A 54,868-nucleotide genomic window follows, 5' to 3' on the forward strand; every position below is an offset into this window, starting at 1 on the left:
TCTCCGCGCGTGGTGACACCACGGTCCGCGGGACGGCCGGAGGGGAGCCGTCCCGCGCCGTGCGACCTGCCCCGGAGTAGAAGACCCCGCTGCTGTACGCCGTCTCGGCTGCGGCGGCGGGAGCGGTAACCGGGAGCAGCCGGGTGATGGTCGGGTGGCGGCTCGCCACCGCGGGTACGGCCCGACCAGCACCGACCCACCGCCGGTCCACGAGGTAGACCCCCCGTCGCCGGACCGCACCGACCCCGTTCAACTCGCCGGCCCCGTGCCGGCCGAACCCTCCCAGGAGCCCATGTGCTTCCCCGCTCCGGTGACGTACTGCACGTGACGCGCGCGGCGAGTGTCCAGTTCTTCCGACCGATCATGTTCCGGATGATCCGGGTGCTCGACTGGCCGGCCTACGACGGTTGGCTCTGGCTCGACGGCTACGAGTTGAACGCGGCGGGGGACGCGGTCAACCGACGGTCGATCTTCGTACAGCAGGAGGGGCTGCGGCAGATCCAGGCCGCACCGGTCCCCCGGCAGCACACCGTCCGGACCGCCCGCCGCCCGGTCACCCGGACCCCGGTCCGGGTGGGCTGACCTCACAATTCCCGGCCGGTGGGCGTGCTGCCGCCATAGAATCGGTACGCCCACCCCGGCACGTTCCACCCCGCGCGCCACGGACCCTGAACCAGGGATGGTCATGGTCAATCTGCCCACCGCGCGGCGGCACCACAGGTCCCGCACCGGCTACGCCCTCGGGCTCTTCGTCTTCCTCGGGGTCGCGACCGCGCTCGCGCTCGTGGTCCGTCACCCGGCCTTCTCCACCACCCAGCAACTGGCCGAACCCGTACCGGCCCCGGAGATCACCGTGGCCGGCGCGGACGCCCGCCCGACCGTCGAACCCGACGACGACGAGCCGGACGAGATCGAGCAGCCGGCGGCGGACGGGGCCGACCCGTCACCCCCGTCCGGTGCGGCGGGCAGCGGGGCCGGCGGCGGCATGCTCGCCGACCGCCCCACCGAGCCGACGGACCTCAGCCGACCGCTGTTCTACTCCGGTCTACTCGGTCTCGCCATCTCGCTGGCCGGGCTCGGCCTGGTCGGCGCCCGCCGCCGACAGTGGTGAGTACGCGTCAGGGCGTGGCGGAGGTGGCCGGCGCGGAGCCCGGAGTGGTCGTCCCGGTCGTCGGTGCGCCGGTGGTGGGCGCGGCGGACGCGGCCACCACCAGGGTGACCCGCTCGCCCTCGCCCACCGCGTAACCGGCCTCCGGATCCGTGGCGATCACCGTCCCGGCCGGCCGGTCCGACGCTCGGCGCTGGACGCGGTAGTCGATGCCGAGCCGGTCCAGCACCGACCGGGCGGCCGACTCCGGCAGCCCCACCAGTGGCGGCATCGGCACCTCGGCGGCGGCCGTCGTGGCCGGTGGCGTGGTCGGCGGCGCACTGCTCGGCGACGCGCTGGTCGGGGCGACGCTCGTCGGTGCGGAGGTGCTCGGCACCGCCGACGGCACGGGCCCCGGACCGGAGTCGCGGTCGGCGGCCCGCAACGCCAGCCACACCCCGGCCGCGATCAGCCCGATCAGGATCAGGGCCAGGACGCCCAGCAGGATCGGCATCCACCAGCGACGTCCGGCCTGCTCGTCGGCGTACCACTCGGCGCCCGGCTCCGGATAGGCCGCCGACCGTGGCGGGGGCACGCCGGCCCGGCCGGACCAGGGCGCGCCACCGACCGGCTCCTGCCGGCTGGTGGCGTCGAGGGGCCGAGGTGCCGCGCCGGGCAACGGCCGGGTCGCGTCCGCGCCGGCGCCGGCCGCGTCGCGTGGCACCGCCCGGGTCGCGTCCACATCCTCGCCCGCGCCGGCCGCGTCGCGTGGCAGCGCCCGGGTCGCGTCCGCGTCCCCGCCCGCCGCCGCCGCGTTCCGCGGCACGGCCCGGGTGGCGTCGACGTCCTCGCCCGTCCCGGCCGCGTTCCGGGGCAGGGCCCGGGTGGCGTCCACGTCGTCGGCGGGTGGTTCCTGACGGTCGTCGCTCATGACACTCGTCCTTCCCGCACCGGGACGGGGCTCGCGGCCCTCGGACGTCCACGGTAGCGGGCCACGGCCGGGCCGGCCGGGATCAGCGCGCCGGCCGGCGTCAGGGCGTCGGCGGCGGGCCGTCGCTCGGCGTGCTCGACGGCTCGTTTCCGCAGGTCAACGACACCTGGTCGTTCCAGTGGGCGGTGCCCCCGGCGGCCGGGTCCTGCCCGCTGACCGGTCCCTGCCGACCGGCCGGGTAACGGGGATAGAGCCCCGCCTCCACCAGGTCGTCGGCGGCGTCGGAGCAGGACTCGCCCCCCACGTCGGGCACGGTGACCTCGGGCGCCGGTCCGGTGACCCAGACGGTGACGGTGACCCCGCGCTTCACCGGCGCCCCCGGCCGGGGCGACGTGCGCTCCACGGTGCGTCCCGAGCCGCTGCCGAACACCAGCCGCCACCCGAGTCGACGGTCGCGCAACTGCTGCCGGGCCCGCTCGAAGTCGGTACCCACCAGCTGCGGCACGGTGAGGCCGGCCGGGGGGCGCGAACGCGTACCGGTGGGGCGGTCCTCGCCCGGTCGGCCCGTCGTGGGGGCCGCCCCGGTCGGGCCGGACGGCACGGGCGGCGGGGCGGCCGGCGGCGAGACAGCCTCGGAGGAGGCGGTGGGCCGGTCCGGGTGACCGGCCAGGATCCAGCCACCGCTGGCTCCGATCACGGCCAGCAGGACCGCCGCCAGTCCGCCTCCGACGAGTAGCCGGGTCCGGCCCGGACCGGTCTCGTCGCGTACCGGCTGCTGCTCGTCCGTCATCGCGTCTCCCGCCTCAGTCACCGGCGACCGTAGCCGGTGCCGCCAAGCCGTCCGGGGCCGGTCGGCCGCTCCCACGACTCGCCGGGCCGACCTCGGGACGCTACGCTGCCCGGCATGGCCAGACGGGGCTGGGGAGGATCGACCGCCGCGGCGCTCGGCGTCGCTGCCGGCGCGGGCGCCGCTCAGCTCGGCTTCGGCTACGGGCTGGGCATCATCAACTGGGCGCCCGCCGGCACCGTACGCGTCGAGTCGGCGTGGGTGGCGAGCCTCGCCTGGGCCACCTGGATCGCCGCGACCTCGGTCATCGCCGGCGCGGTGTGCGCCCAGCGCCTGCGCGGTGGCGGGGACGAGCCGGTGGGTACGCTGCCCCGGCTCGGGCTCGCCCTGGCCGCCGGTGTCGGCGCTCTGGTCACCGTGCTGCTGGTGGCGGTGCCGGCCCGGGCCGCGCGGGTGCCGGACACCACCGCGCCGCAGACCGTCGGGGGGGGGGGGGGGGGGGGGGGGGGGGGGGGGGGGGGGGGGGCGGGGGGCCCCCCGGGGCCCCCCCCCCCCCCCCCCCCCCCCCCCCCCCCCCCCCCCCCCCCCCCCCCCCCCCCGGGGCTGGTGCTCGGCGTGCTGCTGGCAACCTGGGCGTTGCACACCCGTGCCGCCGCCACCAACCTGATCGCCACCACCGGCTGGCTCTGGCTGCTCGCCGTGGTGTCGGTGGTGGACGGGGTGCTCTCCGGCCGGGGCCTGACCACCGCCCAACTCGGCATCTGGCAGATCAGCGCGGACAGCGCCCGCTTCTGGATCCGTGACTACTTCTACTGGCCGGGGGCGCTGCTCTCGCTGGGCTCCGCGCTGGTGATCGGGGTGCTGGCCGCCCGGCGCGCGACCCGGTCGCCGCGGGTGCGGGTGGGTGCGGCCGCCTCCGGCGCGGCCGGGCCGCTGCTGGTGGCGTTGGCCTACCTGCTGGCCGTGCCGCGACTGGCCGGGATCGCCGCCGAGCAGTTGTCGGCCCACCTGATCGCCCCGTACGCGGTGATCGCCGGGGTGGGCGGCTCGATGCTGATGGCCGCGCTGGCCCAGTGGGCCGACCGCCGGGGCGGCACGGAGGCGGAACCGCCGGTCGACGCGACCGCGACGCCCACCGGCTCCGACCCGGCGGAGCCGGCCGGGCCCGCCTCGCAGGCGGCCGTCGATCCGGAGCCGGCCGGGTCCACGTCGCCGAGGCCCGTCGAGCCGGAGCCGGAGAGTACGCCGGGCACCGAGCCGACCGGCGAGGCCGACCCCGGTTCGCAGCCGACGACCGCGGAGAAGTCGGACACGTCACCCGGCCGGGTCGGCGAGCGGCCCGGGTCGCCGAGTCGCGCCGCCCGGACCGGTGCCGACCGTCGGGGCCGGGCGGTGCCGCAGCAGCGGCAGCCCGAGGTGGTGCCGGACCGGCCCGCCGGCAGCCGCGACGAGGAGCCGGGCCCGGACGAGTCGGCCACCGAGAACACGCCAGCCGAGCCACAGCCCGAGCCGGCGTCCCCGACCATCGAACCGAAGACGCGCCGCCGCCCCCGCTGATCCCGCCCGACTCCGACAGCCGGCCCGACAGCCAGGCGGCGTCCGGGCCAACACGACGCGGGCGAGCCGAGGGATACGCTCCGTCACGTCTGCACGGGAGGAAACCGCGAGAAGCGATATACCTCCAGGACATATTTATGCCTCTGTGTCATACAGGTTCCGCACCGACTTACTTCCCGACGACGACACGCCCGGGTGGCTGGCGAACAGCCCGAGCAGGTGACGATCAGTCGACGGGCCAGGTGTGGACGGGCTCGTTGGTGCGTTGCAACTCGGCGTAGCGCTGGACCATGTGGTGCAGCGCGGCCTTCCGGTCCATGTCCCGGTGCCGCTCGGCCGCCCACACCGTCTCGGTCTGCCAGACCGCCCCGTTGCGGCCGGTACGGCAGCGCCCCTCGATCACGCCGAGGAGGCGGTCCCGCTCGGCCGGGGCGACGCCGAACCGGTCCAGCCCCTGCGCGGCCACCGGCAGCAGCGTGTCGAGGACGAGCGTGGTGACCGGCACGTCGCCGAGCTTGGGCCAGTGCAACACCGCGTCGATGCCGCGCCGGGCGGCGGCGTGGAAGTTCTCCTCCGCCGAGCTGAACGTGAGCTGGCTCCAGATCGGGCGGTCCGACTCGGCGAGGCCACGGGCGAGGCCGAAGTAGAGCGCCGCGTTGGCGAGCATGTCCACCACGGTCGGGCCGGCGGGCAGCACCCGGTTCTCCACCCGCAGGTGCGGGCGGCCGTTCATGATGTCGTAGACCGGTCGGTTCCAGCGGTAGACGGTGCCGTTGTGCAACCGCAGCTCGCCGAGCTGGGGCACGCCGCCGGCGTGCAGCACCTCGACCGGGTCCTCCTCCTCGCAGATCGGCAGCAGCGGCGGGAAGTAGCGGACGTTCTCCTCGAACAGGTCGAAGATCGAGGTGATCCAGCGTTCGCCGAACCAGACCCGCGGGCGTACGCCCTGGGCCTTCAGCTCGTCGGGCCGGGTGTCGGTGGCCTGCTCGAAGAGCGCGATGCGGGTCTCCGCCCAGAGCTGTCGGCCGTAGAGGAACGGCGAGTTGGCCCCGACGGCCACCTGCACGCCAGCGATCGCCTGGGAGGCGTTCCAGTGGTCGGCGAAGCTGTCCGGGGCGACCTGGAGGTGGAACTGGAGGCTGGTGCAGGCGGCCTCCGGCGCGATCGAGTCGGTGTGCGTCCGCAGCCGCTCGACGCCGTTGATGTCCAGCTCGATGTCCTCGCCGCGGGCGCCGACGATCTGGTCGTTGAGCACCCGGTAGCGCTCGTCGGTAGAGAGGTTGTCGGCGACCAGGTGCCCCTCGGTGAGGGTGGGCAGGATGCCGACCATCACGATGGTGGCGTCGGACTTGGCGGCCCGCTCGTCGGCGCGGCTGAGGCTGCCGCGCAGATCCTGCTCGTAGTCGCTGAACCCGGTGCCCTCGATCAGCCGGGGCGAGGCGTTCAGTTCGAGGTTGAACTGCCCCAGCTCGGTCTGGAAGAGCGGGTCGGCGATGTCGGCCAGGATCTGGTCGTTGCGCATGGCCGGTTCGGCGGCGGCGTCGACCAGGTTCAGCTCGATCTCCAGCCCGGTCATCGGCCGGTCGGCGTCGAAGCCGAAGTCGTCGAGCATCAGCGCGAAGACGTCCAGGCATCGCCGGACCTTCTGCCGGTAGCGGACCCGATCCTCGCGGGAGAAGGCGCCCTGCTCGACGTCCCTGCCCATGTGTCCTCCCGGCGCCGGTGCCACGGAACCGTTGGCGTTCCGCAACGCATTGTGAACCATTCAGGTGGTGTGCGTAAGAGCGCCCGGCTCGTGAACTGCCGACCGGGCGCAGGTCTGCACCTGTACCCCGCCACCGCCTCGCCCAGCGCCGTCAACCAGCGAACAACACGTGACAATCCGCACCCGGCGAGGCGGGAGACGGGGACGGGCCCGCACCGTCGGTGGACGGTGCGGGCCCGTGGGTCCGGCGAGGGGCTCAGCCCTGGCGGATGGCCTCACCCTCGATCTCGATCTTGACCTTGCGGCCGACCAGGACGCCACCGGTCTCCAGCGCCACGTTCCAGGTGAGACCGAAGTCCTCCCGGTCGATCTCGGTGTGCGCGGAGAAGCCGAAGATGTCCTGCCCGAAGGGGCTGCGGCCGACGCCCTCGAACTCGACCTGGAGGTCCACCGGACGGGTCACGCCCTTCACGGTCAGCTCACCGGCGAGCACGAACTCGTTGCCCTCGCGGGACTTCACACCGGTGCTGCGGAACTCCAGCGTCGGGAACTGCTCGGCGTCGAGGAACTCCGGGCTGCGCAGGTGCCCGTCCCGGTCCGCCTGCGCGGTGTTGATGCTGGCCGCCTGGATGCTGGCGGTGACCGAGGACTGCAGCGGGTCGTCGGTGACGGTGATGGTGGCGGTGGCGTCGGCGAACTCGCCGCGTACCTTGCTGACCATCATGTGCCGGGCGACGAAGCCGACGCGCTTGTGCGCGGCGTCCAGGAGGTACGTGCCGGGGGCGGGGATGGTGAGACCCTCCCAGTCGCGGGTAGTCGCCTCGGTGCTGCTGGTCATGATGCGCTCCTCCGGAGAAGATTGTTTAGTAGCCCAACGACTGACTGAGCAACTATAGCCACAGCAATATTCCCTGTGTCAAGTGTTGCTAGGATGGTGACGTGGATCAGAACGTGTTCGACGACCCCCGGATCACCGCCGTCGGCCTGCTCGTCGAGGCGCACGCCGGGCTCTCCGCCCGGTTCGCGGCCCAGTTCGAGGAGCACGGGCTCTCCCCGGTCGAGTTCGAGGTGCTCACCCGCCTGGCCCGGTCCCCCAACAACCAGCTCCGGATGACCGACCTGGCGGCCCAGACCTCGCTCTCCACCAGCGGGGTGACCCGGGTGGTGGACCGGATGGAGCGGGACGGCCTGATCCGTCGTCGGGCCTGCCCCTCCGACCGGCGCAGCTCGTTCGCGGTGGTGACCGCCGCGGGCCTGGGCCGGCTGGACGAGATCCTGCCCGGCCACCTGAAGATCATCGAGCAGTGGTTCACCGGTCAGCTCGAACCGGCCCAGCTCGACGGGCTTCTGGACGGGTTGCGCCGGGTCCGGGACGCGGTCCACCCGGGCGCCACGGCCGGCAGCACCGAACCGGCCGGGAATACCGACTGCTGAGACCGGTCGCTACCCGCCGGTCACCGGCAGAATGACCGGCAGAACCGCCGGTACGCCAGGGCAAAAGCGATCAATCACGCTCAAAGCCGTCGGGGTGGCTGGCTAAGCTTTCGACGCGGGGGAGCACCGGGGGGTGCCGGCGCGAGCGTGGAGCGAGGGGCAGCACCAGGGGGCTACTTCGCTCGCGCCACCCCCGCGCCCTCCGCCACAGCGGTCCAACATCAGGTCCGGCCCAACATCAGGTCCGGCTCGGTATCAGGTCCGACCCGGGCGTCCCCGCTGCGCGGCCAGCGCGTAGAGCAACTCCTCCTCACGAGGCAGCAAATTCACGCCGGTGATCTGCCGTGCCCGGTCCAGTCGGTCCAGCACCCCCGGGTCGCCGGTGCTGGCCGCCAACCCCACCAGCGCCTCGACCAGATCCCGCCGGTCCGCGCCCCCGGCCGCCGCCTCCGCCGCCGTGGCGAACCACTCCGCCGCCAGCTCGCGGTCGCCGCGGTGCAGCGCCACCTGACCCTCGATCAACGCGCGGAGCGCGTCCTCGGTGTGGGCGTCCCGGCTCGTACCGGCCGGTTCCCACCGCTCGACGGCCGGTGCGCGACGCGGGGGCGGCACCGGGCCGGACGGCCACAGCTCGGTCACCACCGCGAGCGCCTCGTCGTCCCGCCCCTGGAGTGCGAGCGCCAACCCGACCGTACCGATGGTCCGACGACGCCGCCCCGGATCACCCAGCTCCACGAGCGCGGACGCCGCCCGCCGACCCTGCTCGACCGCCTCGGCGTAGCGCCCCTCCAACCGGGTCAGCTCGGCCAGATCGGCCCGCGCCAGCAGGCGGAGCCGCTGGTCGCCGCACTGCGCCGCCAACCGGTCCACGGTGGCCAGCCGCCGCCGGGCGTCGGCCAGCTCCCCCACGCGTACGTCGTGCCAGGTCAGGTGGTGCTGCGCCACCGCCATCTCGCGTACCCGGCCGTGTCGGGTGGCCAGCGTCAGCGCCGCCTCGGCCTGCGCACGCGCCTCGTCGTGGGCCCCGAGGCCGCGCAGCACCGCGCAGAGCACCGACCGGGCGGACAGTTCCCCGGTCACGTCGCCGACCTCGGCGAAGACGGCGAGCGCCGCCCGGGCCGCCGGCAGCTCCTCCGGCCCCGCACCGTGCTCCGCGGCCAGCCGCGCCGACCCGAGCAGGGCCCAGGCCCGCAGCACCGGGCGGGCGTCGGCGGTACGCGGATCGGCGAGCAGCCGCCGCAGCCACCGACGGCCGGAGACGTCCCGTCCGCGCAACCGCCACCACCGGGGCAACGCGGCGGCCAGCAGCAGCGCGGTGACCGGCGCCTCCTCGGCGGCGTACGCCAGCGCGGCGGTGATGTCACCGGTCGCCTCGTCGAGCAGGTGCACGGTGCCGGGCAGCTCCGCGCCGACCAGGCCGGGCGCGGTACGCCGGACCAGTGCGGCGATCACCGACGCGTGCCGGAGCCGGATCGCCGCCGTCTCGCCGGCCAGGTCGGCCTGCTCGGCCGCGAAGTCGCGGACCGCGTCGAGCAGCCGGAACCGGAACGGGCCGGCGCCCCGGACGCTCAGCAGGCCCAGCTCGCTGAGCCGGTCCAGCAGCGGCACCGCGTCCCAGCGGTCGTCGCCCTCGGCGAGCAGTTCCTCGGCCAGCGCGACCGACCAGCGGTTACGGAAGGCGGAGAGCCGGCGCAACGCCGCGCGCTCGGCCGGGGCGAGCAGGTGGTAGCTGGTCGCGACCGCCTCCCGCAGGGTCACCGTGCCGGCGACCGCGTCGGCGGGTGCCCAGCCGGGACGCCCGCCGGCCAGGTCGAGGACCCGGTCGCCGTACCGGTCCAGCAGCTCGGGGACGTCGAGGATGCGGCCCCGCGCCGCCATCAGCTCGATCGCCAGCGGCAGGCCGCCGAGACGGCGGACCAGCGCCGCGAGCGCCGGCAGCTCGGCCGGGGCGGGTGGCGCGTGCCGGGCCTGGGTGAACCGGGCGGCGAAGAGCGCCGCGGCGGGCCAGCGGTCCAGGTCGGCCCGGTCCGCCGGCTCGGCGCCGGCGGGCGGCACGTCGAGCGGCGCCACCGGCCGGACCAGTTCGCCGGAAAGCCCGACCGGACGACGGCCGGTCGCCAGGATCCGTACGGTCGGCGCGGCAGCGGTCAGCGTCCGCACCGCCTCGGCCACCGGCCCGGGCGCCCGCTCGACGGCGTCGACGAGCAGCAGCGCCGGTCGGCCGGCGAGCCGGCAGGGCAGATCGGTGAGGCGGCTCACACCGAACACCGCCACCGAGGCGGCGAGCACGTCGGCGGCGTCCGAGCCGTCGCCGACCAGCACACCGACCACGCCGCCGGGGTGCCGGGCCGCGACCGCGTGGGCGACGGTGAGCGCGAGCGCGGTCTTGCCGACGCCGGCGAGCCCGACCAGGCTCACCACCGGGTGCGCGGCGAGCAGGTCGGTCACCTCGGCCACGTCGCGGTCCCGGCCGAGCAGCGGCACGGGCTGGGGCAGCGCGACCGGCGTACCCGGATCGGCCTCGACCGGCGCGGCGGCCGGCGCGGGCCGGGCAGTGGCGACGAACTCCCGGCGGGCCGAGCCGGTCAGGCCGAGCGCGTCGGCGAGCAGGTCGACGGTGGTGCGTTGGGGTCGGGTCGCGTGTCCCCGCTCCAGATCGCGGACGGTCCGCACGCCCACGCCGGCCCGGCCCGCCAGCTCGGCCTGGGTCAGGCCGAGTGCGAGCCGGTGCCCGCGCAACAGATCGGACAGCGCCGCCCGAGTACCCGGGCTCCGCGAACGATCATGTTCGGGAGTCATGGGCAGGAAGAGTACGGAGGGGATCCGACGCTCCACAGTCCACCGTCAACCACCCGACCGTCCGACGCCGATATCCGACAGACGGCCGAGGCGGGCCTCGGTCACATGCCGAGGTCGCGGGCAATGATCATGCGCTGCACCTCGCTGGTGCCCTCGCCGATCTCCAGGATCTTGGAGTCGCGCCAGAAGCGGGCCACCGGGTACTCGTTCATGAAGCCGTAGCCGCCGTGGATCTGGGTCGCCTCCCGCGCGTTGTCCACCGCGACGGTGCTGGCGTGCAACTTCGCGATCGCCGCCTGCCGCTTGAACGGCTCACCGGCGAGCATCCGGGCGGCGGCGTCGTAGTAGGCCAGTCGGGCGGTGTGCGCCTTCAGCTCCATGTCGGCGATCTTGAACTGGATCGCCTGGTAGTTGCCGATCGGCTGGCCGAACGCCTGACGCTCCTTGGCGTACGCGATCGACTCGTCGACACAGCCCTGGGCCAGACCGACCGCCAGCGCGGCGATGGCGATCCGGCCCTCGTCGAGGATGCGCAGGAACTGGGCGAAGCCCCGGCCGCGCTCACCGAGCAGGTTGCCCGCCGGCACCCGGCAATCGTCGAACGTCAGCTCGTGGGTGTCCGAGGCGTTCCAGCCGACCTTGGAGTAGCCGGGCGCGACCGTGAAGCCGGGCGTGCCCGACGGGACGATGATGGTGGACAGCTCCTTGCTGCCGTCCGGCTTGGTGCCGGTGACCGCGGTGACCGTGACCAGCGCGGTGATGTCGGTGCCGGAGTTGGTGATGAACGCCTTCGAGCCGTTGATCACCCACTCGTCGCCGTCCAGCACCGCCCGGGTCTGGGTGCCGCCCGCGTCCGAGCCGGTGCCCGGCTCGGTGAGCCCGAAGCCGGCCAGCGCCTCGCCGCTGAGCAGCTTCGGCAGCCACCGCTCCTTCTGCTCCGCGGTGCCGAACCGGTGGATCGGCATCGCGCCGAGCGAGACCGCCGCCTCCAGCGTGATGGCCACGCTGGAGTCGACCCGGGCCAGCTCCTCCAACGCGAGGCAGAGCGCGAAGTAGTCGCCGCCCATGCCGCCGTGCTCCTCCGGGAACGGGAGCCCGAACAGCCCCATCTTGCCCATCTGGCGGACGACCTCGTACGGGAAGGTGTGGTTCTCGTAGTGCTCGCCGATCACCGGGGCGACCACCTCGCGTGCGAAGTCCCGCACGCTCTCCCGCAGCGCCTGCTGCTCCTCGTCGAGCCGGAAGTCCATGTCGATCCTCCTGGAAGGGGGCGGGCCGCCGGGCGCTCGTGACGCCGGGGGGCGGGCTGAGGCGTTAGGAGGGGCCCCTTCTTACGCACCAGGCGTCAAGCGGGGGCCTTCCTTACCGGTCAGACGGGGGTGACGCCATGGCGGCGGGTGGAGAAGTGGCGGGACTTGGTGCGGGCGGCGGCGTACCGGCGGACCAACTCGGCGCGCAGTTCGTGCGGCTCGACGATCGCGTCCACCACCAGCTCGCTGGCGAGCCGGACGACGTCGATGTCGCGCTCGTACTCCTCGCGCTTGGCGGCGACGAACGCGGCCCGCTCGTCCGCGTCGGCGATGGCGGCGATCTTGTTGGCGTAGACCGCGTTGACCGCGGCCTCCGCACCCATCACCGCGATCTTCGCGGTGGGCAGCGCGATCGTGGCGTCGGGCTCGAAGCCGGGACCGGCCATCGCGTAGAGACCCGCGCCGTACGCCTTGCGGACCACCACGCAGATCTTCGGTACGGTCGCCTCGGAGATCGCCGTGATCATCTTCGCGCCGTGCCGGATGATGCCCTGCTTCTCCACCGCGCTGCCGACCATGAAGCCGGGCACGTCGCTCAGGAACAGCAGCGGCACGTTGAACGCGTCGCAGAGCTGCACGAACCGGGTCGCCTTGTCGGCCGAGTCGACGAAGAGCACGCCGCCCTTGAACATCGAGTTGTTGCCGACCACGCCGACGACCTCGCCGTTCAGCCGGCCAAAGCCGATGGTCAACTCCTTGGCCCAGAGCGCCTGGATCTCGAAGAAGCTGCCCTCGTCGAGCAGGCCCTTGACGTACCGGCGCATGTCGAACGCCTGCCGCTCGCTGACCGGGACCAGGGCGGCCAGGTCGGCCTTCTCCGGCGCCGGCTTCGCCTCGGTGGCCGGCGGGTCCTGCTGCCAGTTCGACGGCAGGTAGGACAGGTAGGTCCGCACCACGTCGAGCGCGTCGTTCTCGGTCTTGCAGAGGAAGTGCCCCACGCCGGACTCGGCGCAGTGCACCCTGGCGCCGCCCATCGCTTCGAGGGTGGTTTTCTCGCCGGTGACCATCTCGACCATGCGGTCGGAGCCGAGATACATGCTGGCGTTGCCCTCGACCATGGCCACCACGTCGCAGAACGCCGGGATGTAGGCCCCGCCCGCCGCGCTCGGCCCGAACAGCGCGCAGACCTGCGGGATCGAGCCCGAGGCGCGGACCTGGTTCCAGAAGATCTTTCCGGCGCCGCGCCGGCCCGGGAAGAGGTCGACCTGGTCGGTGATCCGGGCGCCGGCGGAGTCGACCAGGTAGACCATCGGGACGCTTGTCGAGTAGGCCCGCTCGATGATCCGGATGATCTTCTCGACGGTACGCGCGCCCCAACTGCCGGCCTTGACGGTGGAGTCGTTCGCCATCAGGCAGACCGGCCGCCCGTCGATGGTCGCGGTGCCGGTCACCACACCGTCGGCGGGCAGGCCGTCGGCCATCGCGTTGGCGTAGAGCCCGTCCTCGACGAAGGAGCCCTCGTCGACCAGGTAGGCCACCCGCTCGCGGGCGAAGAGCTTGCCCTTGGCGGCGTTGGCCGCGTGGTACTTGTCCGCACCGCCGGCGCGGGCGCGCTTGCGCAGCTGCTCCAGTGCCTCACCGTCGAGCGTCACGCCGACTCCCTCTGCCACCCCACCGACCTGAACGATCGTTAGGCTACCCCACCCCCACCCTCTCCGGCGACCACACCACCCCCGACCCCGCCCCCCGCCCGCGCGATCTTGCACTTCCGGCCTCGACATGCGACACAAAAGACGCACGACAAGGGCCCGAAGTGCAAGATCAACGGGGAGGGGAGGGGAGGGGAGGGGAGGGAGAAAGCGGTCAGGATGGGAGGGGGGTCAGGCGGGTTCGGGGGCCGGCTCGGAGGACGCCGGAGGGGAGCTTCTTGTCGAGCAGGTGCTCGGCCAGCTCGGCCGCCTCGATCAGGGCGTCCAGGTCGATGCCGGTCTCGATGCCCATGTCGTGCAGCATGTGCACCGCCTCCTCGGTGGCCAGGTTGCCGCTCGCCCCCGGGGCGTACGGGCAGCCGCCGAGGCCACCGACGCTGGCGTCGAACTCGGTGACCCCCAGCTCCATGGCGGTCAGCATGTTCGCCAGCGCGGTGCCCCGGGTGTTGTGGAAGTGCAGCAGCACCGGCACCTGCGCGTTGCGGTCGCGTACGGCGGTGACCAGCTCACGGACCCGCCGGGGCGTACCCATGCCGGTGGTGTCGCCGAACGCGACGCGGTCCGCGCCGTCGCGGACCACCCGGTCCACGATGGCGGCCACCCGCGTCGGGTCGACGTCACCCTCGTAGGGGCAGCCGAAGCTGGTCGCCACGATCACCTCGGCGGTCGCGCCCGCGTCGTGCAGCAGCGCGATCAGCTCGGCGATGTCGTCGAGCGACTCGTCGGTCGAACGGTTCACGTTGCGCCGGTTGTGCGTGTCGCTGGCCGACACGACCACCTCGATCTCGGTGAAGCCGGCGGCCAGAGCCCGCTGCGCGCCCCGGGTGTTCGGCACCAGCGCCGAGTAGCGCACGCCGTCGACCTTCGCCGCCCGCTGCCACACCTCGTCGGCGTCGGCCATCTGCGGGATCGCCTTCGGGTGCACGAAGGAGACGGCCTCGATGCGGCGTACCCCGGTCCGGGACAACGCGTCGAGCAGCTTCACCTTCGAGTCGGTGGGGATCGGCTCCTCGTTCTGGAGCCCGTCCCGGGGACCGACCTCGCGGATGCTCACCGACGTGGGCAGTTCAGCCATCAGGTTCACCTCACTCGTGTCGACGGTCAGCGCATTCGGGAGACGATGCCGGTGTCGTAGTCGCCGGAGCGGAACTCCGGGTTCTCCAGCAGCTCGGCGAAGAACGGCAGGTTGCACTTCGGGCCGGCGACCTCGAACTGCGCGACCGCCGCCCGCGCCCGCTCGACGGCCTCCGCCCGGGTGTCACCGCTGACGATCAGCTTGGCCAGCAGGCTGTCGTAGAACGGGGTGACCGTGTTGCCGGCGACGTAACCGGAATCGACCCGCACGCCGGTGCCGGACGGCTCGTTCCAGGTGGTGATCGCGCCCGGTCCGGGCAGGAAGCGCTTCGGGTCCTCCGCGTTGATCCGCAGCTCGATGGCGTGTCCGCGCGGGGCGAGCGCGTCCGGGTCGAACGTCGGCGGCAGGCCGGCGGCCACCCGCAACTGCTCCTCGACCAGGTCGACGCCGTAGACGTACTCGGTGACCGGGTGCTCGACCTGGAGCCGCGTGTTCATCTCCAGGAAGAAGAACTCCTGCGTGGTGGGGTCGAGCAGACATTCGACGGTGCCCGCGTTGCGGTAGCCGACCGCCTCTCCGGCGCGGACCGCGGCGGCCAGGAACCGTGCCCGCAGCTCCGCCGAGACCGCCGGGGAGGGGGACTCCTCGACCAGCTTCTGGTTGCGCCGCTGCACCGAGCACTCGCGCTCGCCGAGCGCCACCACCCGGCCGTCGGCCAGGCCGAGGATCTGCACCTCGACGTGGCGTACCCGGGGGAAGTACCGCTCGATCAGCACCGAGCCGTCGCCGAACATGCGCTCGGCGAACGCACGCACCTTGTCGTACTCGGTGCGCAGCGCGGCCTCGTCGGCGGCCACGCCCATGCCCATGCCGCCGCCACCGGCCGCGGCCTTGACCATCACCGGGTAGCCGATCTCGGCGGCGGCGGTGACCGCCGCGTCCAGGTCGGCCGCCGGCTCGGTGGTGCCGGGCGCGACCGGCACGCCGGCCGCCGCCATCAGGTTCCGAGCGTTGATCTTGTCGCCCATCGCGGTGATCGCGTCCGCGCCGGGCCCGACCCAGACCAGGCCGGCCCTCTCGACGGTACGGGCGAAGTCGGCGTTCTCCGACAGGAAGCCGTAGCCGGGGTGGATCGCCTGCGCGCCGGTGCTCCGGGCCGCGTCGAGGATCGCCTCCACGTTGCGGTAGCTCAGCGCCGGGTTGGCCGGGCCGACGCAGACCGCCTCGTCGGCCTCGGTCACGAACGGCAGGTCGGCGTCCGCCTCCGAGTGCACCGCGATCGCCCGCACCCCGAGTCGTCGGGCCGTGCGGATGACCCGGCGCGCGATCTCCCCACGGTTGGCCACCAGCAGCGAATCAAACATGTTCGGCAAGGAAGGGCCCCTTCTCGACGCCTGAGGTGTAGGCCCCTTCTTAACATGCGTTAAGGCGCGTGCGGCGTGTCAGGTGGGGTCGTCGGGTCGGTGGGAGCCAGCAGGGCCGCCAGGGTCGCGCCGCGCAGCAACTCGGCCCGGCGCCGACGATCCACCTCGCCACCGAGGAACGGGGTGGAGTTCATCAGGCCGAACGCGGCGTGCGCGAGCACCCGGGCGGCGCCGTCCGGCAGGCCCGGGTGCAGCGCGGTCAGCACCGTGACCCACTCCTCGACGTACATCCGCTGGAGCCGGCGGATCCGGCGGCGCGGCTCGTCCGGGAGGCGGTCCAGCTCGTGCAGGTGCAGCGCGATCACCGCGGGGTTCGCCAGCGCGAACTCGACGTGGAAGTCGATCAGCGACTCCAGCGCGCCGCGCGGGTCACCCGGACGGCCGGCGGCCCGCTCCCGGCCCCCGGCGAGCAGCCCCTCACTGACCGGCACCAGCGCCGCGACCAGCATCGCCTCCTTGCCGGCGAAGTGATGGTAGAGCGCCGGACCGGTGACGCCGGCCGCCGCACCGATGTCGTCCATCGACACGCCGTGATAGCCCCGTTGGGCGAAGAGGCCGACCGCGATCTCCAGGATCTCGTCTCGCCGGGACCGACGCCGGGCCCCGCCCGTCGCCCCCCGCGCCTGCTGTTCCACCGCCACCGGGCCAGCCTAGACCTCGCCTCCGAGGTGGGGGACCCGTGGTTACCCGCCGGTCAGTGGGGGCCGGGTGGGAGGGGAGCGGGCTCGAAGCCGGCCAGGCGGACGGCCAGCCGTCGGCGGACCGGCGGCAGCGCCGAAGCGGTCCGGAGCAGCAGGTCACGCAGCGGCCGGAGGGCCGGCGGGGCAGCGGCGAGCCGGGTGAGCCCGGCGGCGAAGCCGAGCACCTCCTCGGCGCGGGGGCGACGGTCGGCGGCGTACCTGTCGAGGGCCTCCGGGCCGACGGCGAGCGCCGCGCCGAGCGCGACCGCGTCGCGCAGCCCGAGGTTCATCCCCTGCCCACCGGCCGGGCTGTGCACGTGCGCCGCGTCGCCGGCGAGCAGCACCGGGCCGGACCGGTACCGGCTGGCGATCCGGTGGTGGATCCGGAACCGGGACGCCCACGCCACCTCGGTGACCCGGTCCGGCCGCCGGACCGGGCCGCGCTCGTCGAGCAGTGTTTGAAAGTGGTGCGCCCGCGGCTCGCGCGGCGCGGCGTCGACGGTGGCGACCAGCCGGACCGTGCCGTCGGGCAGCGGCGCCCAGACCAGCGGGCCACCGCGGGACAGGAACAGGGTGACCTGGTCGCGCGGGAGCGCGCTGTCCACCCGCACGTCACCGAGCAGGAACGACTCGCCGGGGTCGGCCGGGCCGCCGAAACCGATGCCGGCCAGCTCGCGGACCCGGCTGTGCATGCCGTCCGCGCCGACCACCCAACGGGCCCGGACCGCGCCGCCATCGGCGAAGCGGGCGGTCGCGCCGTCGCCGTCGAGGTCCAGCCCGGTCAGCTCGTACGGCCGCAGCACCCGCCCGCCGAGCGCGGTGAGTCGGTCGGCGAGCACCGCCTCGGTCTCCGCCTGCGAGATCAGCAGTGCGTACGGATAGCGGGACGGCAGCCTGTCGAAGGGGACCGTGAGCAGCAGCCGGTCCCGGTCCCGGACGCTGAACCGGGCCGAGTGCAGCCCACGGGCGGCGAGCGGGTCCGCGACCCCGATGCGGTCCAGCACCTCCAGCGTGCCGGCGTGCACCACCGCGGCCCGCGAGGTGACCGGCGGCGCGGCCAGCCGGTCGACCACTGTGGTGGTCACACCGCGCCCGGCCAGCGTGACGGCCACGGCCAGGCCGGTGGGTCCGGCGCCCACCACGAGCACGTCCGTGCGTTCGGGCAGCATCGCCCACCTCCGATGCGGTCAACAACTGTTTGCCAACGATTGTTGACATCACTCCGGAGCGCTGTCAACGCTTGTTGGCCTACAGTCGTGGACATGACCGCACCGGCCTCCCCCACCCGCCGCTCGGACGCCACCCGGGCGGCCATCCTGCACGCCGCCCGGGAGCGCTTCGCCGCCGACGGCTACGACCGGGCCACCATCCGCGCCATCGCCGCCGACGCCCGGATCGACCCGTCCATGGTGATGCGCTACTACGGCAGCAAAGAGGGGCTCTTCGCGGCGGCGGCCGAGTTCGACCTGCACCTGCCCGACCTCGCCCAGGTACCCCCGGAACGGCTCGGCGAGACACTGACCCGGCACTTCCTGCGCCGCTGGGAGGCCGACGGCACGCTCGTCGCGCTGCTCCGGGCCGCCCACTCCAACCCGGGCGCGGCCGACCGCATGCGCGGCATCTTCGCCGACCAGCTCGCCACCGCGGTGGCACGGTCCGGCGTCGACCGGGAGACCGCCGCCCGCCGCGCCGGACTGGTGGCCAGCCAGATCCTCGGCCTCGCCCTGACCCGGTACGTGATCCGGCTGCCCCCGGTGGTCGACCTCGACGCGGACGAGTTGGCCGGGTGGGTCGGCCCGACGATCCAGCGCTACCTGACCCAACCGTCCGCCGAGGCGATCGAGGGGTGACCGGCCGGCCCCGGACCGGAGCCGGCCGGGAACGCTCAGCGGGTCAGGCCGCCGGGCTGGTCGCCCTTGACGACGGGCGCCCGGACCAGGTTGCCCCACTCGGTCCACGAGCCGTCGTAGTTGCGCACCTGCGGGAACCCGAGCAGGTGGTGCAGCACGAACCAGGTGTGGCTGGACCGCTCGCCGATCCGGCAGTACGCCACCACGTCGTCGGCCGGGCTCAGCCCGAGCTGGTCGGCGTAGATGGCGCGCAGCTCGTCGGCCGACTTGAACGTGCCGTCGTCGTTCGCGGCGGACTTCCACGGCTTGCTCACCGCGCCCGGGATGTGCCCGCCGCGCAGCGCGCCCTCCTGCGGATAGTCCGGCATGTGCAGCATCTCGCCGGTGTACTCACCCGGCGACCGCACGTCGACGAGCGGCCGGCCGGCCGCCACGTGCGCCATGACCTGCTCCCGGTACGCCCGGATCGGCGCGTCGTTGCGCTCCGGTACCGGGTAGGAGGCGCGGGGCCGGCTGACCTTGTCCCGGGTCAGCTCCCGCCCCTCGGCGATCCACTTCTGCCGGCCGCCGTCGAGCAGCCGCACGTCGGCGTGGCCGAACAGGGAGAAGACCCAGAGGGCGTACGCGGCCCACCAGTTGAAGTTGTCGCCGTAGAAGACGACCGTGTCGTCGCGGCCGATGCCCTTCGCCGCGCACAGCTCGGCGAAGCTGGCGGCGTCCAGGTAGTCGCGGGTGACCTGGTCGTTCAGCTCGGTGTGCCAGTCGACCTTGACGGCGCCGGGAAGGTGACCGGTGTCGTAGAGGAGCACGTCCTCGTCCGACTCGACCACCACGAGGCCCTCGTCGCCCAGGTGCTCGGCCAACCATTCGGTGGTGACCAGGCGTTGCGGGTCGGCGTACGACTGGAGGCGGGGATGCGGATCACTCGGCACAGGCATGAGCCCCAAGGTACGCCGGATCGGGCACGCCGGATGTGACACCGGCCCCACCACCTCGACGGAGGTGGTGGGGCCGGGACGTCCGCCGGGCTCGTCAGCCCTGGACCACGAACCAGTGGTACGCGTAGTCCGACCGGTTGCCGGCCTTGTCCACCGCGTACACCGAGATCGGGTACCAGCGCGCCTCGGTCGGCGTCAGCGTCACCGAGGCGGACCCGTCCGCGCCCGCCGGCACGGTGACCTCCGGGCCGTTGTCGAACTGGTAGACGTACGTCTCGACGTCGGGCATGCGCGGCGTGAACGTGAAGACACCGGGCACACCCACGCCGCCGCCCGACTCACCAGCCGGGTAGGTCGTGGAGCTGACCGTCGGCGCGGTGCTCACCATGAAGGAGTAGCTCGCCTCCGGGGACAGCTCGCCGGTCGCCGAGCGGGCCCGGACGGTGAGCATGTTGCGGAAGCCCCGGTCGGGGGTGACGGTCAGCTCGGCGGCGGTGCCGTCGGTGACCGCCACGGTCTGCTCCGGCCCGCCGTTGAGCCGGTACACGAACGCGACCGTGTCCGGCAGCTCCGAGTCGAACCGGAACGCGCCCGCCACGCCGACGCCGCCCTGCGGGTCGTACTCGTTGTACAGGTACGAGATGATCGTCGGCTTCGGCTCGCGGACGCTGAAGGTGTACTCCTGCGGCTGGGTGGTGGTGCCGTCCGCGGTCTCCCCGACCACGGTGAGCTGCCGCCAGCCGGCCTGCTCCGGCGTCCAGGTGATCGAGGCGGTGCCGTCGGCCGCCGCGTCGACCGTCTTCGTCTCCTCGCCCCAGAACGTGTAGTGGTACCTCACCATTCCGGCCCGCTGCGGGGTGACGGTGAAGATACCGGCCACGCCGGGCAGCCCGCTGTTCGCCTCCTTCGGATACTGCACGGACGCGACCAGAGGCGCGTCGTTCACCAGGAACGGGTACGCCCGCTCGGCGGACACGGTGCCGTCGGCGCCGACCCCGCGCACCGTCAGCTCGTGCGGGCCGCCCTGCTCGGGCGTCCAGGTGACGGCGGCGTTGCCGTTGGTGTCGGCGTCGACGCTCTGCTCGGCCCCGCCGTCGAACCGGTAGCGGTAGGCCACCGTGTCGGGCGCCTCGGAGCCGAACCGGAACTGACCGGCCTGCCCCGGGCCACCGGACCACAGGTCGGACCGGTACGGGTCGCCGGAGATGGTGGGCAGCAGGTCCCGGACCGTGAACGACCAGGTCGCCACGTCCGACTCGGTGCCGTCGCGGCTGACTCCCCAGACCGCGAGGTTGGTCCAACCCGCCTGCGTCGGCGTCCACGTCACCGAGGCGACCCCGGCGTCGTCGGCCTGGACCGTGGCCTCCTCGTCGTTGAAGCGGTAGCGGTAGCTGACCGTGTCCGGCAGGCGCGGGGTGAACGTGAAGACGCCCGGCACGCCCTGACCGCCGCCGAAGCCGTACTCCTCGTACACGGTCGCCGAGATCTTCGGCTCGGTGAGCAGCGAGAACTGCCTCGTGCTGGTGACCTCCACACCGGCGAGCGTGACGCTGGTGACGGAGAGCGTGCGGAAGCCGCCCCGGGTAGCGGTGACGGTGATCGCGGCGGTGCCGTCGGCGGCGGCGTCCACCGTCCGCTCCGGGTCGCCGTCCAGGCCGTAGCGGTAGCGCACCACGCCGTCCATCCGGGGTCGGACCTGGAACGTGGTGGGCACCCCGATCTCGCTCAGCGTGCCGTCGACGATCGGCGACACGTCCCGGGCCAGGAACGTGTAGTCGGTGCTCGCCGAGCGGTTGCCGACCGCGTCGAAGCTCGACACGCGCACCGTGTTGAAGCCGGCGCGGGGCGTGAGCGTGACCGTCGCCGAGCCACCCGCCCGGTCGGCCGCGACCGTCTTCTCGGCGCCGTAGTTCAGCGAGTACCCGTACGTGGTGACGTCCGCCGCGCCGTTCGCGGCGAAGGTGAAGGCGCCCGGCACGCCGGGGTGGTACTCACGGTCGTCCGGGAAGTCGGTCGAGCTGACCGCCGGTGGCGAGGCCGGGCCCTGGAAGTCGGTCCGGAAGTAGCAGACCGGGCTCCAGTCGCCGGTGGCCCGGCTGTCCGCCGCCCGCATCTGCCAGGCGTACGTCCGGTCGTGCTCGAACGGGCGCGGGTACATCTGGTCGTACCGACCGAGGGCGCGTTCGCCGTCACGGGCGTAGTCCGTCCGCTCGATCCGCGCGTCCGGCTGGCCGACCGGCCAGGCCGCGAAGGAGACGGTGAGCTGGTCGGTGCCGCCGGTCTCGTTCCGGTCCCGGTCGTGCACGACGCCGGACAGGGACGCGTAGCGCACCACCTGGTACGGCTCGGTGGTGGTGCACGCCGTGCCGCTCGTGCTCTCCAGGTCGGTCGGCACGCCGGGGCGGAAGTTGAAGTCGATGGAGATGCCGGCCCGGCTGGCGTACTTGCGGGCCAGCGTGGGGTCCTGCTCCACGCCGGCGGGCAGGCGCAGCGACAGGGTCAGCGCCGACCGGCCCTCGGCGAGCGCCTGGCGCAGCGCCGCGCTCGCGTCGAACTCCACCCGGGGCGCCGGGCAGACGATCTGGTCGGTGAGCTGGCGGCTGTCGACCAGGCCCAGGTCGGTGGGGGGCTTCCGCCAGGTCGACATCGCGGTGTAGGAGGCGGTCCGCCACAGCTCGACCTTCGGACGCTTGGTGCAGTCCGCGCCGGCGGTCTCCTTGACGTCGAGCACCGCGTGCTCGATGTCGGCGCCCCGGTAACGGGAGATGTCGAACGTGAGGTAGGCGCGCGACGTGTGCGGCTTGCCCTGGGCGTCTGTCCAGGTGCCGACCGGCAGGTCGCCGGCCCGCTTCAGGTTGTTCTTGTCCGGCGTCTTGGAGTCGGTCCAGCCCCAGGAGGTGTTGGTCTCGTAGCGGACGTCGTACGCGGCGGCCGGCGCCGCGGTGGCGGTGACCGTGCCGGCCGCGACCACCGTGGACAGCGCGACGGCGAGCAACTTGCGCCGGCCGGTCCGCAGTGGATTTCTGTCAGGCATGAGGGTCATCCCTCATCCACCTTTCCCCGATGTCACCCCGTAGTCGATCGACGGGGGCAGCGGATGCTATCCAGCCGGACGGACATCGGGCGATCCCGATTGGTGCCGGACCTGGCCACACCGGACGTACGGCGGGGAAAGTCCGGCTGTCCGGTGGACCTGGGTCAGGCGCGACGGTGGACGAGCCGCCCGGCGACCACGGTGGCCCGGCAGGAACCGTCCGCGTCGAACACGGCGAGGTCGGCCCGCCCGCCGAGGACCACCGCCGACGGCTGGGCGGCGGGCAGCACCGTCACGCCGTTGCGGGTCGCGGCGGCCCGCAACGCCGGATCGGTGACGTGCGCGTCGAGCACCGCGGCGACGCCGAGCCGGAACAGCGCGTGCACCCGTTCCCGCGGCGTCGGCGCGGGCGGCAACGGGCCGTCGTGCACCCGCGCCGGCCCGAGCGTGCCGGCCCACCGCCGCACCCGCACCTCGGGGTACGCGCCGGTCAGCTCGCCCAGCGGCGCGACCGCCTCGACGCGGTCGCCGCCCACCAGGACCGCCAGCCCGGCGCGGGGCTCGTCGTCGAGGGTGAGCCGCAGCAGGTCGGCGACGTGGACGGTGCGCACCGCTCAGCCGGCGTCGACCGGGCCGAGCACGGGCCGCTTGGCGGTGACGAAGTCGCCGGAGGAGCGGCCGGTCAGCCGACGCTTGATCCACGGGGCCAGGTGCCGGCCGGCCCAGCGCAGGTCGGCACCGCGGGCGGCGAGCCACGGGGTGGGCGTCGGGTGCGGCGGCACCATCAGCCACTCCTCCTCGCACCCCACGCCGAGCGCGGTGAGCACCTGTGCGGCGACCCGCCGGTGCCCGGCCGCCGACAGGTGCAGCCGGTCGGTGCTCCAGAGCATCGGGTTGAGGTACGCCTCGTCGGCGTAGAGGTCGACCAGGATCGCGCCGTGCCGCTCGGCGACCTCGCCGACGGCCCGGTTGAGCAGCGTCACCCGGGGCGCCACCAGCCGCTGGCCGGGCAGCCGGGCCATCACGTCGGCGAACCGGAACAGCACCACGTCGCTGCCGCCGGACCGCAGCCGCCCGATCACCGCGTCGAAGCGCGGGACGAAGACGTCCGGGTCGAAGTTGCGGCGCAGCACGTCGTTGCCGCCGGCCGCGAAGCTGATCAGATCGGGCTTCATGGCCAGCGCGGCCGGCACCTGCTCGGCCACGACGTTCGGGAACAGCCGGCCCCGGATGGCCAGGTTCGCGTAGCGGAAGTCGGGGCCGGCCTCGGCGGCCAGCCGGGTCGCGACCAGGTCGGCCCACCCCCGGTAGCTGCCGTCCGGATATGCGTCGTCCATGCCCTCGGTGAAGCTGTCGCCCACCGCCACGAAGCTGCGCCAGCGCACGGCGTCTCCCTCCGACGTCCCCCGCAGAAGCGTCGTCCAGTCTGTCACCGCCCGGTGCGCTCCCGCGCACCCCCCGGGCCCGGACGTGGTGGACGTCTCGCCGTTCGGCTCCGGCCGGCCGCCGCGACCACCCTCCCGCTGTGAACGACTGCGGGGCCGGACCACCGTCCGGTGTCCGCCCCCGCAGTCGACGGTCAGTCGACGACCTGAAGGATCTGCTTGTCCTTCAAGGCCGTCGGTTCCCGGCTCTCGACGATCTTCCGGCCGTCCGCGCCGATCAGCACGAGCACGTTGTGGTCACCGTCGCTCACCCGGGCCACCAGCTTGCCGTCGGCCCGGTACCAGGCCTGGAGCAGCGGCCGGCCGCCGAGCGGCAGGTCGACCTGCCGGCCGGTGCGGGTGTCGATCACGGCGTTCGCGTCGAGTTCCCGCGCCACGTCACCGGCCGGCTCGTCCGGCTCGCGCAGCAGGAGCGCCAGCCGGGACCCGTCCGGGGAGATGCTCGCGACGTCGAAGGACGAACGGGCGGCCGACCCACCGAGGCCCGGGATCATTTTCTCCGCCGAGCCGTCGGGTCGGTTCACCGCCACCCGGCCCTCCCCGTCCGCGTAGGCGAGGACCTTGCCGTCGGCCGACCACAGCGGGTGGCAGCCCTGAACCCCGACGATCGGTGTGTACGCGCCCGTGTCCAGGTCGAGAACGCCCTTCTCCGACACCGGGGACGGCTCGGTCCGCAGGATCACCGAGAGCGCGAGCCGGCGGGAGTCCGGGGACCACACCGGCGTCCAGCAGTCCGGTTCCACCTGACGGTGGCCGCCCGGCGTGAGTTTCCGGGAGTTGCCGCCGTCGACGTCGGCCACCCGCAGGTTGTCGTCCGGGTCGACCCAGGCGACGCGCCTGCCGTCCGGCGAGACGGCCGCGTTCAGGATCGCGGGGAGGCTGGGGAGCTTCGCCAGCCGGGTCGGCTGTGAGCCGGGCTTGACGGACCAGAGATACCCGACGGCCGAGGCGCCCTCGCCGGTGGTCGTCGGCCCGTAGAAGAGCCGCCCGATCGCAGCCCCGGCCGGACCTCCGCCGGTGGTGGTGCTCGGACCGGCGCTCGGTGAGCGGGACGGCTCCGCGCTCGGTGTGGAGGTGACCGGGGGCGGCGGGGTGCTGGTCACCGACGGCAGGGCCGGCGCGGGCGCCGAACCGTCCGGCCGGATCGCGAGCGCGGTCCCGGTCGCGGCGGCCAGCACCAGCAGTACGGCGGCGGAGGTGGCAACGGTCCGCCGGACGCCCAGCCGGCGCGAGGTACGCAGGGCCCGGTCCCGCAGGTCGACCGGGGTGACCTCGCCGGCCAGGTCGGCCAGGTCGAAGCGCAGGCGATCCTGGTTCATCGGACGGTTCCTTCCGTGGCGTACAGGTCGGCGAGTTCCGGGGCGACGGTGCGCAGCTTGGCGAGCGCCTTCGAGGTCTGGCTCTTGACCGTGCCGACGGTGACGCCGAGCAGGTCGGCGGCCTCGGTCTCGGTGCGGTCCTCGAAGAACCGCAGCACCAGCACGGCCCGCTGTTTCGCGGACAGCCGGGCCAGCGCGGCCCGGAGCGTGAGCCGGAGCGTGGTCTGCTGGGCGTGGTCGGGGGCCGAGTCGCCTCCGCGTGGCTCGGGCAGGTCGCCCGTCATCGACTCGGCCACCCGGCGGCGTCGCCACCAGGAGACCTGGAGGTGGTACATGATCTTCCGGGTGTACGCCTCCGCGTTGCCGCTGTCGTGCAGCCGGCTCCAGGAGCGGTGGGTACGGGCGAGGGCGGACTGGACGAGATCCTCGGCCAGGTGCTGGTCACCGGTGAGCAGGTACGCCGAGCGCAGGAGCGCCGGTGTGCGCGTGCGCACGAACGAGTCGAACTCACTCAGGAGAGGGTCCACACGAGCCGATCCTTCGGGTCAGTGGTGCGTCGGTCTGATGCCTTCCCAGACGTCGCCCCGCCGATCGATGGTTGCCACCGTCGGGTGGTCGGTCCCGGCGGCTCAGTTCTCGAACACCGACCAGCAGATGTCGTTGCGCAGCCGCTGGTCGTCGAGGACCAGCTCACGGATCGCCGGCGGGAGTTGGTCGCGCTGCCAGCGGCACTCGCGTCGGCCCGCCGCGTCGGCCTCCCCCGGCGGCGCGGCGGCCCGTGCCGCCTTGATGGCGTACGCGGCGGCGCCGAGTTCGTGCGCGGCGACGTGGGCGACGGCCCCGGCCTGGCCGGCCGCGTACGCGGCGTGCCGGGCGGCTCCCCGCAGGTCCCGGGCCGCCCCCATGGCGTGCCCGCCGGCCGCGCGGGACACCATCATCGTGACCTCGCCCCGCACCCAGGCCCGGATGTGTTCGATCGCCTGGCGCGGTCGCGGATCGTCGGGTCGGACCGTCTCGAACAGGCCGAGGACGTGCTCCGCGCAGTCGGCGGCCCAGAGCGCGAGCAGCCGGTGGTCGTCGTCGGTGAGCGTCCCGCCCCGGCGGATGGTCACGAAGCGGGGGTCCCGGACCTTCGGCAGGATCACGACGGGTGCTCCGTTCCGCCCGCGCGCAGGGCATCGTCCAGTTTGCTCATCAGGCGGGCGGTCCGACTGCTGCCGCCGGTCGCCGGCGGGTAGCGGCGGAGCACGTCGACGAGCACCGGGGTGGCCCACCGTCGCGAACGGTCCAGCAGCGCGTCGCCGACCGCCGGGTCACCGCCGGCCGTCAGCTCGCCGATGTGCGCCGCGCTCGCCGCGGCCCGCAGGATGTGGCCGACCTGGCTGGCCTGTGCGAGCGGATGCAGGTACGCGGCGGCGGCGGCATCACCGGCGGACCGCGCGGCCAGGCGCGCGGCCTCGGTGGGCGCGGACCGGGCGGCCCGGTGGGCGTCCACGGCCGTCACGCGTTGCCGGTGCGTCCGGTCGGCGCCGTCGACGAACGCGCGGGCCGCGTCGATCGCCGCCCGGGGCCGGGGATCATCGGGTACGGCGTGCTCGAAGACCGGCAGGACGTCCTCGGCGTGCCGGACCACGTAGTGCGCCACGACACGCAACTCGTCCATGGTCAGGTCGAAGTCCCCGGACACGACATTCCTGCGGGCGGTCACGTCGGTGGATCGTATCCCTCGACGACGCGCCCGGCGGCGCCTCGACGGTAGGGCCCCCAGCCGACGAACCTGTCGAACAGCTCGCGTGGGGTCGGGCCGTCGTGCGGGGCGAGCCGGAACAGGTCGTGGGTGGCCTCGTGGTAGAGCCCGGAGAGGTAGACGGCCAGGTCGACCGGGTGGTCGGCGTACTCGACGGTGAGCAGCAGCCGGGCCGGGGCGCAGGGCCACGGGCCGCCGCAGGCGCGGCAGAGCCAGAGTGGCCGGATCGGCAGGTGCGCCGGGTGGCCCGGCGGGCAGGGACGCGGTCGGTCCGGGTGCGGCCCGAGCCGGGGTACGGGCAGGTTCATGCGTGACAGTGTGCTGATCAGACCACTACGCTCGGAAGTCGCCACGGCCGGGGCGGGGCGGATCCGGGAACCGCACGGCCGATCGAGGAGGACGCGTGGAGAACGAGCCGACCGCCGAGCTGATCCGCGCCCAACTCCGCCGGCTGCGGCTGAAGGCCGAACTGAGTCAGGAGGAGTTCGGGAGACTCGTGCACTTCTCCAACTCACAGGTGTCGGCCGTGGAGTTGGGCCAGCGTCCGCTGGACCGGTTCTTCCTGCGCCGGGCCGACGAGGTGCTGGGCACCGGTGGGCTGTTGACGTCGCTGCTGAAGCTCGCCGAGCGGGACGGCCAGCCGAGCTGGTTCCGCCCCTGGCTGGACGCCGAACGCCAGGCCCAACAACTGCGCACCTACCAGCCGACCCTCGTCCCCGGCCTGCTCCAGACCGAGAATTACGCCCGCGCCATGATCCGCACCGACGACCTGATCAGTGATGACGAGGTTGAGCGGCGGCTCGCGGTGCGACTGGACCGGCAGGCGATCCTGTCGAACGCCAACCACCCGAAGTACATCGCGGTCATCGAGGAGTCCGTCCTGCGCCGCGCCGACGAGAGCTGCCGTGGGTTGATGGCCGAGCAGATCGTCCATCTCATCGAACGCACCGAGCATCCGCACATCGACGTCCACATCGTGCCGACGCGCGTCACCATGCACGTCGGCCTGGTCGGCCCGTTCGCTCTGGCCCGTGGCACGGACGGCGGCTGGGTCGGCCATCTCGAAAACCAGCTCGGCGGCGTGGTGGTCGACAACGACGAGGACGTGGCGACGCTGCTGTCCAGATGGGAGAGTGTTCGGAGCGAGGCGCTCCCGCGCCGCCAGTCGGCCGAGCTGATGAAGGAAGTGATGACCTCATGGAGCTGACCGAGGCGATCTGGCGGAAGTCCACCCGCAGCGGCACGCAGGGCGACTGCGTCGAGGTGGCGGGCAACCTGGTCGGGGTGGTCGGGGTGCGGGACAGCAAGGACCCGACCGGTCCCGTGCTCACCTTCGCCGCCGACGCGTGGCGTGCCTTCGTCCGGGATGGTGCCGGGCGCGACCCGTTCACGCCATCAAGTTCGTAGGGCCGCTCAACGACAAAAACTCGCCCGTGCTCACCTTCGCCGCCGCCGCGTGGCGTGCCTTCGTCCAGGTCACCGGGCAACGCCAGCGCCTCACAGGTAGAGGCAGAACGGGTGGCCGGCCGGGTCGAGGTGCACCCGTACGTCGTCCTGCGGCTGGTAGTCGGCCAGCGTGGCCCCGAGCGACACCGCGTACGCCGAGGCGGCCTCCAGGTCGTCGACCTTGATGTCGAGGTGGAGCATCATCGGCGGGTCCCCCGGACCGGCCGGCCACACCGGACGCACGTACGCCGGCTCGTCCTGGAACGCCAGCGTGGCCCCGCCGCCCGGCGCGGCCAGCACCACCCACTCCGGCTCGTCCTCGCTTCGCGGCCAGTCGAGCAGCCGCTCGTAGAAGCCGGCGAGTTCCTGTGCGGAGGGTGCGTCGAGCACGGTGGACGTCAACGAGAAACGCGGTCGCTCACTCATAGCGGTCTTCCTACCCGACGACTACGACGCTCACCCGCCTCCGGGTGCCGGTGCGGCAGCACCGGGGCCGAAACGGATCGCCCGGCCCCGGCTGGTCGCCGTACGCTGCGGCAATGCTGCTGCGCATGTCGACCCTGCTGCTCCGGACCCTGCGCGAGGACCCGGCCGACGCGGAGGTGCCGAGCCACCGGCTGCTGCTCCGCGCCGGCTACGTCCGCCGGGCCGCGCCGGGCGGCTACACCTGGCTGCCGCTGGGCAAGCTGGTGCTGGACCGGATCACCGCGGTCGTCCGGGACGAGATGGTCGCGATCGGCGACCAGGAGGTGCACTTCCCGGCGCTGCTGCCGGCCGAGCCGTACCGGACCAGCGGGCGGTGGACGGAGTACGGGGACGACATCTTCACGCTCGTCGACCGCCGGGGTGCCGAGCACCTGCTCGCGCCGACCCACGAGGAGATGGCCGCGCTGCTGGTGAAGGACCTGTTCACCTCGTACCGGGATTTCCCGGTGACGCTGTTCCAGATCCAGACGAAGTTCCGGGACGAGGCCCGCCCCCGGGCCGGCGTGCTGCGTGGGCGCGAGTTCCTGATGAAGGACGCCTACTCCTTCGATCTGGATCCGGCCGGGCTGGCGGCCACCTATGCCCGGCACCGCGAGGCGTACCAGCGGATCTTCACGCGGCTCGGACTGGACGTCACGGTGGTGCGCGCGACGTCCGGCGCGATGGGCGGCTCCGCGTCCGAGGAGTTCCTGGCCGCCACGCCGGTCGGGGAGGACACCTACGTCGCCTGCACGGCCTGCGACTACGCGGCCAACACCGAGGCTGTGGTGACCCGTGCCCCGGCCGCCGGTGACCCGGACGCGCATCCCGCCACGGCGGTGCACGACACCCCGGAGACGCCGACCATCGCGGCCGTGGTGGAGGTGGCGAACACCCGCGCGCTCGCCGGCCGCGCCGACTGGACCGCCGCCGACACCCTGAAGAACGTGGTGCTGGCCGTTCGCCGGCCCGGCGCCGAGCGCGCCGACCTGCTGGTCGTCGGCCTACCCGGGGACCGCGAGGTGGACCTGAGGCGGGTCGGCGCGGCGCTGGCCCCGGCCACCGTGACCGTGTTCGACGACTGGGCCGCGCATCCGGAGCTGGTCCGGGGCTACCTCGGGCCGCAGATCCTGGCCAAGCACGGCATCCGTTACCTGGTCGACCCCCGGGTGGTCGCCGGCACCACGTGGCTGACCGGGGCGAACGAGCCGGGGCGGCACGCCACCGACGTGGTGTGCGGGCGCGACTTCGTGCCCGACGGCACCATCGAGGCGGCCGAGGTGCGGCCCGGCGGCCCCTGCCCGTCCTGTGCCGACGGTGCGCTGACCATGCGGCGCGGCATCGAGGTGGGGCACGTCTTCCAGCTCGGCCGTCGGTACACCGACGCGTTCACGGTGGACGTGCTCGGCCGCGAGGGCAGGCCGGTCCGGCCCGTCATGGGCTGTTACGGCATCGGCGTGTCCCGGGCGGTCGCCGCCGTCGCCGAGCAGCACCACGACGACCGGGGACTGGTCTGGCCGGCCGCTGTCGCGCCGTGCGACGTACACCTGGTGGTGGCCGGGAAGGGGCCGCAGCTCGACGCGGCGCTGGACCTCGGCGGGCGGCTGGCCGACGCTGGCCTGCGGGTGCTCGTCGACGACCGGGCCACCGTCTCCGCCGGGGTGAAGTTCACCGACGCCGAGCTGATCGGCATCCCGCGCGCCGTCGTGCTCGGCCGCCGGCTGGCCGACGGGTACGCCGAACTCCGTGACCGGGCCTCCGGTGAGCGCACCGAGCTGCCGGTCGACGCGGTCGTCGAGCGCCTGCGCGACGAGCTTGCCGCGACGCGCCGCAACCGGGTGTAGCAATCGTGCCACCGGGTACCGCAATCGGATCGACCGAGGCGTTTCGGAGGCTCTCATGTACCGCGTCAGTGACGTGATGACCAAGCAGGTCGTCTACCTTCCCGCAGAGACCCCGTTGGACGAGGCGGCCCGGGTGATGAAGGAGTCGGACATCGGCGACGTGGTGGTGACCGACGGCGCCACGCTCGCCGGCATGCTGACCGACCGCGACATCGTGGTACGCGCCGTGGCCGAGCGCGCCGACCCGGGCACCACCACGATCGGCTCGATCATCACCCGCGAGGTCGTCATGATCGAGCAGCACTGCACCGCGAACGAGGCGGCGGCGCTGATGCGCGAGCGCAACATCCGGCGCGTGCTGGTGTGCGACAGCGACCGGAAGCTGGTCGGCATCGTCTCCCTGGGCGACCTGGCCATGCAGCTGGACCCCCAGTCGGCCCTCAGCGACATCAGCGAGGCCGCCCCGAACTCGTGAAAGGCGGGGCCCCTTCTCAACGCCTCTGGTAGAGAAGGGGCCCCTTCTCACCACCGGGCGGGCGGATAGCCTCGACCCATGCCCGAGATGCCGACCAAGCTGGCCGAGATCGTCGACGAGTTCGCCGCCGCCCCGCGCGACGTCGTGTTGGAGATGCTGCTGGAGTTCGCCGACGTGATCCCGCCCCTGCCGGAGGGAGTCGACCGGGAGGAGCTGGAGCAGGTCCCCGAGTGCCAGACCGCGTTCTTCCTGCGCGCCGAGGTGAACCCGGACCGCACGGTGAACACAGTCTTCGACTGCCCGCCGGAGGCGCCGACCACCCGGGCGTTCGCCGGCATCCTCGCCGAAGGGCTGGCCGGGGCGAGCGCCGAGCAGGTGCTGGCCGTACCGGACGATCTCTACCAACGGATGGGCCTGGCCCAGGCGATCAGCCCGCTCCGGGTGCGTGGCGGCACGGCCATCCTGGCCCGACTGAAGCGGCAGGTCCGGGAACAGATCGCCTGACCGGCGGGTTGTCGCTGGTCATGGAGATCGAGATCTACGCCGACGTCGTCTGCCCCTGGTGCTGGATCGGCAAGCGCCGGCTCGAACAGGCCCTCGACTCGTACGACGGCGAGGTGACCGTCCGGTTCCGGCCGTTCCAGCTCGACCCGACGCCGGTCGCCGAGCCGAGGCCGCTGCTGGACGCGCTGGGCGACAAGTTCGGCGGCCGGGACAAGGCCGAGGGCATGGCCGCCCACGTCTCCGGCGTCGCCGCCGGCGCGGGGCTCGATCTGCGGTTCGACCGCGCGGTGGCGGCGAACACGTTCGACGCGCACCGGCTGGTGCGGTTCGCCACCGAGCACGATCGGGCCGCCGAGACGGTCGAGCGGCTCTACCGGGCGCACTTCTTCGACGGCCTGGACGTCGGCTCGATCGACGTGCTCGTCACGCTCGCCGGTGAGGTCGGGCTGGACGAAGCCGAGGCGCGTCGTTACCTGACGTCGAACCTCGGTCGCCGCGAGGTGGCCGCCGAGCTGACCGCCGCGCACCAGCTCGGCGTCTCCAGCGTGCCGACGTTCGTGCTGGCCGGGAAATACGCGGTTACCGGCGCCCAGGAGCCGGAGACGCTGCTCGCCGCGTTGCGCGAGGTCGAGCAGCGCGAGGCGGCCGGGTGATGTTTCACGTGGAACAAGATCGATGCCGGTGAGCGGCTAGGCCGGTCGGGCCAGCCCGTCCACCACCTGCGCCCCCGGCAGCGCGCCGAGCGCCGGCCCGGGCAGTGCGATCTTGCTGTGGCGTACGCCCGATCCGATGATCACGTGCGGCGTGGCGATCACCCGCGCGTCGACCAGGATCGGCCACTCCTCGGGCAACCCGATCGGGGTGATCCCGCCGTACTCCATCCCGGTCAGCTCCACCGCCTCGGCCATCGGCGCGAAGCTCGCCTTGCGGACGTCGAGCAGCTTGCGGACCACGCCGTTCACGTCGGCGCGGGTGGTGGCGAGCACGATGCAGGCGGCGTACCGGGTCTCGCCGCCACGCTTGCCGGCGACCACCACGCAGTTGGCCGACTCCGCCAGCTCCACCTCGTACGCCGCGCAGAAGGCCGCGGTGTCGGCCAACTCGGCATCGATCGGGGCGACCAGCACCTCCGCCACGTCGACCGGCGCCTCGTCCGGCCACCGCTCCACCGCCGCGGCGACCGGCGGAGCAAGCAGGTCCAGCCGGAGGCGGGCCGGCTCGGTCTTCAGCGTCCCCATCACGGGTGCGATCCTCGCACCTGTGCGGAGAATCCGCTCGCCAGCGTGTTAAGCGGGGCCTCCTGCTATGCCGAATCCGTTAACCGGGGCCCTCCTTACACCTCGGTGAGGTGGCGGCGTTGCAGCGGCTCGGGGCGGTTCGCCTCGGCGTCCTGGATGCCGTGCCGGACCCCGACCCGGATCACGCCGTAGAGGAAGACGAAGCCGAAGACGTAGAGCACCACGGTGGCGACGAAGACCAGCATGGGTACACGCTAGGTCGACGACGGACGCGACCGGCTCTCGTCTTCGCCGCGTTCCCCCGAACGGGGTCCGGTCAGTGCGCCGCCGACGGGACCACCCGCCCCGCGAGCACCAGACCGAGCAGGCCGCAGCCGGCCGCTACGGCGAGCGTGGCCGCGTAGCTGGCCGGGCCGGGCGACGAACCGGCGGCCAGCACCGCCCCGGTCAGCGCCAGCACGGTGGCCGCCGCCAGCGAGTCCCCCAGTTGCAACGCCGAGGAGTTCCGGCCCTGCTCGGCCGGGGCGGACAGCTCCAGCGTGAGCACCGACAACGAGGGGTAGAGCAGCCCCATGCCGAGGCCGGCGACCGCCCAGGCGGCCACCGCGAGCGCCACCGGCACGCCCGGCAGCAGCGCCGACGCGACACCCGCCGTGCCGACCGCGATGCTGGCCAGCCCGGCCCGGGGCAGGCTGGCGGCGGACCGGGGCGCGGCGATCCGCCCCTGGAACCAGGAGCCCACCGACCAGGAGAGCGCCCCGACGGTGAGCACCAGACCGGCGCCGGTGGGCGTGAACCCGCGTTCCCGGGAGAGCATCAGCGGGATCACCACCTCCGCGCCGACGAACGCCGCCGACGCCAGCCCGCGCAGGCCGATCACCGTCGGCAGCCCGCGCGCCGCCCGCAGGAACCCGGGCGGCAGCAACCGGGGTACGCAGGCGAGCATCCCGGCCAGCGCCACGCCGATCAGGCCGACGGCGTACGCGCCGCGCTGCTGCCCCCCGTAGTGCAGCAGCGCGGCGCTCGCCCCGGCGCCGCAGGCCCAACCCACCCGGGCCAGCGCGCCGACCGGCGGCCGGGTCGGCACGACGCCGGCCAGCGTCCGCAGCCCCGGCTGGATCAGCAGCACCGCCGGCACCGCGACCGCCGGCACCGCGAGGAACACCCAGCGCCAGCCCAGGTGCTCGACGATCAGGCCGGCCAGCGCCGGACCGACGAGCGACGGCACCACCCAGGCCGCCGCGAAGGCGGCGAACATCCGCCGCCGCAGCCGCTCCGGGTACGCGTGCCCGACGATCACGTACAGCGCCACGGAGAGCAGACCGGAGCCGAAGCCCTGCACCACCCGCCCGACGACGAGCGTCCCCATGCTGGTGGCGGCGCCCGCCACCGCCAGCCCGGTGACGAACCAGGCGACGCCGTGCCACATCGCCGGCCGGGGTCCGCGAGCGTCGCACCAGATGCCGGACGCCACCATCGCCACCACGCCGGAGGCGAACGGGCCGCCGAAGGCCAGCGCGTACAGGCCGAGCCCGTTCAGGCTGCGCGCGACCGTCGGCATGGCGGTGCCCACCGCGAGCGCCTCGAACGCCAGCAACGACACCAGGGCGACGCTGCCCACGGTCATCGCCCGCAGGCGTGGTGACCAGAGGTCCCGGTCCTCCGCTGCGGCGGTGGCGGCGATCGTCATGCACCCAGCCTGTGACCTCAACCGCGGTTGAGGTCAACTGTGGGCCCGGTCTCGTCAGGCGGTCTCCAGCGCCTCGCCCACGCCCTTCACCAGGCCGGAGAAGTGCTGGTCGGCCAGGACGTGCCCGGCGGTGATGACCAAGGCCAGCGGCCACTCGATGACCTGCAACGCGGTGAGCACCCCGATGCCGGCGTAGTAGGCCAGCTTGTCCGGCGGGGGCACCGCCACCTCACCCAGCAGCGGCACGTCCACCCGCCGGCTGTACGCCCGGACCATCTCCCGCGATCCGCTCAGATGTCGGGTCAGTGTGCTCATCCCAGCCTCCCCGGTTTGCGACGACGGCATCGACCCGATCGGCATTCCACCGCCCCCGTCGTCCATGCCCCGGGCGGTGGGGAAACTTCCCCCTCCCGGAGGGCATAACGGACGTCGCGCCGGGAAGTCGGGCCGCCGGGACGAGTCCGGGAGGCGAGATGGCGTACGGCTTCGCCGGTCTCCTGTTGTCGCCGGCCGCCGTACCGGACGCGGTCGCGCGGGTCGCCCGTACCGTCGGATCGGTCCTGCCCGGCGCCGCCGTGCCGACCGGGGTTACCGAGGCGGCGGGCGCGGTCGGCACGGCCGCCACCCGGCTGGCCCGGGTGGCCGGGCTGACCCGCCGTCGGGTGTGGTCCGCCGACGGCCGGCACCACATCGAGGTGCACGGTGTCTGTCAGGACGGCGGGGACCGGCTGGCCCGGCAGGTCGAGGCGGCGTTGGAGGCGGTGCCCGGCGTGGCCTGGGCGCGGGTGAACGCGCCGTCCGGCCGGGTGGTGGTGGCGACCCGGGAGCCGAGGCCGAAGCTGCGGGACCTGATCGACACGGTGGCGCGCGCCGAGCACACCTGCCCGTACGAGCCGGACCCGGAGATCCCGCCGCCGCATCCGCCCGAGGAAGGGCCGCGCACCCCTCGTACGCTCGGCGCGCTGGCCTCCGACGCGCTCGGCCTGACCATCTCGGCGGCCACCCGGATCCTGCCGTTCACCCCGGTCCCCGGGGAGGTCGCGGGGCTGCTGAACGCGGTCGACCTGCACCCGAAGCTGCACGCGCTGGCCGACCGGGGGCTACGCGCCGACCCCCGCGCCGAGGTGTTCTTCCCGCTGGCCGAGGCGGTGGTGCAGGGTCTCACCGGAGGGTGGGCCGGCATCGTGCTCGACGGCGCGCAGCGGGTGGTGCAGTGGGGTGAGGCGCGCGCCCAACTCGCCGCCTGGAGCCGCGCCGAACCGCGGCTGACCGGCGACCCGGACCGGGCGGTCGCCCGGGTGCCGGACGGGGAGCGTCCCTGCCCGGTCCCGGACGGCCAGGCCGAGCGCTACGTCCAGCGGATGCTGGCGGCGGGCGCGGCGGTCGGCGCGGCGGCGGTTCCGTTCGCCGGCGGCAAGCGGGCCGCCGCGCTGGGGCTCTCCGCGCTGTCCAAGGCGCCCGGCAGCGGTCGCGAGGGGTACGCGGCGCAGCTCGGCCGGATGCTGGCCCGGCGTGGCGTGATCGCGATGGACCGCAGCGTGCTGCGCGAACTGGACCGGATCGACACCGTGCTGCTGGACGCGGCGGTGCTCGGCTCCGACCGGGGGGTGCTGGCCGACCTGGCGCCGCTGTCCGGCGCCGACACCGGCCAGGTGGCCGCCCGGGCGTTCGCCCTCTTCGACCCGGCCGACCCGGACGCGGTACGCGCCGAGGACGGCTGGCAGATCGGGCCCCTGGACCGGCTGGCCGCCGAGGACCCGGGGGACACCCCGGACAGCGAACGGTTGCGTGCCGACGGCGGACGGCTGCTCGGGCTGGCCCGGGACGGTCGGCTCGCCGCCGTGCTGCGGGTCGAGCCGGAACCCGCCCCCGGGGTGGACGCGCTGGTGTCCGCCACCCGCCAGGCCGGGTTCCGGCTCGTGATCGGTGGCGCCGAGGACGGCCGGTACGACGTGGGCGACAGTCGCGTCCCAGGTGGAACCCGGCTCGCCGACGCGGTACGCGACCTGCAACGCGAGGGCGCGGTGGTGCTGGTGGTCTCCGGCGAGCGGTCGGCGCTCGCGGCTGCCGACTGCGGACTCGGCGTGGCCGCGCCCGACGCCCTGCCCCCGTGGGGCGCGCACCTGCTGGTCGGCGACGACCTGCGCGTCCCGGCCCTGCTCGTCGACGCCGCCGGGGTGGCCCGCCGGATGACCCGGCAGAACATCCGGATCGCCATGGCCGGCAGTGGGCTCGGCGCGCTCGGCGCGTTCACCGCCGACCGGCGGCAACTGCCCGGCCGGACCATGGCGGCGGTGAACGGCGCCGCCGCGGTCGCGTTCGCGCACGGCGTGTTCCGGGCGCACCGGCTGCCGGACCGCACCGGCACCCCGGTGCCCGCGCTCACCGCCTGGCATCTCATGCCGGTGGAGACCGTCCTCGACCAGCTCGGCACGCACTCCGGCGGGCTGACCGACGAGGAGGCGGAGCGTCGGCGGGGCGCCGGTCCCGGCGACGGCCACGGGCCGGCCGGGCTGCTCCGCGCGTTCGTCGACGAGCTGTCCAACCCGCTCACCCCGGTGCTGGCCGCCGGCGCGGTGCTCTCCGCCGCGTTCGGCTCCCTCGTCGACGCGGCGCTGGTCGGCGGTCTGGTCGGCGGTTCCGCGCTGATCGGCGCCGTGCACCAGCGCAACACCGAACGGTCGCTGGCCGAGTTGCTGTCCCGCTCGGCGGTCACCGCCCGGGTACGACGGGACGGCGCGGAGCGGGTGGTGCCCGCCGAGGACCTGGTGCCGGGCGACGTGGTGAGCATCTCCTCCGGGGACGCCGTACCGGCCGACTGCCGGGTGCTGACGAGTGACGGCCTGGAGGCCGACGAGTCGTCGCTGACCGGCGAGTCGCTGCCGGTGGCGAAGAGCCCCGACCCGGTGGTCGCGGCGGCGATCGCCGAGCGGCACTCGATGCTGTTCGAGGGCACCACGGTGGCCGCCGGGCACGGCACCGCCGTGGTGGTGGCCACCGGCGCGGAGACCGAGTCGGGGCGGAGCCTGGCGCTGGCCCGGCAGGCCCCGCCGGTCAGCGGCGTGGAGGCCCGGCTGGGGAAGCTGACGAACAGCGCCGTACCGCTGGCGGCCGGCTCGGCGATCGCGGTGGCCGGAGCGGGGCTGCTCCGGGGCGTACCCCTGGCCGAGACGGCGGCGACCGCCGCGAACCTGGCCGTGGCGTCGGTGCCGGAGGGGTTGCCGTTCCTGGTCAGCGCCGCGCAGTTGGCGGCGGCGCGGCGGCTGGCCGCGCACGGCGCGCTGGTCCGCAACCCGCGCACGATCGAGGCGCTGGGCCGGGTCGACGTGCTCTGCTTCGACAAGACCGGCACGCTGACCGAGGGGAAGCTGCTGCTGGCCGGCGTGGGCACCGGCGACGACCGGTACGCCCCGGCGGACCGCCTCGACGACGAGCCGCTCCGGTCGACGCTGGCCGCGGCGCTGCGGGCCACGCCGGCCGCGGCCGACCCGGACGAGTTGCCGCAGCAGACCGACCGCGCGGTACGCCGAGGCGCGAACGCGGCCGGCGTGACCGAGCGCACCGGCGCGGCGGAGTGGACCGCTACCGGTGGGCTGCCGTTCGAGCCGTCCCGGGGGTACAGCGCCGCGGTCGGTCGTACCGCCGACGGGTCGCTGCTCAGCGTGAAGGGCGCGCCCGAGTCGGTGCTGCCGCGCTGCGCGTCCCGGCGGACCGCCACCGGGGACCGGCCGTTGGACCCGGCCGGCCGGGACGAGGTGCAGGCCATGCTGGCCGACCGGGCCGGCGCCGGGCACCGCATCCTCGCCGTGGCCGAGTGCCGGGTGTCCACCGACGCGGTCACCGACGAACAGGTCGACGGCCTGGTGTTCCTGGGTTTCCTGACGCTGGCGGACGGGGTGCGGGAGAGCGCCCGGCCGGCGGTGGAGCGGATCCGGGCGGCCGGCGTGCACACTGTCATGATCACCGGTGACCATCCGGCCACCGCCGAGGCGATCGCGGCCACCATCAGCCCCGACCACGGCCAGCAGCGGGTGGTGACCGCGACCGACCTGGACCGGCTCGACGACGACGCGCTCGCCGAGCGGCTGATGGCCACCGACGTGGTGGCCCGCTGCACGCCCGCGCACAAGGTCCGGATCATCCAGGCGTTGCAGCAGCGGGGCCGGACCGTGGCGATGACCGGCGACGGCGCCAACGACGCCCCGGCGATCCGGCTGGCCGACGTGGGCATCGCGCTCGGCCAGCGGGGCACCCCGGCCGCCCGCGCCGCCGCCGACCTGGTGGTCACCGACGACCGGCTGGAGACGATCATCGCCACGCTGGTCGAGGGGCGGGCCATGTGGTCGTCGGTCCGGCACGCGTTGAGCATCCTGGTCGGCGGCAACCTCGGCGAGATCGCGTTCAGTGTGCTGACCGCCGCCTCGACCGGCCGGTCCGCGCTGACCGGGCGGCAACTGCTGCTGGTCAACCTGCTCACCGACCTCGCGCCGGCGCTCGCCATCGCGGTCCGGCCACCGGCCGACGACCGCACCGACCACCTGCTGCGGGAGGGCCCCGATTCGTCGCTCGGCGCCACCATGACCCGGGAGATCGGGCTGCGCGCGGCGGCGACCACGCTGGGCGCGACCGCCGGCTGGACGCTGGCCCGGTGGACCGGCACGCAACGCCGGGCCGGTACGGTCGCGCTCGCCTCGCTGATCGGCACCCAGCTCGGCCAGACCGTGCTGGCCGGCGGCACCAGCCCGACCGTGCTGGCCGCCACCGCCGCGTCCGTCGGCGTGCTGGTCCTGGTGGTGCAGACGCCCGGGGTCAGCCAGTTCTTCGGCTGCACCCCGCTGGGCCCGGTGGGCTGGACCATCGCCACCGGCTCGGCGCTCGGCGCGACGTTCGCCAACGGCGCGCTGACCCGGCTGGTGGACCGCCTGCCGCAGCCCGGCTCGCATGGGCACCCCGATCAGGGGTACGGCGAAGGGCATGACGCCTGAGGTGACGTTCGTCGGTACGGCGACCACGGTGCTCCGGATCGGCGGCTTCACCCTGCTCACCGACCCGAACTTCCTGCACCGGGGGCAGCGCGCGTACCTGGGCCGGGGGTTGTGGTCGAAGCGGAGCACCGGCCCGGCGCTGACCATCGGCGAGCTGCCCCCGCTGGACGCGGTGGTCCTGTCCCATCTGCACGGCGACCACTTCGACCGGGTGGCCCGGCGCGGGCTGGACCACGCCCTGCCGATCGTCACCACGCCGCAGGCGGGACGCAAGCTGCGCCGCTGGGGCTTCGAGGCGGCCGAGGGGCTGCCCACCTGGCGCGCGTACGAGCTGCACCGGGGCGACGAGACACTGCGCCTGACCGCGCTGCCCGGCCAGCACGGGCCGGGGCTGCTGGACCGCGCGCTGCCGGACGTGATGGGCAGCCTGATCGACCTGGAACAGGGCGGTGAGCGGCGGTTCCGCCTCTACGTCACCGGGGACACGCTGCGCCGGCCGCAGTTGGCGGAGATCCCCGACCGCTTCCCGGGCATCGACGCCATGCTGATCCACCTGGGCGGCACCCGCATCGCCGGCATCCTGCTCACCATGGACGCCCGGCAGGGCGCGGACGTGGTGGAGCTGGTCCGGCCCCGGCTCACCGTGCCGATCCACTACGACGACTATCCGGTGTTCCGCTCCCCGCTGCGGCACTTCGTCGAGGAGGCACGGCGGCGGGGCTTCGCCGGTCGGGTGCGTACCGTCCACCGTGGCGAGACGGTGCCGCTGACGCCCTGACCGCCGCTCAGTGCCAGGTGGCTGCCGCCCGGCGCAGCCGGTCGTTGATCGCCCGCCCGACCCCTTCGTCGGGCACCGGCTCGGCGACGATCTCGGTCACCCCGGCCGCGTCGAGCCGGTGCAACGCGTCGAAGAGCCGTGCGGCGGCCACCGTCAGGTCACCCGTCGGCGACAGCACCTCCACCGCCGCCCAGTCGCCGTCCGCCGGTGGCTCCCGGAAGGCCAGGAATCCCCGCCGGCCGCCGTCGCGCGCATCCGCCGCACCCAACCGCAACGGGGTACGCGGGGCGTAGTGCGCGGCCAGCGTCCCGGGCGCGACCGGCTGACCGGAGCTGCCCTGGCGAACCTCGACCGGTCCGGCGGCCTCGACCAGCGCCTCGACCGGCAGCGCGCCCAACCGCAGCACCACCGGCCGCTCGCCCCGGGCGTCCACGATCGTCGACTCGATGCCGCAGCGGGTGGGCCCGCCGTCGAGCACCACGTCCACCGCGCCGCCCAGCCCGGCCACCACGTGCTCGGCCCGGGTGGGGCTGAGCTGGCCGAACCGGTTGGCGCTCGGCGCGGCCACCGGTACGCCGGCGGCGGCGATCAGGGCCCGGGCGGCCGGCTCGTCGGGCACCCGGACGGCCATCGTGTCCAGGCCGGAGGTGACGATCGGCGGAATCGTCGCCGGCCGGTCCACGATCAGCGTGAGCGGACCCGGCCAGAACCGCCGCACCAGCGCGGCCACGGCCGGCGGCACGGTGCCGACCAGCGCGGGCAGGTCGGCGGCGTCGGCCAGGTGGCTGATCAGCGGGTCGAAGCTGGGCCGCGCCTTCGCCTCGAAGATCCGCGCCGCGACCCGGGCGTCGAGCGCGTTCGCGCCCAGCCCGTAGACCGTCTCGGTGGGGAACGCGACCAGGCCACCGGCGCGCAGAACGGCGGCGGCCTCGTCGATGCCGCTGCCGGCCGGCAGGACACGCGGGGATCCGTTGCTCACGCTGCGACGCTAGCCTGCCCGGCTCCCCGTCCCGTCCCGGCCCCCGCCGCACCGCGGTTCGGCGCGGGCGGGGTCAGTCGTCGGGGTGGTCCGCGTCGGGGTGGTCCGCGTCGGGGAGGGTGGGTGCGTCGGTGGGGTAGAGGCCGGCGGCGAAGCCGTAGACCTGGTCTCCGGCGCGGGGGATCTGGGCGAACCGCCGGGCCAGCGCCTGCACCTCCGCCCAGAACTCCCGCACGTCCTCGATCGGGATGCGCGCGTGCACCAGGGTGCACCGCAACTCGTCGGCGGCGTGCGCGGCGGCGGCCTCCGCCGCGGCCTCGGCCAGCCCGTTGATCCGGGCGACGACCTGCTTGTCCTCGGCCCGGTTGAGCGCACCGACGTAGAACGTGCGCGCGACCCGGCCGTAGAAGCGTTCCTCGATGGCCCGGACCCGGCGGGTACGTACCACCCGCAGCAGGCCGGCGTCGACGAGCTGGTTCACGTGGTAGGCCACGCTGCTCTTCGGCCGGTCCACGGCGCGGGCCAGCTCGTTGACCGTGGCCGCGCGCTCCAGCAGCAGCTCCAGCAGGGTGCCGCGCAGGGGGTCGGCGAGCGCACGCAACTGCTCGGGCGCGGTGACCACGAGCAGGTCGTCGAGGTCGTAGTCCGGGACCCGCTTATTGACCGACATTTCTCGACCGTTCTAATATTCTGGTTCGTTCGATGATTCCGGTCCGACAGTCGGGAGTCTAGAGATGGCCGAGATCCTCCTTTTCCACCACCTGCAAGGGCTCACCGACGGCGTACGCGCCCTCGCCGACGCCCTCGGCGACGGCGGGCACACCGTGCACCTCCCCGACCTCTTCGACGGCGAGCGTCCGGCCAGCGTCGAGGAAGGCTCGGCGCTGGTCAAGCGCATCGGAAGGGACGTCCTCGACCGGCGTGCCGACCAGATCGCCGCGGACCTGCGCCCCGACCTGGTCCACGCCGGCGTCTCCTGGGGCGCCGCCACCGCCCAACGGCTCGCCCAGACCCGGCCCGGCGCACGGGCTGCCCTGCTCTACGAAGCCTGCCTGCCGGTCACCGGCGAGTGGGCGCTCGGCCCCTGGCCCGACGGCGTGGCGGTGCAGGTGCACGGCATGGAGCGGGACCCGTTCTTCGGGCTGGAGGGTGACATCGACGCCGCCCGCGAACTGGTCTCGATCGTCGGCCCGGACCGGGGAGAGCTGTTCGTCTACCCCGGTGACCGGCACCTGTTCACCGACAGCTCGCTCCCGTCGTACGACGCGGAGGCGACCGCGCTGGTGGTGACCCGCAGCCGCGACCTCCTCGACCGGTTGGGCTGACCGACGGAACTCAGCGCCCCTTCGCCAGCGCCTCCACCTCGGCGAAGCTCGCCACCCGGTCACACTCGTCGTCGGTCAACCTGTTGATCAGCGCCTTGGCCGCCTGAGCCTGCGGAGTGGTGGGCAACGCGCCCGCGACCAGCTCCGGCAGCGCCAGCTCGTAGCCCACGCGCGCCCGGGGGGAGTACCGCTCCCGGGCGCGTGCCACCGCGGTCGCCACCCGTACCGCATGCTCGTTGCCGGGTGTCACGTGCGGACGGTCGACCTCCCGCGCCCCGAACCGCATCCGGTGGCGGAACTCGCACTGCGCGCAGGTCACCGGCCCGCCGGTCAACCGGGCTCCGCAGGCGGGGCACGTCAGTCGGTCGAGCGCACCGTCCACCGTCCGCCAGTCGTACGCCGCGGGATCGTCCACGACCAGCCAGGCCAGCTCGGTCTCCTCCGGGGAGCCAGGAGCCACGTCCAGCTCGCGCAGCAACAGCTCCCAGGCGCCACGGATCTCCCTTTCCAGCCCCGCCACGGTGTCGGCCAGCAGCGGACTTCGCCAGACGGGCACGGAACGCTACTTGTACTGCGCGATCTGGATGAGGTTGCCGCAGGTGTCGTCGAACACGGCGGTGACCACCGGACCCATGTCGACCGGCGCCTGCGTGAACAGCACACCGAGCTGCCGCAGTCGGTCGTGCTCGGCCGCCACGTCGTCCACCGCGAACTGCGTGAACGGGATGCCGTCGGCCGCCAGGGCCTCCTTGAACGCCTTGGCGGCCGGGTGCGCCTCCGGTTCCAGCAGCAGCTCGACCCCGTCGGGAGCGTCCGGCGAGACGACGGTCAGCCAGCGGTGCTCACCGGTCGGCACGTCCGTCTTCTTCACGAAGCCCAGCACGTCGGTGTAGAAGCGCAGAGCCTTCTCCTGGTCGTCGACGTACACGCTGGTCAGGTTGATTCTCATGGGGTCTCCCGGGTGGGTTCGGGCCTGAGCCACCGCTCGGTGATGGCACGCAGCGGCCGGGTGTCGAGGTGGTGGAACTTGTACCGGCCCTGCCGGCGCGTGACGATCAGGCCGGCGGCCTCCAGCACGTCGAGGTGCTGGGAGATCGCCTGCCGGGACGAGCCGACCTGGTGCCGGGTGGCCAACCGACCGCAGATCTCGAACAGCGTCTGACCGTCGCGCTCGGTCAGCTCGTCAAGGATCAGGCGGCGGGTGGGATCGGCCAGCGCCTGGTACGGGTCGCCCACGCCGCTCATCATAGGCAAGTGCCTACTTGCCTATCAAGCGCCGCGCGGGCGCTCGACCGCGCGTTCGGGCGGTGGGCTGCCCCTGACCGGCGCCGACACCGCGACCGTGGTCACCATCGGCGCTGCGCTTCTGCTGCTCGGTGGCGCGGGCTACCTGATCGGACGCCGACGCCGTTCCCGCTTCGTGGCGTAGCTGACGCCGATGCGCCCGGCTCGACGTCTCGTCGGGCCGGGCGCATCGCCTGTGGAGGAAGGGCCCCGCCCCACCACACCGGCACGTCAGGACTTCTTGTGGCGTCCCGGAACTAGCGGGGAACGGCGCAGTACGTGAGCGTGCAGTAGAGCTGGACGCTGTTGCCGCCGACCTGGCCCTCGGCGTAGAAGTCGTTGTTCGGGTACTGGTTCGCGAGGTAGATCGGCCCGGCGTACTGGGTGTACTGGCCGGCGTCCTCCTTCGAGCCGTACGTCACCCCGCCGCCCGCGGGCACCCTGACGAGCGTCGCTCGGGTGTATCGCGTCGCGCCGGAGGTGTTGAACGTCACCGCACACATGGTGTTGCTGTTCCGGTGCTTCGAAACCACGAGGCGGCCGTTGGAAAATTCGTGTGCCTCAATGCGAACGTACTCCGTGCCGCCGCAGATTTCCGGGCCGGTCGCCGCCTGCGCCGGAGTCGCAATCCCTCCGACGAGGAGCACCGAGGCAAGAGCGGTGGCCGCCCCACCAACAATTTTCAAATTTTTCATGGCGAGGATTATAGGCATGCCCCCTGTCGATCTGGGAAGCGTCGAGGTGGCGGCCGTTCGCGCCCTCCTGCAAGCGCGCTCCCCCCACCATCAGCGCGGGATGAGCCTCGCCGCACCTGACGGTAAGCACGCTGACAGCAGGCATTCAGAACAGAATTCTCGGCCGTTTCAAGCATTCGCACTCAGTGCCCTCCGCATCTCAGCCGAGCGCCCAATCTCGGCATGCTCGGGCTTCCGGGCCACTTCCTCACAATGTCGCGCATCTACTCCCCAACCTGGCGATCAGCGCTGCGGTCATGGGCAGGTTGACCCCGGACCACCCGGGCGGCTGCATGCCCCGGTCGGTCCTCACCGGGCATGCATCCGTGGGTAGCCGGTGTCGCGAACGCGTCGTCCGATCACCGCCAGACGGCTGACCTTCCGTCGACCAGGCTTTCCGTCATGAACAACGCACTTGACGGCAAGGTAGCTCTCGTTACCGGTGGGGGCCGTGGCATCGGTGCCGCGGTGGCCCTGCGCCTGGCCCAGGACGGCGCCGATGTGGCGCTGACGTTCCAGCAGAATCAGCAGCGCGCCGACGACGTGGTGGACCAGATCAAAGCGGTGGGACGGCGAGCGATCGCCGTGCGGGCCGACAGCGCCGACCCGGCGGCGGTGGTCACCGCGGTGAACCAGGCCGCTGGCGAGTGGGGTCGGTTGGACATCCTGGTCAACAATGCCGGCGCGTTCCTGCTGGGACCGCTGGAGCAGCTGAGCCTGAAAGAGTTCGAACAGACCGTCGCGGTCAACGTCCGGGCACCGTTCGTCGCCTCGCAGGCCGCAGTGCCCCACATGGCGGCCGGTGGCCGGATCATCAACATCGGCAGCAACATGGCGGAGCGGGCGGTCTTCCCGGGCTTCTCGCTCTACGCGATGAGCAAGACCGCCCTGATCGGCCTGACCAAGGCACTCGGACGTGAACTCGGCGGCAGGGCGATCACCGTGAACCTGGTGAACCCGGGAGCCACGGACACCGAACTGAACCCGGCCGACGGCCCCAACGCCGACACGATCAACGGGTTCACCGCCCTCGGCCACTACGCGGAGCCGGCCGACGTAGCCGCTGCGGTGGCGTTCCTCGCCGGCCCGGGCGGTCGTTACGTCACCGGGGCGACGGTCAACGTCGACGGAGGCTTCACCATCTGACTCATCGGCTCACCGCCGGGCTGTCCACCCTTGCGCACGGCTACGGCCCGTTCCTTGAGCTGGAAGCGGGCCGTACCGTTTTGCCGAAGTGCTGGTGGAGCCCAGGGGACTCGAACCCCTAACCCCTGCCTTGCAAAGGCAGTGCTCTGCCAGTTGAGCTAGGGCCCCGAGGCGGCGCTCAGCGCAGGTCGGGGGCGGTGGTCGCCTCGTGCCACAGGGCGCGCTCGTCGTTCGACGCCTTGACCTTCTTGGCCACGACGGCGGCCACCCCGACGATGCCGGCCAGGATCAGGAGCTTCTTGAACATGGGATTGACCCCTTGCGCTCGACTACCGTCGGACGATGTGCGGTGGGGCTAGCTGGAATCGAACCAGCGACCTCAGAGTTATCAGCTCTGCGCTCTAACCGACTGAGCTATAGCCCCGCGTGGCGACGAGCAAGGTTAACCCATGCCCGCCAGCGCGCCCAAATCGGGGGGCCCGTGGCGGAAGCACCCGCGCCGTCCCGAACCTACCCGGACGCACGACGCCGGGGCGACCGCTTTACGCGGTGCCCCGGCGTCATCGAGTCAGTCCCGCTCGGCGAGCGTCAGCTCGATCCCGCCGACCAGGTCGGCGCAGACGTTGTAGACGAACGCGCTCAGCGTGGCCAGCGCGGTGAACAGCACCACGTTCACCAGGCCGATCAGTGCGGACGTGAGGATCACGCCCTTCGCGGTGATGCGGAACCCGCCGCCGCCCGAACCGCCGCCGGCGTTCACCAGGTCGGTCAGGCTGTCGTTGACGCTCTTGAACACACCCATCGCGTCGAGCGCGAGGTAGAGCACCGACGTGGCCACCACCACCACGATGAAGAGCACCACCGAGACCGCGAAGGCGAACTTCATCACGGACCACGGGTCGATGCGCTTCAGGTTCAGCCGGGCCCGGCGCGGCCCGCGCGAAGCGGCCGAACCGACCGAGGTACGCGCGGCGCGTACCGCCTCACCCACGCGCGCGGCGCCGACCGCCGCCGCGCCGCTGATGCCCGGCGGCAGGCCGCCCCCGTTGGCGGGACGTCCCGGGTTGCCGCCGGCCGGGCCGGTGGCCTCGGGTGCCCCCTTCGGGGCGGTGCCCAGGCCCGCGCCGATGCGCGGCTGCGTGCCGGTGGTGCCGGTGGAGGCCCGGGCGGCGGCCGGCGGCCGGGCCGGCGGTGTGTTCGTGGCGGGCTTCGCCGCGGCCGGAGCCGCGAAGCCGTCGGCCGATGTCGGCGCGTCGATCTTGGTCTCGGACGCCTCGCGGGATTCCGAACCGTCGGTCGGCTTGTCGGGCGGCGGGGCCATGCCGGGGGCCCGGGTGAACTTCGGGGCAGGCGCGTCGGCGGGGACCGTGGCCCGACCCACGGCCGCACGGCCGGTCGCTGGTGTACCGCCCTGTGCGGCCTCCTCGTCGACCGGGGTGGCCGAGGTCCCCTTGTTCCCCGACTTCGCCTGTGTCTCCGTCATCAACTAGTCCTGTTCGTCAGGCTCGTCGGCATTGCGAGCAATCGCCACGATAGTCACGCCGTCCGGGAGGTCCATCAGCTTGACCCCCATTGTGTTCCGGTCACGCGTACGGCGTACAGGCTTCACCGGAGTCCGGATGACGCCGCCGTTGCTCGTGATGGCGAACAACTCGTCCTCCGGATCGATCACGACCGCGCCGACCAGACCACCGCGTCGCTCGGTGATCTTCGCAGTCAGCACGCCCTTACCTCCCCGGCCCTGGACCGGGTATTCCTCGATCGGGGTACGTTTCGCGAACCCCCCGTTCGTTGCCACCAGCACGTCCAGGCCCTCCCGGACGACCTCGACGGCGAGCAGCTCGTCCTCGCCGCTGAAGCGCATGCCGATCACCCCCGAGGTGGCCCGGCCCATCGGACGCAGCGCCTCGTCGGTGGCGTTGAAGCGGATCGCCTGCGCGTTCTTGGAAACCAGCAACAGGTCGTCCTCCGGCGCCACCAGCACCGCACCGACCAGCTCGTCCTCATCGCGCAGGTTGACCGCGATGATGCCGCCGGAACGGTTGGAGTCGAACTCCTCGAGCCGCGTCTTCTTCACCAGGCCGTTCTTCGTGGCCAGTACCAGGTAGGGCGCCACCTGGTAGTTCGGGATTTCGATGATCTGCGCGATCTGCTCGTCCGGTTGGAACGCGAGCAGGTTGGCCACGTGCTGGCCCTTGGCCACCCTACTGGCCTCGGGAAGCTCGTACGCCTTCGCCCGGTAGACCCGACCCTTGTTCGTGAAGAACAGGATCCAGTCGTGGGTAGAGCATACGAAGAAGTGGCTCACGATGTCGTCCTGCCGGAGCGTCGCCCCGCTCACGCCCTTGCCGCCACGCCGCTGCGACCGGTACAGGTCGACCTTGGTCCGCTTCGCGTACCCGGTGCGGGTGATCGTCACGACCACGTCCTCGCGGGCGATGAGGTCCTCCATGGAGACCTCGCCGTCGAACGGCACGATCTTGGTGCGCCGGTCGTCGCCCCACTTCGCGACGATCTCGCCCAGCTCGTCGGAGACGATCTTCCGCTGCCGCTCCGGCTTCGCGAGGATGTCCTTGAGGTCGGCGATCTCGATCTCGAGCTTGGCCAGGTCGTCAAGGATCCGCTGCCGCTCCAGCGCGGCCAGCCGGCGCAGCTGCATGTCCAGGATCGCGGTCGCCTGGACCTCGTCGATCTCCAGCAGCCGGATCAGCCCCTGTCGGGCGTCCTCCACCGTCGGCGAGCGCCGGATCAGCGCGATCACCTCGTCCAGCGCGTCCAGCGCCTTGCTCAGGCCGCGCAGGATGTGCGCCCGCTCCTCCGCCTTGCGCAGCCGGAACGCGGTCCGCCGGCGGATCACCTCGATCTGGTGCTCGACGTAGTAGCGGATGAACTGCGCCAGGTTCAGCGTGCGCGGCACGCCGTCGACCAGCGCCAGCATGTTGGCGCCGAACGTCTCCTGGAGTTGGGTGTGCTTGTAGAGGTTGTTCAGCACCACCTTGGCGACCGCGTCGCGCTTGAGCACCAGCACGATCCGCATGCCGGTACGCCCGGAGGACTCGTCCCGGATGTCGGCGATGCCGGCGAGCTTGCCCTCCTTGATCAGCTCGGCGATCCGCTCGGCGAGATTGTCCGGGTTGACCTGGTAGGGCAGCTCGCTGACCACGAGCGCCGGCCGGCCCCGCTTGTCCTCCTCCACCTCGACCACGGCGCGCATCCGGATCGAGCCACGCCCGGTCCGGTACGCGTCCTGGATGGCCTGCTGGCCGACGATCAGGCCGTAGGTCGGGAAGTCCGGACCCTTGACGATCTCCAGCAGCGCTTCCAGCGTGGTCGCCTCGTCGGCCTCCGGGTGCTCCAGGCACCACTGCACCGCCGCGCCGATCTCCCGCAGGTTGTGCGGCGGGATCTTGGTGGCCATGCCGACCGCGATGCCCTCGGAGCCGTTGATCAGCAGGTTCGGGATCCGCGACGGCAGGATGGTGGGCTCCTTGGCCCGGCCGTCGTAGTTGTCCTGGAGGTCGACGGTGTCCTCGTCGATGTCCCGCAGCATCTCCATCGCCAGCGGGTCGAGCTTGCACTCGGTGTTGTGGCTGACGAAGCCGTCAGAGATGAAGGAGTGGTCGTCGGTGTCGACCCGAATGCTGTAGACCGGCTGGATCCCGGCGTCGGCAACGTCGGCAATCACCGCATAGCGGAAAGCGGTGGTGGGAACGGCCCACGGTAGCTTCCGCGCCGGATCTTCCAGATCTTGTGCACTTGTTGCTGCCGGGGCGACAACATCTGCACCCGAACCGGCCCGCGCCACGACGTCGCTGGGCTTGAGCTCCGACAGGAGACGCCAGCGGAGGTGACTCTCGCCGTCCGGACCAGCCACGAGACAGAGGACCGGGTGATTGTGGGTGCCGGTCAGCGTGTCACCGTCGCGGGTCGTGATCCGCAGCGTCGGGTGCTCGCCGGAGTGAAAAAACATGGAGGCCCGCGCCGGCTCGCCGACCAAGCCCTCCACCTTCAGGTCGATCGGAATCTCGCTGCTCGGCTCGGCGCCGGGCACGAGAGACGCGATCGGTACCTCGGCGCCGTCAGCCAGTCGAACGCACGTGTCTCCGGCGACGCAATAGCGCATCGCGGCGGCCGGGTCGTTTCCGGGCGAGCCGAAGTTGCCGTTGCCGTCAACGAGCGGGTAGCGCAGCGACCACGGCTGCGCCATCCGGACCAGCGCGTCGTAGATGGCCGAGTCGCCGTGCGGGTGGAACTGGCCCATCACGTCGCCGACGACGCGGGAGCACTTCACGTAGCCGCGGTCCGGCCGGTAGCCGGAGTCGAACATGGCGTAGAGGATCTTGCGGTGGACCGGCTTGAGCCCGTCCCGCACGTCCGGCAGGGCGCGCCCGACGATGACGCTCATCGCGTAGTCGAGGTACGAGCGCTGCATCTCGACCTCGAGGCCGACCGGCTCGATACGGTCGTGCTGGACGACCGCCGCCAGTGTCTCCGGGGCCTCCGGCTCGTTCGGGGTGGACTCGGGAAGATCGGTCACTGTTAACCCTTATCAGACTCAGAGTCGTGATCTAGCTGTGGATAACGGCTGTGGAAAGCGGCCAGGCTGTGGATAACTCTGTGGACCACCGGGCCGGTCGGTGGATCTCCGGCCGGCCCGGCACACGTCCGTCAGATGTCCAGGAACCGCACGTCCTTGGCGTTGCGCTGGATGAACGACCGGCGCGCCTCGACGTCCTCGCCCATCAGAACGCTGAACAGCTCGTCCGCGGTGGCGGCGTCGTCGAGCGTGACCTGGCGCAGCGTACGGGTGGCCGGATTCATCGTGGTCTCCCACAGCTCCGGGTAGTTCATCTCGCCGAGGCCCTTGAACCGCTGGATGTCGTCCGGCTTGGCGTTGGCCTTCTTCTGCTGGCGCAGCGCGATCAGCCCGTCCCGCTCCCGGTCGGAGTACGCGTACTGGGCGTCGTCGCCCTTCTTGTTCCACTTGATCTTGTAGAGCGGCGGGGCGGCCAGGTAGACGTGGCCCAGCTCGACGAGCGGTCGCATGAAGCGGAACAGCAGGGTGAGCAGCAGCGTCTGGATGTGCTGGCCGTCCACGTCGGCGTCGGCCATCAGCACGATCTTGTGGTAACGCAGCTTCTCGATGTCGAAGTCGTCGTGGATGCCGGTGCCGAGCGCGGTGATCAGCGCCTGCACCTCGTTGTTCTTCAGCACCCGGTCGATCCGGGCCTTCTCCACGTTCAGGATCTTGCCGCGGATCGGCAGGATCGCCTGGGTACGCGGGTCACGCCCCTGCTTGGCCGAACCGCCGGCCGAGTCGCCCTCGACGATGAAGACCTCGGACTCGCGCGGATCGGTGGACTGGCAGTCGGCCAGCTTGCCCGGCATCGAGCCGGACTCCAGCAGCGACTTGCGCCGGGCCAGCTTGCGCGCCTGCTGCGCGGCGATGCGGGCCCGGGCGGCCTGGGACGCCTTGGTGATGATGATCTTCGCCTCGGCGGGGTTGCGGTCGAACCAGTCGACCAGCGACTCGTTGCAGACCCGCTGGACGAAGCCCTTCACCGGGGTGTTGCCCAGCTTGGTCTTGGTCTGCCCCTCGAACTGCGGGTCGGTCAGCTTGACCGAGATGATCGCGGCCAGGCCCTCGCGGATGTCCTCACCGGAGAGCCGCTCGTCGCCCTTGAGCAGCTTCTTCTCCGCGCCGTAGCGGTTGACCACGCTGGTCAACGCGGCCCGGAAGCCCTCCTCGTGGGTGCCGCCCTCGTGGGTGTTGATGTTGTTGGCGAAGGTGTAGACCGACTCGCCGTACGACTCGTTCCACTGCATGGCGATCTCGACCGACATGCCGGTCTCCTCGGCGCCGAACTCGACCACCGTCTTGTGGATCGGGCTCTTCGACGCGTTGAGGTGCCGCACGAAGTCGGCGATGCCGCCCTCGTAGTGGAAGGTGACCTCGCGGGGCTTGCCCTCCTCGTCCTCCGGCACCCGCTCGTCGAGCAGGTGGATGGTGAGGCCTCGGGTGAGGAAGGCCATCTCCTGGAGGCGCCGGTAGATGGTGTGGAAGTCGAAGTCGACGGTCTCGAAGACGTCCGGGTCGGGCCAGAAGGAGACCGCGGAGCCGGTCCGGTCGGTCGCCTCGCCCTTCTCCAGCGGCGTCGGCTTCGACTGGTCGTAGCGCTGCCGCCAGACGAAGCCGTCCTTGTGGATCTCCACGGCCATCCGGCTGGAGAGCGCGTTGACCACCGAGACGCCGACGCCGTGCAGGCCGCCCGAGACCGCGTACGCCTTGCCGTCGAACTTGCCGCCCGCGTGCAGCACGGTCAGCGCGACCTCGACACCCGGCTTCTTCAACTTGGGGTGCAGGTCGACCGGGAAGCCCCGGCCGTTGTCGGTGACCCGGACGCCCCCGTCGGCCAGCAGCACCACGTCGATGGTGTCGCAGTATCCGGCCAGCGCCTCGTCCACCGCGTTGTCGACGACCTCCCACACCAGGTGGTGCAGACCGCGCTCGCCGGTGGACCCGATGTACATACCGGGCCGCTTCCGGACCGCTTCCAGGCCCTCCAGCACGGTGATGGACTCGGCGCCGTACTTCTTGTTGTCCTCCGCTGCCACGCTCGGCCACTTTCTCGCACCGGCCGCGCGTGGGCGCGGGGCGCGGGTTCGGCGGACAGGACGCGACGTCGACGTGCCCGCGCCGCTCCCGGGATCACCGGGTCACGGATCGGGTACGCCGGGCGCCGCGGTTGCCCGCGGATCGCGATCGGCTCGGACCCGATGCGGCACAATGATCAAGGGCCCTTGGGGGCCCATGTCGATCGCTCCGTGCCGGGTCTTTCGTCTCGCCCCCAATCTTACTGTGCGCAGCCGACCAAACCGCCACTCGGCACCCCTGGAGAGGCGGCTGAGAATGCCGTAGCCGGACGAACCTCGCTGCCCGCGACTCCCCCTACACGCCACCGGCACCCGCCGTGCCATCGGCCACGGCGACCGGTCCGGGCCGCCGGGCCGGTAACCGGCGGTTCGCGGGCCGGGGGTCGCGGTGGAACGCGACGTGCCGTACCTTTTGCGGCGCCGCCGTTGCGGTCTTGATCTTTCGCGCCCGGACCGGGGACCATCGCCTGGATGGTCCGACAGACGCTTGGTGAGAGGTGACGCCAGATGGGGCTGGACAACGTCGCGGTGCACTGGCCGCGTACCGGCCGCTTCTACGATCCGGTCGCGCCGGCTGAGTTCGTGGACTTCGGCGAAATCGTGGACATGCCACGCATCTCCGCCCCGACCGCCGCGCTCGCCGAGTTGATCGCGAAGACCGGCACGGTGCGGGCCACCGCGTACACCGAACTGGTCGACCTGATCCTCGGGCTGGAGAATGTGCTCTACGCCACGGAGAACGCGGCCGAGGACGAGGACCCGGTGATCGACCCGGACGGCTGCGCCTGGATCGCCGAGGGCGTGGAGAAGTTCGTCGCCCGGCACCGGCCGTACGGCGAGGCGGTCACGTTCGAGTCGGTCAGCGAGGTGCTGCGCGCGCTGCTCGGCGACGGGCGGCTGGCCGAGCAGCAGCTCCGCTGGCTGGAGAGCCGGCTCGACAAGCTGCGCGACGACAGCGGCGATCCGCCGCAGTGGAACTTCACCTGCGCCGAACTGAGCGTGCTGGCCGCGTTCTACCGGCGCTGCGCGGACCGTGGCTTCGCGGTCTACGCCGACGTGTAGCAGCCGCTCGGGTCAGCCGTAGGTGTCGCGGGGGCCACGGCCGCGGACCCGCCGGGGACCGCGCGACCAGGACGGCGCGGCCGGGCCGTGGATGTGCAGCTTGCGCACCACGTTGTGGCCGACCTCGCTGGCGATCTGCTTGAGCAACGAGCCGGCCAGCAGCCGCAACTGGGTGGCCCAGGCCGTCGAGCGGGCCTCCACGGTCAGCTCGCCGTTCTCCAGCTTCACCGGGCGGCTGTGCTGGGCGACCTCCGCGCCGACCACCTTCTCCCACGCGCCGAAGACGGTCGCCTCGGCCGCCGGCTGCTGCCAGCCGCGCGCCTTGACCAGCTTGTCGAGCACCGCGCCGAGCGGCTGCGGGTCACGCGGGTCCGGGCCGGGCCCGGAGTAGCCGCGCAGCCGCTTCTCGCCGTCGCCACGGACCGCGCTGCGTCGTCGAGGGCCGGCCGCGGCCTGGCGCCGGGCCTTCGCCGCGTCCAGCACCGCCCGGGCCAGCTCCGGCCCGGCCGGGCCGTCCGCCGGGCCCGGTTCGCCGTCCGCCGGCTTCCCGGGGGTACGCGCGGACGGCTCGCCCCGGCCGCCACGTGCCGCCGTCGCGCCGTCGCGTCCCGGCCCCAGCCGGGCCGGCGGGAGCCGGACCTCGTCGTCATCCGGCACGTCGCACCGCCCCCTCGCCAACCGTGTAACGGGCACCGCGCAGCGTCACCGGCACGTCGTCGTCCACCGCGCAGGTGACCAGGAGCTGGCTGGCGCCGCCGACCAGCTCGGCCAGGCGTTCCCGCCGGCCGGTGTCCAGCTCGGCGAAGACGTCGTCGAGCACCAGCACCGGCTCGATCCCGTCGGCGCGCAGCAGGTCGTACCCGGCCAGCCGCAGCGCCAGCGCGTAGGACCAGGACTCGCCGTGGCTGGCGTACCCCTTGACCGGCAACGGGCCGAGGGTGAGGGCCAGGTCGTCACGGTGCGGCCCAACAAGCGTGGTGCCGCGTTCGATCTCGGCGGCGCGGCCCGCGGCGAGCGCGGCGGTCAGCGCCTCGGCCAACGCCGGCCGGTCGGCGGCCGGTTCGGGCAGGTCGACCGACGGCCGGTAGGTGATCCCGGCCGCACCCCGGCCGGCCGCCACCGCGTCGTACGCCTTGGCCACGTGCGGGGTGAGCGCGGCGACCAGTTCCAGCCGGCCGGCGAGCAGGTCGGCCCCGTGCTGCGCCAGGTGGGCGTCCCAGACGGTGAGCGTGGACAGGTCACCGCCCCGGGAGCCGCCGGTCTTGCGGGCCAGGTACGCGGACCGCAGCAGCGCGTTGCGCTGCTTCACCACCCGCTCGTAGTCGGCACGGACACCGGCGTAGCGGGGCTGGCGGCTGACCAGCAGGTCGTCCAGGTAGCGGCGGCGTTCGCCCGGGTCACCGCGGACGAGTTCCAGGTCCTCCGGCGCGAAGAGCACCAGCCGCAGCGCGCCGAGCACGTCCCGGGCACGGCGGGCCGGGGAACGGC

54 protein-coding genes and 2 tRNA genes (1 of these 56 running past the window's edge) are annotated in these 54,868 nt (G+C 73.1%); 17 read left to right on the plus strand and 39 right to left on the minus strand.

Annotated features, from left to right (window positions below):
• The first annotated feature begins 294 nt into the window (after positions 1–294).
• Positions 295–582 carry a hypothetical protein gene (locus tag ACIA6B_RS09855; RefSeq protein ID WP_107158176.1) on the plus strand — a complete coding sequence of 96 codons (288 nt, stop codon included), beginning with the start codon at positions 295–297 and terminating at the stop codon, positions 580–582.
• Positions 583–679: 97 nt separating this feature from the next.
• Entirely contained in the window at positions 680–1,111 is a 432-nt protein-coding gene (locus ACIA6B_RS09860) for a hypothetical protein (RefSeq protein WP_396772352.1), read from the plus strand.
• A 7-nt stretch (positions 1,112–1,118) separates the two neighbouring features.
• On the opposite strand, the gene ACIA6B_RS09865 is transcribed toward ACIA6B_RS09860, so the two are convergent.
• Both ACIA6B_RS09865 and ACIA6B_RS09870 read right to left on the minus strand, forming a co-directional pair.
• Positions 1,119–2,018: a PASTA domain-containing protein gene (locus ACIA6B_RS09865; RefSeq protein WP_396772353.1), complete on the minus strand. Its 900-nt coding sequence runs from the start codon at positions 2,016–2,018 to the stop codon at positions 1,119–1,121.
• 100 nt (positions 2,019–2,118) lie between these two features.
• The gene (locus tag ACIA6B_RS09870; RefSeq protein ID WP_396772354.1) at positions 2,119–2,808 is read right to left on the minus strand and encodes a PASTA domain-containing protein; all 690 of its coding nucleotides are present in this window, start codon (positions 2,806–2,808) and stop codon (positions 2,119–2,121) included.
• A gap of 114 nt (positions 2,809–2,922) precedes the next feature.
• Here ACIA6B_RS09870 and ACIA6B_RS09875 point away from each other — a divergent pair, with 114 nt between their 5' ends.
• Positions 2,923–4,362: a hypothetical protein gene (locus ACIA6B_RS09875; RefSeq protein ID WP_396772355.1), complete on the plus strand. Its 1,440-nt coding sequence runs from the start codon at positions 2,923–2,925 to the stop codon at positions 4,360–4,362.
• 226 nt (positions 4,363–4,588) lie between these two features.
• On the opposite strand, the gene ACIA6B_RS09880 is transcribed toward ACIA6B_RS09875, so the two are convergent.
• Together ACIA6B_RS09880 and ACIA6B_RS09885 are read right to left on the minus strand one after the other, a co-directional pair.
• The gene (locus ACIA6B_RS09880) at positions 4,589–6,067 is read right to left on the minus strand and encodes a glutamate--cysteine ligase (RefSeq protein ID WP_396772356.1); all 1,479 of its coding nucleotides are present in this window, start codon (positions 6,065–6,067) and stop codon (positions 4,589–4,591) included.
• Between the two features lie 256 nt (positions 6,068–6,323).
• On the minus strand, positions 6,324–6,905 hold the full coding sequence (locus ACIA6B_RS09885) for a YceI family protein (RefSeq protein WP_107158171.1): 582 nt from the start codon (positions 6,903–6,905) through the stop codon (positions 6,324–6,326).
• A gap of 101 nt (positions 6,906–7,006) precedes the next feature.
• Here ACIA6B_RS09885 and ACIA6B_RS09890 point away from each other — a divergent pair, with 101 nt between their 5' ends.
• Positions 7,007–7,501, plus strand: a complete 495-nt coding sequence (locus ACIA6B_RS09890; RefSeq protein WP_396772357.1) for a MarR family winged helix-turn-helix transcriptional regulator — start codon at positions 7,007–7,009, stop codon at positions 7,499–7,501.
• Positions 7,502–7,756: 255 nt separating this feature from the next.
• Here the strand turns inward: ACIA6B_RS09890 and ACIA6B_RS09895 are convergent, their stop codons facing one another.
• From ACIA6B_RS09895 to ACIA6B_RS09925, 7 genes are all read right to left on the minus strand, one after another.
• Positions 7,757–10,300: an ATP-binding protein gene (locus tag ACIA6B_RS09895; RefSeq protein WP_396772358.1), complete on the minus strand. Its 2,544-nt coding sequence runs from the start codon at positions 10,298–10,300 to the stop codon at positions 7,757–7,759.
• A 101-nt stretch (positions 10,301–10,401) separates the two neighbouring features.
• Positions 10,402–11,550 (minus strand): acyl-CoA dehydrogenase family protein, encoded by a 1,149-nt coding sequence (locus ACIA6B_RS09900; protein WP_396772359.1) that lies wholly within the window; start codon positions 11,548–11,550, stop codon positions 10,402–10,404.
• 119 nt (positions 11,551–11,669) lie between these two features.
• A complete protein-coding gene (locus tag ACIA6B_RS09905; protein WP_396772360.1) occupies positions 11,670–13,202 on the minus strand; it encodes an acyl-CoA carboxylase subunit beta in 1,533 nt (510 codons plus the stop codon).
• 211 nt (positions 13,203–13,413) lie between these two features.
• Positions 13,414–14,325, minus strand: a complete 912-nt coding sequence (locus tag ACIA6B_RS09910) for a hydroxymethylglutaryl-CoA lyase (RefSeq protein WP_396772568.1) — start codon at positions 14,323–14,325, stop codon at positions 13,414–13,416.
• 35 nt (positions 14,326–14,360) lie between these two features.
• Complete coding sequence (locus ACIA6B_RS09915) at positions 14,361–15,698, minus strand: acetyl/propionyl/methylcrotonyl-CoA carboxylase subunit alpha (protein WP_396772361.1); 1,338 nt, start codon at positions 15,696–15,698, stop codon at positions 14,361–14,363.
• 59 nt (positions 15,699–15,757) lie between these two features.
• Positions 15,758–16,399 (minus strand): TetR/AcrR family transcriptional regulator, encoded by a 642-nt coding sequence (locus tag ACIA6B_RS09920; protein WP_281933809.1) that lies wholly within the window; start codon positions 16,397–16,399, stop codon positions 15,758–15,760.
• 53 nt (positions 16,400–16,452) lie between these two features.
• Complete coding sequence (locus tag ACIA6B_RS09925) at positions 16,453–17,607, minus strand: FAD-dependent monooxygenase (RefSeq protein WP_396772362.1); 1,155 nt, start codon at positions 17,605–17,607, stop codon at positions 16,453–16,455.
• A gap of 93 nt (positions 17,608–17,700) precedes the next feature.
• Here ACIA6B_RS09925 and ACIA6B_RS09930 point away from each other — a divergent pair, with 93 nt between their 5' ends.
• Positions 17,701–18,288 (plus strand): TetR family transcriptional regulator, encoded by a 588-nt coding sequence (locus ACIA6B_RS09930; RefSeq protein ID WP_396772363.1) that lies wholly within the window; start codon positions 17,701–17,703, stop codon positions 18,286–18,288.
• A gap of 35 nt (positions 18,289–18,323) precedes the next feature.
• Here the strand turns inward: ACIA6B_RS09930 and ACIA6B_RS09935 are convergent, their stop codons facing one another.
• From ACIA6B_RS09935 to ACIA6B_RS09975, 9 genes are all read right to left on the minus strand, one after another.
• On the minus strand, positions 18,324–19,226 hold the full coding sequence (locus ACIA6B_RS09935) for a sulfurtransferase (RefSeq protein ID WP_343444255.1): 903 nt from the start codon (positions 19,224–19,226) through the stop codon (positions 18,324–18,326).
• A 94-nt stretch (positions 19,227–19,320) separates the two neighbouring features.
• Positions 19,321–22,260 carry a hypothetical protein gene (locus ACIA6B_RS09940; RefSeq protein WP_396772364.1) on the minus strand — a complete coding sequence of 980 codons (2,940 nt, stop codon included), beginning with the start codon at positions 22,258–22,260 and terminating at the stop codon, positions 19,321–19,323.
• A gap of 164 nt (positions 22,261–22,424) precedes the next feature.
• Complete coding sequence (locus ACIA6B_RS09945; protein ID WP_396772365.1) at positions 22,425–22,871, minus strand: hypothetical protein; 447 nt, start codon at positions 22,869–22,871, stop codon at positions 22,425–22,427.
• Between the two features lie 3 nt (positions 22,872–22,874).
• On the minus strand, positions 22,875–23,645 hold the full coding sequence (locus tag ACIA6B_RS09950) for an SGNH/GDSL hydrolase family protein (RefSeq protein ID WP_396772366.1): 771 nt from the start codon (positions 23,643–23,645) through the stop codon (positions 22,875–22,877).
• Positions 23,646–23,839: 194 nt separating this feature from the next.
• Positions 23,840–25,024: a TolB family protein gene (locus ACIA6B_RS09955; protein WP_396772367.1), complete on the minus strand. Its 1,185-nt coding sequence runs from the start codon at positions 25,022–25,024 to the stop codon at positions 23,840–23,842.
• Positions 25,021–25,551 carry a SigE family RNA polymerase sigma factor gene (locus tag ACIA6B_RS09960; RefSeq protein ID WP_107158158.1) on the minus strand — a complete coding sequence of 177 codons (531 nt, stop codon included), beginning with the start codon at positions 25,549–25,551 and terminating at the stop codon, positions 25,021–25,023. Before ACIA6B_RS09960 ends, ACIA6B_RS09955 begins: the two co-directional genes overlap by 4 nt.
• Positions 25,552–25,653: 102 nt before the next feature.
• Complete coding sequence (locus tag ACIA6B_RS09965) at positions 25,654–26,169, minus strand: putative immunity protein (protein ID WP_396772368.1); 516 nt, start codon at positions 26,167–26,169, stop codon at positions 25,654–25,656.
• Positions 26,166–26,732: a putative immunity protein gene (locus tag ACIA6B_RS09970; protein ID WP_396772369.1), complete on the minus strand. Its 567-nt coding sequence runs from the start codon at positions 26,730–26,732 to the stop codon at positions 26,166–26,168. Before ACIA6B_RS09970 ends, ACIA6B_RS09965 begins: the two co-directional genes overlap by 4 nt.
• A complete protein-coding gene (locus tag ACIA6B_RS09975; RefSeq protein ID WP_396772370.1) occupies positions 26,729–27,079 on the minus strand; it encodes a hypothetical protein in 351 nt (116 codons plus the stop codon). The genes ACIA6B_RS09970 and ACIA6B_RS09975 overlap by 4 nt, the downstream gene beginning before the upstream one ends.
• 95 nt (positions 27,080–27,174) lie before the next feature.
• Here ACIA6B_RS09975 and ACIA6B_RS09980 point away from each other — a divergent pair, with 95 nt between their 5' ends.
• Both ACIA6B_RS09980 and ACIA6B_RS09985 read left to right on the plus strand, forming a co-directional pair.
• Positions 27,175–27,978: a helix-turn-helix domain-containing protein gene (locus ACIA6B_RS09980; RefSeq protein ID WP_396772371.1), complete on the plus strand. Its 804-nt coding sequence runs from the start codon at positions 27,175–27,177 to the stop codon at positions 27,976–27,978.
• Positions 27,969–28,178, plus strand: coding sequence for a DUF397 domain-containing protein (locus ACIA6B_RS09985; protein WP_396772372.1), 210 nt, complete (start codon positions 27,969–27,971; stop codon positions 28,176–28,178). Before ACIA6B_RS09980 ends, ACIA6B_RS09985 begins: the two co-directional genes overlap by 10 nt.
• 90 nt (positions 28,179–28,268) lie before the next feature.
• On the opposite strand, the gene ACIA6B_RS09990 is transcribed toward ACIA6B_RS09985, so the two are convergent.
• On the minus strand, positions 28,269–28,643 hold the full coding sequence (locus ACIA6B_RS09990; protein WP_396772373.1) for a VOC family protein: 375 nt from the start codon (positions 28,641–28,643) through the stop codon (positions 28,269–28,271).
• Positions 28,644–28,756: 113 nt separating this feature from the next.
• Here ACIA6B_RS09990 and ACIA6B_RS09995 point away from each other — a divergent pair, with 113 nt between their 5' ends.
• The 4 genes from ACIA6B_RS09995 to ACIA6B_RS10010 all read left to right on the plus strand — a co-directional run bounded on the left by ACIA6B_RS09995 (position 28,757) and on the right by ACIA6B_RS10010 (position 32,158).
• On the plus strand, positions 28,757–30,526 hold the full coding sequence (locus tag ACIA6B_RS09995) for a proline--tRNA ligase (RefSeq protein ID WP_396772374.1): 1,770 nt from the start codon (positions 28,757–28,759) through the stop codon (positions 30,524–30,526).
• A 55-nt stretch (positions 30,527–30,581) separates the two neighbouring features.
• A complete protein-coding gene (locus ACIA6B_RS10000; protein ID WP_107158151.1) occupies positions 30,582–31,001 on the plus strand; it encodes a CBS domain-containing protein in 420 nt (139 codons plus the stop codon).
• A gap of 78 nt (positions 31,002–31,079) precedes the next feature.
• Positions 31,080–31,505 (plus strand): SufE family protein, encoded by a 426-nt coding sequence (locus tag ACIA6B_RS10005; RefSeq protein ID WP_281933875.1) that lies wholly within the window; start codon positions 31,080–31,082, stop codon positions 31,503–31,505.
• Between the two features lie 20 nt (positions 31,506–31,525).
• Positions 31,526–32,158 (plus strand): DsbA family protein, encoded by a 633-nt coding sequence (locus ACIA6B_RS10010; protein ID WP_396772375.1) that lies wholly within the window; start codon positions 31,526–31,528, stop codon positions 32,156–32,158.
• A gap of 36 nt (positions 32,159–32,194) precedes the next feature.
• On the opposite strand, the gene ACIA6B_RS10015 is transcribed toward ACIA6B_RS10010, so the two are convergent.
• From ACIA6B_RS10015 to ACIA6B_RS10030, 4 genes are all read right to left on the minus strand, one after another.
• Positions 32,195–32,743: a YbaK/EbsC family protein gene (locus ACIA6B_RS10015; protein ID WP_396772569.1), complete on the minus strand. Its 549-nt coding sequence runs from the start codon at positions 32,741–32,743 to the stop codon at positions 32,195–32,197.
• A gap of 95 nt (positions 32,744–32,838) precedes the next feature.
• Complete coding sequence (locus tag ACIA6B_RS10020) at positions 32,839–32,988, minus strand: hypothetical protein (protein ID WP_396772583.1); 150 nt, start codon at positions 32,986–32,988, stop codon at positions 32,839–32,841.
• 71 nt (positions 32,989–33,059) lie between these two features.
• Positions 33,060–34,433: an MFS transporter gene (locus tag ACIA6B_RS10025; RefSeq protein ID WP_396772376.1), complete on the minus strand. Its 1,374-nt coding sequence runs from the start codon at positions 34,431–34,433 to the stop codon at positions 33,060–33,062.
• Positions 34,434–34,487: 54 nt separating this feature from the next.
• Positions 34,488–34,814, minus strand: a complete 327-nt coding sequence (locus tag ACIA6B_RS10030; protein ID WP_396772377.1) for a hypothetical protein — start codon at positions 34,812–34,814, stop codon at positions 34,488–34,490.
• 92 nt (positions 34,815–34,906) lie between these two features.
• Here ACIA6B_RS10030 and ACIA6B_RS10035 point away from each other — a divergent pair, with 92 nt between their 5' ends.
• Both ACIA6B_RS10035 and ACIA6B_RS10040 read left to right on the plus strand, forming a co-directional pair.
• Complete coding sequence (locus tag ACIA6B_RS10035; RefSeq protein WP_396772378.1) at positions 34,907–39,418, plus strand: HAD-IC family P-type ATPase; 4,512 nt, start codon at positions 34,907–34,909, stop codon at positions 39,416–39,418.
• Positions 39,408–40,196: an MBL fold metallo-hydrolase gene (locus ACIA6B_RS10040; RefSeq protein ID WP_396772379.1), complete on the plus strand. Its 789-nt coding sequence runs from the start codon at positions 39,408–39,410 to the stop codon at positions 40,194–40,196. Before ACIA6B_RS10035 ends, ACIA6B_RS10040 begins: the two co-directional genes overlap by 11 nt.
• A 7-nt stretch (positions 40,197–40,203) precedes the next feature.
• Here the strand turns inward: ACIA6B_RS10040 and ACIA6B_RS10045 are convergent, their stop codons facing one another.
• The gene (locus tag ACIA6B_RS10045) at positions 40,204–41,151 is read right to left on the minus strand and encodes an L-threonylcarbamoyladenylate synthase (protein ID WP_396772570.1); all 948 of its coding nucleotides are present in this window, start codon (positions 41,149–41,151) and stop codon (positions 40,204–40,206) included.
• Positions 41,152–41,248: 97 nt separating this feature from the next.
• Positions 41,249–41,845, minus strand: coding sequence for a helix-turn-helix domain-containing protein (locus ACIA6B_RS10050; RefSeq protein ID WP_396772380.1), 597 nt, complete (start codon positions 41,843–41,845; stop codon positions 41,249–41,251).
• 64 nt (positions 41,846–41,909) lie between these two features.
• On the opposite strand from ACIA6B_RS10050, the gene ACIA6B_RS10055 reads away from it, so the two are divergent.
• Positions 41,910–42,500: a dienelactone hydrolase family protein gene (locus tag ACIA6B_RS10055; protein WP_396772381.1), complete on the plus strand. Its 591-nt coding sequence runs from the start codon at positions 41,910–41,912 to the stop codon at positions 42,498–42,500.
• A 10-nt stretch (positions 42,501–42,510) separates the two neighbouring features.
• Here ACIA6B_RS10055 and ACIA6B_RS10060 read toward each other — a convergent pair whose 3' ends face one another.
• From ACIA6B_RS10060 to ACIA6B_RS10070, 3 genes are read right to left on the minus strand one after another with little or no spacing between them, the layout of a single operon-like run.
• Positions 42,511–43,056, minus strand: a complete 546-nt coding sequence (locus ACIA6B_RS10060; RefSeq protein ID WP_396772382.1) for a hypothetical protein — start codon at positions 43,054–43,056, stop codon at positions 42,511–42,513.
• A 6-nt stretch (positions 43,057–43,062) separates the two neighbouring features.
• A complete protein-coding gene (locus ACIA6B_RS10065; RefSeq protein ID WP_396772384.1) occupies positions 43,063–43,449 on the minus strand; it encodes a VOC family protein in 387 nt (128 codons plus the stop codon).
• Positions 43,446–43,748, minus strand: coding sequence for an ArsR/SmtB family transcription factor (locus tag ACIA6B_RS10070; RefSeq protein WP_396772385.1), 303 nt, complete (start codon positions 43,746–43,748; stop codon positions 43,446–43,448). The genes ACIA6B_RS10065 and ACIA6B_RS10070 overlap by 4 nt, the downstream gene beginning before the upstream one ends.
• Between ACIA6B_RS10070 and ACIA6B_RS10075 the strand changes: the two genes are divergently transcribed.
• On the plus strand, positions 43,702–43,929 hold the full coding sequence (locus tag ACIA6B_RS10075; protein WP_396772386.1) for an LPXTG cell wall anchor domain-containing protein: 228 nt from the start codon (positions 43,702–43,704) through the stop codon (positions 43,927–43,929). The two genes, ACIA6B_RS10070 and ACIA6B_RS10075, sit on opposite strands and share 47 nt — an antisense overlap.
• Positions 43,930–44,041: 112 nt before the next feature.
• Here ACIA6B_RS10075 and ACIA6B_RS10080 read toward each other — a convergent pair whose 3' ends face one another.
• Complete coding sequence (locus tag ACIA6B_RS10080; RefSeq protein ID WP_396772387.1) at positions 44,042–44,278, minus strand: hypothetical protein; 237 nt, start codon at positions 44,276–44,278, stop codon at positions 44,042–44,044.
• Positions 44,279–44,920: 642 nt separating this feature from the next.
• On the opposite strand from ACIA6B_RS10080, the gene ACIA6B_RS10085 reads away from it, so the two are divergent.
• On the plus strand, positions 44,921–45,664 hold the full coding sequence (locus ACIA6B_RS10085; RefSeq protein WP_396772571.1) for an SDR family NAD(P)-dependent oxidoreductase: 744 nt from the start codon (positions 44,921–44,923) through the stop codon (positions 45,662–45,664).
• A 92-nt stretch (positions 45,665–45,756) separates the two neighbouring features.
• Here the strand turns inward: ACIA6B_RS10085 and ACIA6B_RS10090 are convergent.
• From ACIA6B_RS10090 to gyrB, 6 genes are all read right to left on the minus strand, one after another.
• Positions 45,757–45,832 (minus strand) — tRNA-Ala (locus ACIA6B_RS10090).
• Positions 45,833–45,842: 10 nt separating this feature from the next.
• Positions 45,843–45,971: a DLW-39 family protein gene (locus ACIA6B_RS10095; RefSeq protein ID WP_013283222.1), complete on the minus strand. Its 129-nt coding sequence runs from the start codon at positions 45,969–45,971 to the stop codon at positions 45,843–45,845.
• Between the two features lie 43 nt (positions 45,972–46,014).
• Positions 46,015–46,088: transfer RNA gene (locus ACIA6B_RS10100), tRNA-Ile, on the minus strand.
• Positions 46,089–46,232: 144 nt separating this feature from the next.
• Positions 46,233–47,147, minus strand: a complete 915-nt coding sequence (locus ACIA6B_RS10105; RefSeq protein WP_396772388.1) for a DUF3566 domain-containing protein — start codon at positions 47,145–47,147, stop codon at positions 46,233–46,235.
• Between the two features lie 3 nt (positions 47,148–47,150).
• Positions 47,151–50,201, minus strand: coding sequence for a DNA gyrase subunit A (gene gyrA, locus ACIA6B_RS10110; RefSeq protein WP_396772389.1), 3,051 nt, complete (start codon positions 50,199–50,201; stop codon positions 47,151–47,153).
• Between the two features lie 131 nt (positions 50,202–50,332).
• Positions 50,333–52,279 (minus strand): DNA topoisomerase (ATP-hydrolyzing) subunit B, encoded by a 1,947-nt coding sequence (gyrB, locus tag ACIA6B_RS10115; RefSeq protein ID WP_396772391.1) that lies wholly within the window; start codon positions 52,277–52,279, stop codon positions 50,333–50,335.
• 546 nt (positions 52,280–52,825) lie between these two features.
• On the opposite strand from gyrB, the gene ACIA6B_RS10120 reads away from it, so the two are divergent.
• Entirely contained in the window at positions 52,826–53,380 is a 555-nt protein-coding gene (locus tag ACIA6B_RS10120; protein ID WP_396772392.1) for a hypothetical protein, read from the plus strand.
• 12 nt (positions 53,381–53,392) lie between these two features.
• Here the strand turns inward: ACIA6B_RS10120 and ACIA6B_RS10125 are convergent, their stop codons facing one another.
• Together ACIA6B_RS10125 and recF are read right to left on the minus strand one after the other, a co-directional pair.
• On the minus strand, positions 53,393–54,037 hold the full coding sequence (locus ACIA6B_RS10125; protein WP_396772394.1) for a DUF721 domain-containing protein: 645 nt from the start codon (positions 54,035–54,037) through the stop codon (positions 53,393–53,395).
• Positions 54,027–54,868, minus strand: partial view of a DNA replication/repair protein RecF gene (gene recF, locus ACIA6B_RS10130; protein ID WP_396772395.1) — the 3' portion only. Its footprint extends 292 nt past the window's final position; 842 of the gene's 1,134 nt are visible here — the last part of the coding sequence; the start codon falls outside the window, past its right edge; it ends in the stop codon at positions 54,027–54,029. The genes ACIA6B_RS10125 and recF overlap by 11 nt, the downstream gene beginning before the upstream one ends.

The organism is Micromonospora sp. NPDC051141 (assembly GCF_044455765.1).
GTDB lineage: Bacteria > Actinomycetota > Actinomycetes > Mycobacteriales > Micromonosporaceae > Micromonospora.

What these genes read in the sequence shown, in the direction of transcription:
- ACIA6B_RS09865 (WP_396772353.1), bottom strand. Translation starts at nt 2,018, where the DNA reads ATGAGCGACGACCGTCAGGAACCACCCGCCGACGACGTGGACGCCACC.
- ACIA6B_RS09955 (WP_396772367.1), bottom strand. Translation starts at nt 25,024, where the DNA reads ATGAACCAGGATCGCCTGCGCTTCGACCTGGCCGACCTGGCCGGCGAG.
- ACIA6B_RS09870 (WP_396772354.1), bottom strand. Translation starts at nt 2,808, where the DNA reads ATGACGGACGAGCAGCAGCCGGTACGCGACGAGACCGGTCCGGGCCGG.
- ACIA6B_RS10095 (WP_013283222.1), bottom strand. Translation starts at nt 45,971, where the DNA reads ATGTTCAAGAAGCTCCTGATCCTGGCCGGCATCGTCGGGGTGGCCGCC.
- ACIA6B_RS09895 (WP_396772358.1), bottom strand. Translation starts at nt 10,300, where the DNA reads ATGACTCCCGAACATGATCGTTCGCGGAGCCCGGGTACTCGGGCGGCG.
- ACIA6B_RS10005 (WP_281933875.1), top strand. Translation starts at nt 31,080, where the DNA reads ATGCCCGAGATGCCGACCAAGCTGGCCGAGATCGTCGACGAGTTCGCC.
- ACIA6B_RS09995 (WP_396772374.1), top strand. Translation starts at nt 28,757, where the DNA reads ATGCTGCTGCGCATGTCGACCCTGCTGCTCCGGACCCTGCGCGAGGAC.
- ACIA6B_RS09925 (WP_396772362.1), bottom strand. Translation starts at nt 17,607, where the DNA reads ATGCTGCCCGAACGCACGGACGTGCTCGTGGTGGGCGCCGGACCCACC.
- ACIA6B_RS10010 (WP_396772375.1), top strand. Translation starts at nt 31,526, where the DNA reads ATGGAGATCGAGATCTACGCCGACGTCGTCTGCCCCTGGTGCTGGATC.
- ACIA6B_RS10000 (WP_107158151.1), top strand. Translation starts at nt 30,582, where the DNA reads ATGTACCGCGTCAGTGACGTGATGACCAAGCAGGTCGTCTACCTTCCC.
- ACIA6B_RS10035 (WP_396772378.1), top strand. Translation starts at nt 34,907, where the DNA reads ATGGCGTACGGCTTCGCCGGTCTCCTGTTGTCGCCGGCCGCCGTACCG.
- ACIA6B_RS10065 (WP_396772384.1), bottom strand. Translation starts at nt 43,449, where the DNA reads ATGAGAATCAACCTGACCAGCGTGTACGTCGACGACCAGGAGAAGGCT.
- ACIA6B_RS10055 (WP_396772381.1), top strand. Translation starts at nt 41,910, where the DNA reads ATGGCCGAGATCCTCCTTTTCCACCACCTGCAAGGGCTCACCGACGGC.
- ACIA6B_RS09935 (WP_343444255.1), bottom strand. Translation starts at nt 19,226, where the DNA reads ATGCCTGTGCCGAGTGATCCGCATCCCCGCCTCCAGTCGTACGCCGAC.
- ACIA6B_RS10040 (WP_396772379.1), top strand. Translation starts at nt 39,408, where the DNA reads ATGACGCCTGAGGTGACGTTCGTCGGTACGGCGACCACGGTGCTCCGG.
- ACIA6B_RS09985 (WP_396772372.1), top strand. Translation starts at nt 27,969, where the DNA reads ATGGAGCTGACCGAGGCGATCTGGCGGAAGTCCACCCGCAGCGGCACG.
- ACIA6B_RS09880 (WP_396772356.1), bottom strand. Translation starts at nt 6,067, where the DNA reads ATGGGCAGGGACGTCGAGCAGGGCGCCTTCTCCCGCGAGGATCGGGTC.
- ACIA6B_RS09930 (WP_396772363.1), top strand. Translation starts at nt 17,701, where the DNA reads ATGACCGCACCGGCCTCCCCCACCCGCCGCTCGGACGCCACCCGGGCG.
- ACIA6B_RS10030 (WP_396772377.1), bottom strand. Translation starts at nt 34,814, where the DNA reads ATGGACGACGGGGGCGGTGGAATGCCGATCGGGTCGATGCCGTCGTCG.
- ACIA6B_RS10120 (WP_396772392.1), top strand. Translation starts at nt 52,826, where the DNA reads ATGGGGCTGGACAACGTCGCGGTGCACTGGCCGCGTACCGGCCGCTTC.
- ACIA6B_RS10020 (WP_396772583.1), bottom strand. Translation starts at nt 32,988, where the DNA reads ATGCTGGTCTTCGTCGCCACCGTGGTGCTCTACGTCTTCGGCTTCGTC.
- ACIA6B_RS09940 (WP_396772364.1), bottom strand. Translation starts at nt 22,260, where the DNA reads ATGCCTGACAGAAATCCACTGCGGACCGGCCGGCGCAAGTTGCTCGCC.
- ACIA6B_RS10025 (WP_396772376.1), bottom strand. Translation starts at nt 34,433, where the DNA reads ATGACGATCGCCGCCACCGCCGCAGCGGAGGACCGGGACCTCTGGTCA.
- ACIA6B_RS09990 (WP_396772373.1), bottom strand. Translation starts at nt 28,643, where the DNA reads ATGAGTGAGCGACCGCGTTTCTCGTTGACGTCCACCGTGCTCGACGCA.
- ACIA6B_RS09975 (WP_396772370.1), bottom strand. Translation starts at nt 27,079, where the DNA reads ATGAACCTGCCCGTACCCCGGCTCGGGCCGCACCCGGACCGACCGCGT.
- ACIA6B_RS10070 (WP_396772385.1), bottom strand. Translation starts at nt 43,748, where the DNA reads ATGATGAGCGGCGTGGGCGACCCGTACCAGGCGCTGGCCGATCCCACC.
- ACIA6B_RS09875 (WP_396772355.1), top strand. Translation starts at nt 2,923, where the DNA reads ATGGCCAGACGGGGCTGGGGAGGATCGACCGCCGCGGCGCTCGGCGTC.
- ACIA6B_RS10105 (WP_396772388.1), bottom strand. Translation starts at nt 47,147, where the DNA reads ATGACGGAGACACAGGCGAAGTCGGGGAACAAGGGGACCTCGGCCACC.
- ACIA6B_RS09915 (WP_396772361.1), bottom strand. Translation starts at nt 15,698, where the DNA reads ATGTTTGATTCGCTGCTGGTGGCCAACCGTGGGGAGATCGCGCGCCGG.
- ACIA6B_RS10050 (WP_396772380.1), bottom strand. Translation starts at nt 41,845, where the DNA reads ATGTCGGTCAATAAGCGGGTCCCGGACTACGACCTCGACGACCTGCTC.
- ACIA6B_RS09860 (WP_396772352.1), top strand. Translation starts at nt 680, where the DNA reads ATGGTCATGGTCAATCTGCCCACCGCGCGGCGGCACCACAGGTCCCGC.
- ACIA6B_RS10085 (WP_396772571.1), top strand. Translation starts at nt 44,921, where the DNA reads ATGAACAACGCACTTGACGGCAAGGTAGCTCTCGTTACCGGTGGGGGC.
- ACIA6B_RS09885 (WP_107158171.1), bottom strand. Translation starts at nt 6,905, where the DNA reads ATGACCAGCAGCACCGAGGCGACTACCCGCGACTGGGAGGGTCTCACC.
- ACIA6B_RS09900 (WP_396772359.1), bottom strand. Translation starts at nt 11,550, where the DNA reads ATGGACTTCCGGCTCGACGAGGAGCAGCAGGCGCTGCGGGAGAGCGTG.
- ACIA6B_RS10015 (WP_396772569.1), bottom strand. Translation starts at nt 32,743, where the DNA reads ATGGGGACGCTGAAGACCGAGCCGGCCCGCCTCCGGCTGGACCTGCTT.